The sequence below is a fragment of the Rahnella inusitata genome, assembly GCF_965118895.1.
Classification (GTDB): domain Bacteria; phylum Pseudomonadota; class Gammaproteobacteria; order Enterobacterales; family Enterobacteriaceae; genus Rahnella; species Rahnella inusitata_A.
Genome location: NZ_CBCPJJ010000002.1, coordinates 402259 through 454956, shown reverse-complemented (window position 1 = coordinate 454956; position 52698 = coordinate 402259). Strand labels below are relative to the sequence as shown.

Here is a 52698-nt window from a genome sequence, read left to right as displayed (position 1 = left end):
TGATTTCTGCCCTCGGCAAAGAAAATCACTCCCTGTTGATCGACTGCCGTTCCCTGGAAACCCGCGCGGTGTCCATGCCGAAAAACGCCGCGGTGGTCATCATCAACTCCAACGTCAAACGCGGTCTGGTCGACAGCGAATACAACGCCCGTCGCGAACAGTGCGAAGTGGCTGCCCGCTTCTTCGGCGTTAAAGCGCTGCGCGACGTTGACCCTGCCCTGTTCTTCTCCATTCAGGATGAGCTGGATCCGGTGGTGTCACGCCGTGCCCGTCACGTCATCACCGAAAACGACCGTACATTGGCTGCCGCTGACGCGCTGGCCAGCGGCGACCTGAAACGCATGGGCGAGCTGATGGCAGAATCTCACGCCTCTATGCGCGATGACTTTGAAATCACCGTACCGCAAATCGACAAACTGGTGGAAATCGTGAAAGAAGTGATTGGCGATAAAGGCGGCGTACGTATGACCGGCGGCGGCTTCGGCGGCTGCATCGTGGCGCTGGTGCCGGAAGATATGGTGGAAAAAGTCCGTCACGCGGTGCAAGAGCAATATCAGGCACACAGTGGGCTGAAAGAAACCTTCTACGTCTGCACCGCATCACAGGGAGCCGGCGTATGTTAAAACCTGAAAATACGCAGCTGGCGCCCGATGGCCAGCCGTTTGAACAGGTGACGCTACAGAATGCGGCGGGTGCTACCGCCACTTTCATGGACTGGGGCGCGACCTGGCTGTCCTTCACGTTGCCGCTGGCGGACGGCACCACGCGCGAACTGCTGCTCGGCTGTCAGTCAACGCACGACTATATGAATCAGAGCGCCTATCTGGGTGCCACCGTCGGGCGCTATGCCAACCGCATCGCCCGTGCGCAGTTTGAGATCGAGGGTAAACCGCATCTGGTGGTCGCCAATCAGGGCGTACACCAGTTGCACGGCGGGCCGGAAGGTTTCCATGCGCGCCGCTGGAAGATCCTGTCTCAAAGCGCGCAGAAAGTCAGTTTCCAGCTGTTCTCCGCCGACGGCGATCAGGGTTTTCCGGGCAATATGACCGCGACGGTGCATTATCAGCTCACCGACGATAATCGTATGGAAATCCGCTACGACGCGACGGTCGATAAGCTGTGCCCGGTCAATCTGACCAATCACGCTTATTTCAACCTCGACGGCGAAGGCACGGATGCGCGTCAGCACAAGCTGCAACTGTTTGCCGATCGCTTCCTGCCGGTCGACAGCGACGGAATTCCGTGCGCCGATCCGACCACGGTGGAAAACACCGGCATGAACTTCAACGCGCCGAAAACGCTGGCGAAGGATTTCCTCAGCGATCGCGATCAGCAGCGTGTGAAGGGCTATGACCATGCCTATCTGCTCAACCGCACCTGCAATTCCGGCGAATTCCCGGCGGCGCATTTGTGGTCTGCCGATGGTAAGGTGCAGATGACTGTTTTCACCTCTGCACCAGCGTTGCAGCTTTACAGCGGCAATTTTCTCGGTGGTACACCGAACCGCACCGGCGGCGAATATGCCAGCTACAGCGGCGTGGCGCTGGAAAGTGAATTCCTGCCAGACAGCCCGAATCACGCTACCTGGCCGCAGCCCAGCTGCTGGATAAAACCGGGTCAGACCTATAAATCTGCCACGACCTACCAGTTCTTCGCGCTGTAATCCTGATGGACAGGATCGCCCGATCCTGTCCTGTTTTGTGACTTACCCCGCATCTGCGCCAGCACATTCTTCAGCTAAAGACTTCAGCCGCATCTACGCTTAGTGAGTGTCCTGCGAAAAGGACGTTTAATAAGGAGTTCGTTATGCGTTTACCCGTTGTATTAACCCTGCTGGCTACCTTGTGTGCGGCGGGTTCTGCGCTGGCTGCCGATCCGGTCAAAGCACCTTCTGCGGCACAAACCGCGCAACGTCAGAAAATGACCGATTGTAATTCGCAGGCTACTACGCAATCCCTCAAAGGCGAGGACCGCAAAAAATTCATGAGTAATTGCCTGAAAGCAGAAAGTAACGCTACCGAAAAACTGAGCCCGCAACAGGAGAAAATGAAAACCTGTAATGCTGATGCGGCGAAGAAAGAGCTGAAAGGCGATGCACGTAAAACCTTCATGAGCACCTGCCTGAAAAAAGCCAGCTAATTACGCTGCACTTTTATACAAAACGCGCGGTTCGGGCGACCGTCTGCGCGTTTTGTTTTACATCCCCGCAGCAAATTCGTTATGTTTAACCTCAAACGGTGTGACACAACGGCGATCAAGGTACATAGCGATTGCCGATGAGGATGCCAAGACCCTATAATGATAATTGTTATCATTGAAAATTCAGTTAACTGAGGAGTTTAGCTATGGCTGTAACCAAACTGGTGCTGGTACGACACGGTGAAAGTGAGTGGAACAAAGAAAACCGTTTTACCGGCTGGCATGATGTTGAACTGTCCGAAAAAGGCCGTACCGAAGCAAAAGCGGCCGGTCAGCTGCTCAAAGACGAAGGATTCCACTTTGACTTCGCCTACACCTCCGTGCTGAAACGTGCCATCCATACTCTGTGGAGCGTTCTGGACGAACTGGATCAGCCATGGCTGCCGGTAGAAAAATCCTGGAAACTGAACGAACGTCATTACGGCGCGTTGCAGGGTCTGGATAAAGCTGAAACCGCGAAAAAATACGGTGACGAGCAAGTGAAACAATGGCGTCGTGGCTTTGCCGTGACTCCGCCAGAGCTGGACCGTTCAGATGAGCGCTTCCCGGGCCACGATCCGCGTTACGCAAAACTGTCTCAGGAAGAGCTGCCAACGACGGAAAGCCTGGCGCTGACCATCGAACGCGTTATCCCTTACTGGACTGAAGTGATCAAACCTCGCATCGAAAGCGGCGAGCGCGTGATCATCGCTGCACACGGTAACTCCCTGCGTGCGCTGGTCAAATACCTGGATAATCTTGGCGAAGACGAAATTCTGGAACTGAACATCCCTACCGGTGTTCCACTGGTTTACGAATTCGACGAAAACTTCAAACCGGTTAAACATTACTATCTGGGCAATGCCGACGAAATCGCAGCGAAAGCCGCGGCCGTGGCAAACCAGGGTAAAGCGAAATAATTAACATTCACTGACCTGTTCAGCGAATGTGAAAGGCATGCGTAAGCGTGCCTTTTTTGTTTTTGAGGCAGGATGACTTACGTCTTTTTGCGCCAGTACATATTCATATTTTCGAATATGTTATTGACACTCCTGTTCTGTCGGGTAATATTCCCCGACAACATCAGGAGTGTCTATGCCCCAGCTTACCCCGCTTCAGCTCTTCAAATGTCTTTCTGACGAAACCCGTTTGGGGATCACGCTGTTGCTGCATGAAATGGGCGAACTGTGCGTATGCGATATCACCGTCGCCATCGAAGAGTCGCAACCTAAGACCTCGCGTCATCTGGCGATGCTGCGCGAAACCGGCCTGTTATTAGACCGACGCGAAGGGAAATGGATCCACTATCGCCTTTCACCGCACATTCCTGCCTGGGCAGCCGAAATCATCAGGCAGACCGCCCAATGCCAGTTTGTACAAATCACTCAGCTCACCAAACGTCTGCAACAAGGCAGCGTCGCTTGCCAATAATACGTTAAAAATTTACTCATTCATATATGAAATAACATATGTAATACGGAGAACACTATGTGGCTCGCAGGCCTGATTTTTATCTTTACCCTGATACTGATTATCTGGCAGCCCGGTGGATTAGGCATTGGCTGGAGCGCGAGCCTGGGCGCGGTGCTGGCCCTGGCGACCGGCGTTGTACATCCCGGTGATATTCCGGTGGTATGGGAAATTGTCTGGAACGCCACGGTGACGTTCATCGCCGTGATTATCATCAGCCTGTTGCTGGATAAATCGGGATTCTTCGAGTGGGCCGCGCTGCACGTCGCGCGCTGGGGAAACGGCAAAGGCCGATGGTTGTTCACCTACATAATTTTACTCGGCGCCAGCGTCGCTGCGCTGTTCGCCAATGACGGCGCGGCATTGATCCTGACCCCCATTGTCATCGCCATGCTTCTGGCACTTGGTTTCAGCCGTGGCGCGACGCTGGCCTTTGTCATGGCAGCCGGGTTTATTGCTGATACTGCCAGCCTGCCGCTGATCGTCTCCAATCTGGTCAATATTGTCTCTGCCGACTTTTTCAAACTTGGCTTCAACGATTACGCCTCGGTGATGGTGCCCGTCGATATCGCCGCTATCGTGGCGACGCTCATCATGCTGCATCTGTTCTTTCGCAAAGATATTCCGAAAACCTACGATGTCGCCAGGCTCAGGCGCCCGCGTGATGCGATTAGCGATATGCGCACGTTTAAAACCGGCTGGCTGGTCCTGATTCTGCTGCTGGTGGGTTTCTTTGCCCTTGAGCCGCTGGGCATTCCCGTCAGTGCGGTGGCCGCTGTCGCAGCGTTTATTCTCTGGCTGGTCGCCCGTCGCGGTCGCATTATCGATACCGGTAAAGTGCTGAAAGAAGCGCCATGGCAAATCGTCATTTTCTCACTGGGGATGTTTCTGGTGGTGTATGGCCTGCGCAACGCTGGCCTGACGGAGTGGTTGTCCGGCGTGCTGAATACTTTCGCCGTTCACGGATTGTGGGTCGCCACGCTGGGTACCGGGTTCCTGAGCGCCCTGCTCTCCTCACTGATGAACAATATGCCAACGGTGCTGATTGGCGCGCTTTCCATTGAGGGCAGCACTGCAACCGGCGTCATCAAAGAGGCCATGATATACGCCAATATTATCGGCAGCGATCTCGGACCGAAAATTACACCGATTGGTAGCCTGGCCACGTTGTTGTGGCTTCACGTTCTGGCACAAAAAAATATCGCCATCACTTGGGGTTATTACTTTTACGTCGGCATCGTCATGACCCTGCCGGTACTGTTCGTCACGCTGGCAGCCCTGGCTGTCCGCTTATCATTTCATGTGGCCTGAGCCACTCACCTCAAAGAGAACTCGCAATGACCGATATCACGATTTATCACAATCCAGCCTGCGGCACGTCGCGCAATACGCTGGCGCTTATCCGTAACAGCGGCGCTGAACCCGCAGTTGTTTTGTATCTCGACACCCCGCCGTCACGCGATGAGCTGAATGCCCTGATTGCCGACATGGGCATTTCCGTACGCGCGCTGCTGCGTAAAAACGTTGAACCTTACGCACAGCTGGGTTTGAGCGAGGATAAATTCTCTGACGACGAGTTGCTGGATGCCATGCTGGCACATCCGATTTTAATCAACCGGCCGATTGTCGTAACACCGGGGGGAACCCGACTTTGCCGCCCTAGCGAAATCGTACTGGAGATTTTGCCGGACCACCAGAAAGGTGCGTTCACTAAAGAAGACGGTGAAAAAGTGATTGATGAAAATGGGCGGTTGATTGTGAAGGATGAAAAAAGATAAGTGATGGCAAAGAATAATATTAAAAATACTTATGGTTATTCTTACCCTGCGAACAATATTAAATAACACTTTCAAAACCTGTATGTTTTTATTTATTTAAATATGATGAAACACCTAAAGATTAAAACAACTTATCCGATACTACAGAAGGGGAATATTAGAGCCCTAATAAAGCGAATCGCCATCTAACTGATCGCAAACTATGCTTAAAATCCGTTACCTGACGACCTTGAAGCATTTGCCACCGGGGTTACAGATTATGAACTTCCTAAGAAATATTAAAATAAGAACGGCAATCGTACTCATTCTCATTGTATTTTCTCTGCTCTGGGCAGGAGCATCAGGATTTGCGTTATATTCTCTTAAAGAGTTGAAACTCGAACTTGGCGTGACCCATATTCAGCAAAATAATGGCGATATCATTAATGGCGCGAACGCGCAGTACTATCGCGCCGTCACTTCGCTTGAACGTGCCATGGCAGGCGTAGATAAAAATGATAATGCCATTTTTGATCTCGAAATGAAGGCGACGGCGGTGGAATTAGAGAGTCTGAAAAAAGGTTTAATGGAGTTTAAAGCGATTAATCATGGCAATCTTGATGCGCCAACAATAGATGATATTTATAACAGTTCATTTAATCTTTACCATGAAGCTTTGTTACCCCTGTTTGAATCTTCCAAAGAAAAAAGAATCGGCGACTTCGAGAAAATTAAAAATGATAAGTATCTTCCTCTTAGGCGTAACTTCAGTGCGGCAATTGATAAATACAACAATAAAATAATCTATTTAAATGCTGAGGCAAATGAAAGAATTACGCATTGGGTGACATGGTGCCAGTATATTCTCATTAGCGCACTGATGATAAGCGTACTCATTATGATGGCGAGCGATCGTTATTTAGTTAATTTCCTCGTTAAACCTCTGAATATCATAAAAGCCCACCTGGAATCTTTGGCTACCGGCGTACTGGATAACAAAATTGTCGAACAGGGAAGAAACTGTATCGGCCAGTTAGTCCCTTACATTGATAAAATGCAGGGCAACTGGGCGCAGACCGTACGTGATATTCGCAACAGCGCAGACTCCATTTATAAAGGTTCCAGCGAAATCTCCATCGGCAATACCGACCTGTCTTCACGGACTGAAGAACAGGCTTCCGCACTGGAAGAGACCGCCGCCAGCATGGAGCAGTTGGGGTCAACCGTCAGACAAAATGCGGATAACGCCGGGCAGGCAAGTACGCTTGCTAGCCATGCGACTCAGGAAGCGCATACCGGGGGCGATATTGTCAGCGGGGTCATCACTACCATGACTAAAATTACCGGCAGCTCACATAAGATTGTCGATATCATCGGCGTCATCAACAGCATCGCCTTCCAGACCAATATCCTTGCCCTGAACGCTGCGGTTGAAGCCGCACGTGCGGGTGAGCAAGGTCGTGGCTTTGCCGTTGTCGCCAGTGAAGTCCGAAATCTGGCTCAACGAAGCGCGCAAGCCGCTAAAGAGATTGGTGTGCTGATCAATGAGTCCGTTGAAAATATTAAATCAGGGTCAGATCAGGTGACGCGCGCGGGTGAAGCGATGGAGAAAATTGTCAGCTCAGTCAGTCACGTTAATGAGATCATGAGTGAAATAGCGGCAGCGTCTACTGAGCAAAGCAAAGGGATCAGCCAGATCGGTACGGCGGTGGTTCAGATGGACAGCGTGACCCAGCAAAATGCCGCGTTGGTGCAGGAGTCTGCCGCAGCGGCGGCCTCTCTTGAAGAGCAGGCGAGACAGCTCACTGAGATCGTTTCCATATTTAAAATTAATGGCCAGGAGAAACGTGCTAACACGCAACAGCTGAAAAGGCCAGATATGAGTGCAAAAAGCCAGGCATTAGCGACCGTTTCGAGCGGATGGACCAAGTTCTGAATTTTTTATTCCCCCTCAGGTTGATTGAGGGGGAATGAGTTCCTGAAGAACATGGACACCGGAGTCTGCAAATTAGAGTATGGGTTAGTAAAGCTTATCAAGGAGAAACCTATGCCCGTCAGATACGCCTCACCGGATGAAGCAGAAAAGCTCTGGGAGATCAGGAATCAGGCCATTCGTTATGGATGTAAGAATACGTATGACGCAATCGTAATCACTGCCTGGACGCCAGATAAGATGCCAGAAGGATTTCGCAAAGCCATCACCAATAATCCATTTTTCGTCGTGGATTCGCCGGAGGATAACTTCCCGGTTGCAACAGGTTTTCTCGATCTGGAAAATCAAAGCGTGGAAGCTATTTTTACGCTGCCTGCATTCACGGGCAAAGGCTATGCACGGCTGATCCTGGATGCCATTAAGACTGAAGCGAAAGAGCGAGGATTGGCCGCACTAACATTATCCTCTACGCCCAACGCCTTTGCGTTTTATCAGAAGAACGGGTTCAGTCTGGTGAAGGAAAGCCTGTACCGGTCTGAGATGGCGAAAGCTGATTTGCGCTGTATGGATATGCGTTGCGAACTTTAGTTTCAACTCAAAACAAAAAAAGCCCCGAATACACGGGGCTTCATAACACGAGAGTTTTCAGCCGACTTTCGTCCATGCTGATTGCCAGGCGAAGCCGACACCCGGTTCATAAGCGTTTGAAACGTCAGTCCACTGTATGCAATAACCGCTCAGCGGTGCAGGCTTGCACTGGTAGATGCCGTTATCTTTTGGTTGTAATACTTTGGTTCCGGCTTTATAGCTTTTCAGCCCTGCAGGGAAAGTATAATCATATTGGCCTGCGGTGGAGGGCGTTGAATCACTGCTCACCATAAAATCGTAAGTCATCTGAGTGACTTTGCCGGTATCGTCGGTCCCTTTCACCACCAGCATGTAATGGCCGTCGCTCATATCCTTCATACTCAGGGTTAAAGCCTTATTGCTGTTATCAAGTGACGACGCAACGTAGCCTTTCTGGGTTTGCGCGTGGTCATACACCGTGCTTTCGATGGCCATTTTACCGGTCACCGACACGTTGAAATTCAGCGTTAAATTGCCGGAAGTCGCCACGTAACTCGATTGCATGCCGCTGACGGAGAAGGTCGGAGACGGAGCAACGCCTTGCTGCTCGACAGTCACCTCTACACGCGTGAGCGTGCCGCCCGGATTAGTGAACAACCCGTTCGCGCCATATATCGCATTAAACGTTCCGTCCGCTGCCTTCTGGCCTGCGCGGAGCTGGCCGTTGCTCTGATTCACTTTTTGCGCCAAATCGTGAGCCCAGGTATTTTTCTCTCCCTGCTCATCACTGCTTATAATCAGGCGGGTGCTCAACTCAGCACGTTCACCGCTGACATCAAAGACGCGGGTACTGACTTCATCTCCTCGTTTTAAGTCGATGACCGGCTGAATTGTTCCGACCTGCTGAGTCCATGAGGTGTCTGGTGCGACGCTGCCACCGGAAAGAGTAACGTCCATCACATTATAAAAACTATTGGCAGTATTACCCACTTCCCACACCGCTAATATCACCTGATAACCGGACCTTTCTGGCACATTACACGAGTGCGTCACCGTCGCGGGGGGTGATTCCATTGCGCCATTAATCGTACAGAAGGGTGTTAATTCGAATGAACTGCGGGAAAGCGGTTTATTTACATCCCAGTTTTGTTGAGTAATGTAATAACGCCAGTTACTGGTCACATGATTAGCGGTAAATAACCAGGTGAATTTATTAGCGCCCGGTGTTATTGCGGTTTTTGCCCAGCGAACGCTGGTTTGCTCATCAAGATTAGAGAAACGATCGACACCCGCGCTGGCAATTTTACCATCAGCAGGTCCTTTCTCCGGGAAGCCAGACGGTGCCTCGAGGCTTTGTGGTTCGTACTGAACCGCGCCGCAGTTGATGTTCTGCGCCGTATTACAGGCGTAACTACGGGAAACAGGCGACGTTAAATAACCATGCGCCCATAATGATGGACTGAAACCCACCAGACTAAAAATAATCCAGGATTTAATTTTCATAGTAATGACCTTAATAAATTAATAATATAATTAAGTGACATGCTGAAATTAAAAACAATAACAAGCATGCGCATCCAAATTAGGGAATCCCGAAGGGTAAATCTATTATTTTATTAGGTTTACTGGCAGTTTAAGATTTACTGAATTAAATCATTCATCAAAACAATCACTGATAATAAAACATAGCGGATACTGATCATTTATCTAAAGACGAAAAAAAACCGGGAATAATATCCCGGTTTACTCGCGTTACTTACAAATACTGATATTAACCGCGGCGCGCTTTGACCGCGTTCGCCAGGCTGCGCAGCAGCACTTCGGTGTCGTCCCAGCCGATGCAGGCATCGGTCACACTCTGGCCGTAAACCAGTGGCTCACCGCTGTCCAGGTTCTGGTTGCCCTCTACCAGATGGCTTTCCACCATCACGCCCATCACTGCCTGTTCACCACCAGCCACCTGAGCGCAAACATCTTCACAGACTTCCATCTGCTTTTTGAATTGTTTGCTGCTGTTTGCATGGCTGAAGTCGATCATGATACGTGCCGGCAGACCGCCTTTTTTCAGGCCTTCTTTCACTTCCTGTACATCTTGCGCGCTGTAGTTTGGCTTTTTGCCGCCGCGCAGGATGATGTGGCAATCGTTGTTACCGCTGGTATTCACGATCGCAGAGTGTCCCCATTTGGTGACGGACAGGAAGCAGTGTGGTGCGCCGGCGGCGTTAATTGCATCGATCGCCACTTTGATGGTGCCGTCAGTACCGTTCTTAAATCCGACCGGGCAGGATAAACCGGAGGAAAGCTCACGGTGAACCTGAGATTCTGTCGTGCGTGCGCCAATCGCGCCCCAGCTCATTAAATCCGCCAGATATTGTGGCGTGATCATGTCCAGGAATTCGCCCGCCGCAGGCAGTCCGGTATCATTAATATCCAGTAACAATTTGCGCGCGATGCGTAAACCGTCGTTAATCTGGTAACTGTTATTCATGTGGGGGTCATTAATTAACCCCTTCCAGCCGACGGTGGTACGCGGTTTTTCGAAGTAAACACGCATCACCACTTCCAGCTCGCCCTGCAGTTCTTCACGCATTTTCATCAGGCGCGCCGCGTACTCTTTTGCAGCTTTCGGATCATTGATAGAGCAAGGGCCGATTACTACCAGAAGACGATCATCGTTTCCTTTCAGAATCTTATGAATGGCATTGCGTGCCTGAGAGACTGTTTTCGCCGCTTTGTCGGTCGCAGGAAATTTTTCCAGCAGCGCGACAGGTGGCAAAAGTTCCTTAATTTCTTTGATACGTAAATCGTCGTTTTGATAATTCATAACTGTTCCATTCGGGTATTCATAAGTGACAAAGCGAAACGCTGACCGCGTTCAATCTAGCCGTATTGGGTGACGGTGTAAATCTACTTTTACACTTACGAATAGTCTCATTTTGATTCAGGACATGAATTCATTAGCTAACCTTTTAACTGTCCATACGAAAACGACGACGGATCCTTCTGTAACAATGGAGATGACAATATGAATAAGTTCGCAATCGCATTCTTTACCGCAACTCTGGCCCTGACTTCAGGTGCCGCGCTTGCAGCAGGCACCGATGCTGGTTCTAATAACGGCGCAGCTAATCAGTCCGACAGCCCAGGCTCAATTCAGAAAATTGCGCCTAAAGGCGTTGATAACAGCAAAATCAATGAAACCGGCCAACCCGTTAATGAAGTCCATAAAAAGACTCACAAAACGACGGATAAAGCGCATCATGACATGAGCAAGAAAACGGTCGATCATAAAAAAGCAATGTGTAAGGACGGCCGCTGCCCGGATCAGGTTCCCGGTACTAACCAGTCTAAAGCTACGGGTAATTAAACCTCGCCCTGACAGCAAAGCATCATGAGGAACTTCGGTTCCTCTTTTTTTCGCCCTGCCCCCTTCTTGCAACACGCCATGATTACGTTATTGTAATTGCCTCTATTCATCATTTTTGTGAATACAATTATGTCTGCATCATCATTTTTACCTCAGGATAAAAACAGTCGCCGACTGCTGCTCGCGTTCCTGATTACCGTCACTTTTATGGTCGCCGAGGTGATCGGTGGTCTGATTTCCGGCTCACTGGCTCTGCTGGCCGATGCCGGGCACATGCTGACCGATGCCGCTGCGCTGCTTGTCGCACTGATGGCGGTGCGTTTCGCAAAGCGTAAGCCTAACTCACGCCATACCTTTGGCTATCTGCGCCTGACCACCATGGCGGCCTTCGTGAACGCGGCTGCACTGCTGGTGATCGTCGTGCTGATTGTCTGGGAAGCTATCGCCCGCTTCTTCAACCCGCAACCGGTTATGGGCACCACGATGCTGGTGATCGCCATCGCCGGGCTGTTCGCCAATATTCTGGCGTTCTGGCTACTGCATCAGGGAGAAGAGAAAGCCAATATCAACGTGCGGGCCGCAGCGCTTCACGTGCTTGGGGATTTGCTTGGTTCAATTGGTGCGGTCGCCGCAGCGCTGATCATTATGTACACCGGCTGGACGCCGATCGACCCCATTTTGTCGGTGCTGGTATCGTGTTTAGTTCTGAATAATGCGTGGCGCTTGCTACGTGAAAGCTTTCACGAATTACTCGAGGGCACGCCCGAAGAGATCGATATCGATGAGCTGCGTAAGGATTTATCGCGCAGTATTCCCGAAGTACGAAACGTGCATCATGTTCACGTCTGGCAAATTGGTGAACAGCGGCTGATGACGTTGCATGTTCAGGTGGTACCACCGCATGACCATGATGCGCTGCTTGGACGCATTCAGCATCATTTGCTCGAGAAATGCCGCATAGGTCATGCGACTGTCCAGATGGAATACGGTCATTGTGAAACGCCCGATTGTGAGATCAATGAAGTGCCTGTCACGAGCGGCGGACATGATCATCACGGTCATAGCCATGCGCATCATTGATTGACATGTTTCATAACGCAAAACGCCTCCGGATTGGAGGCGTTTTTTTTGGCAGGCAATCAGGCGGTTTGTAGCGGTAGCGAACCGTTTTGCTTCGCGCTTTTGATCCACAGCCAGGAACCGTTTAGCGCGATAAGCGTCAGCAGAACATACTCCAGCGCCATCGCGTAGACTCCCTGATACGCGAAAATTGCCACGCTGATGACGTCAATCACCACCCAAAGCAACCAGTTCTCGACGTATTTGCGCGTCATCAGCAGCATTGCCACAATCGACAGCACCATCATTGATGAATCCCAGAACGGGAACGCATCAGGCTGCAGCTCCGGCATCTGTACATTCAGCCCAAGCGCCTGCATCAGATTAACGGCCAGCAGCGTGAGCGCGGCAAACACACGGTCTATATTGAAGGTCATCAGCAGGATGCCAGCGACACAAATCACGCCCCAAAGCACTGCTTTTCCGCGCGGTAACCAGCGAATTTGCAGCTCAGCCTGTTGATCTGCCGTCTGGCGGCTCCATGCGTACCAGCCGTAGATATTGGCACCAAAGAAAAATACTTGCAGCAGCAAGCTGGCATAAAGCTGAATCTGGAAGAAAATGATCGCAAACAGCGTAACGTTGATCAGGCCAAACGGATAGTTGATCAGCTTCTCTTTGCTGGCGAACCAGATACACAACAGACCAAAAATAGTTCCGATCGCTTCGATCCATGACAGGTCATAGCCGCCTTTCCCCAGCGGAATATGCACCAGGATATTGCTGGTACTGAAAAAATCCATCATCTCGTCCTTTCCTTTCGTCAATTACAAAGCTTTGGCTTACAGCATTTTAGACTGAGTACGCAGTTTGAGATCAGCCGCGAACGCCAGCATACGGTTCAGCGGGATCAAAGATTTCACACGCAGCGCCTCATCCACTTCAATAGCATGTTCCGCGCCGCCGTGCTCGAGGCCTTCCGCAATGGCTTTCAGGCCGTTCATCGCCATCCACGGACAATGTGCACAGGTACGACAGCTGGCGCCTTCACCCGCCGTCGGCGCTTCGAATAATTCTTTATCCGGACACACCTGCTGCATTTTGTAGAAAATACCCCGGTCAGTCGCCACGATCAGCTGTTTGTTGGGCAGTGTTTTCGCCGCCTGAATCAGCTGGCTGGTCGACCCTACCGCATCAGCCATGTCGACGATCGCCTGTGGAGACTCTGGATGCACCAGCACAGCGGCGTTTGGGTACAAACCTTTCATTCGGGTCAGGGCCTGAGTTTTAAACTCGTCATGGACGATACAGGCGCCCTGCCAGCACAGCACATCTGCACCGGTCTGTTTACGCACGTAATTACCCAGATGCCGGTCCGGTGCCCAGAGGATTTTCTCGCCCAGACTATCCAGATGCTCAATCAATTCGACGGCGATGCTGGAGGTCACCACCCAGTCTGCACGCGCTTTAACCGCAGCGGAGGTATTCGCATAGACCACTACGGTACGATCGGGGTGACTGTCGCAGAAATCCGAAAATGCCTGCTCAGGGCAACCGAGATCCAGCGAGCACTCTGCATGGAGTGTCGGCATCAGCACGGTTTTCTCCGGGCTGAGGATTTTAGACGTCTCACCCATAAAGCGCACACCGGCCACCAGCAAAGTCGACGCCGGATGCTGGCTGCCGAAACGTGCCATTTCCAGTGAGTCTGCCACGATACCGCCGGTTTCTTCTGCCAGCGCCTGAATTTCAGGATCGGTATAGTAATGCGCGACAATTACGGCATTACGCTCCTTCAGCAGTTTCTTAATTTTCTCTTTATAGAAAATTTTTTCGTCTGCATCCAGAACAGCGGGCTTCGGCGGAAAAGGATATACCGTCGCATTCAGATCCAATGTTTCGCTCATACTCATCATCTCATTCAGTCAGGCGTCGTGCCTGAAGGCTGGAAGCCACCCCTGGATTCAATCAGAAACAGAGTGGTTTTGTATGCTAAACAAAATAACGTAAAAAAGGAGGAAAGTCGTCGGTATTTTCGCCGTTAAGCTAAAAATGTTTACCAGACTTAAATTTGACAGGTTTTGGTACGCTGCGCGGAAAATTGCGCATGGGATAAAAAGAAGTTTAGAGGCTCAGATGCGAAAAAAGCGCCAAAAGGCGCTTTTTCCTGAATTCTTAGATTTAGATGTCTTCACTTGAAAAGTGGTGGGCCGTGCTGGATTGACTCGGCTTCACCTCGCCCTGCGGGCAACGCTGACGCGTTGTCGTCTCGCTTCGCTCGGCTCGAACCTATGGTTCTCATCCTGCACTGCTTCACATTGTATTCCACTTGAAAAGTGGTGGGCCGTGCTGGATTCGAACCAGCGACCAATTGATTAAAAGTCAACTGCTCTACCAACTGAGCTAACGGCCCATCTAAATACTATGTACTACTCTATCTTTGGCTTTCAAAATCTTCAGAAGGTACCACCTAAAAAGTGGTGGGCCGTGCTGGATTGACTCGGCTTCGCCTCGCCCTGCGGGCAACGCTTACGCGTTGTCGTCTCGCTTCGCTCGGCTCGAACCTATGGTTCTCATCCTGCACTGCTTCATATTGTATTCCACTTGAAAAGTGGTGGGCCGTGCTGGATTCGAACCAGCGACCAATTGATTAAAAGTCAACTGCTCTACCAACTGAGCTAACGGCCCTTCCTGAATACTTCTGACTACCTGGTGAATTGCAGTTGGTGTGCAATCCACTTGCGTGCTGTTTAGATTGGTGGGCCGTGCTGGATTGACTCGGTTTCACCTCGCCCTGCGGGCAACGCTGACGCGTTGTCGTCTCGCTTCGCTCGGCTCGAACCTATGGTTCTCATCCTGCACTGCTTCACTACATAGTCCACTTAAAAAGTGGTGGGCCGTGCTGGATTCGAACCAGCGACCAATTGATTAAAAGTCAACTGCTCTACCAACTGAGCTAACGGCCCATCTAAACTTGCTGCAAATTGCCTGATTCTCTAACAGCTTGAGCCGTTTGGAGTTGTCTGGGCAACGGCGGCATATATTACTTATTTAACTTTTCAGTGCAACTTTAATTTTCATAAAGATGCCTGACTGCTGGTTCTTCACACACTCAAGCCCAGAAAATGCACGATATGTACATTTTCCGGACCTGAATAGGGTTTTACTTTGCAGATAAACGTTTTTGAGCTTGTTTTGCCGCATCGGTATTTGGGTACTGTTTTACGACCTGCGTAAAGACGGCTTTGGCTTTATCAGCCTGACCTTTCTCCTGCATGATCACCCCAACCTTGTACATCGCGTCAGAACTTTTTGGAGACTTAGGGTAGTTTTTGACCACGACTGCAAAATAATACGCAGCGTCATCTTTTTTACCCTTGTTGTAATACAACTGACCTAGCCAATAATTCGCGTTCGGCAGGTAGGTTGAATCAGGATATTTTTTGACGAAACTTTGAAAAGCCGCAATGGCCTCATCATACTGTTTCTTTTCCAGCGCCAGTGAAACAGCTGCATTGTAGTCACTGTTCACATCACCCGTACTTGCAGGTGCCTGAGCTGCACCGGCATCAGGCGCTGATGCTGTGTTAGCAGAACCAGAGGCATCACCCGTGGCTGCGGCAGCGCCCGTACTGGCGGCTCCGGCAGACCCTTGGCTCAGGCTGTCCATTTGCTGATACATTTGCTTCTGACGTTCAACGATTTGGTTCAACTGATACTGATTCTCCTGGATTTGACCACGAAGAGTATCGGCATCACGTTGGGAATCAGAAAGTTGCTGCTGGAGTTGAGTTAATAGCTGGCTGTGAGCGTTAGAAATACGCTCCAGAGAGGTGACCCGATCTTCAATCGAGCCTGAGCCGACATTACTGATTGGCGCTTGGGCAGTAGCGGCCCATGGGACCGCTACGCCAACCAGTAACGACAGACTCAACAGGTGAGTTCTGAAGTTACTGCTCATGCGACTCTCTTAGTATACCAGTACGGCACGACGGTTTTTGGCGTAAGCCGCTTCGTCATGGCCCAGTACAGCTGGTTTTTCTTTACCGTAAGAAACGATAGAGATCTGATCAGCAGAAACGCCTTTACCTTGCAGGTACATTTTAACAGCAGTAGCACGACGTTCGCCCAGGGCGATGTTGTACTCTGGAGTACCACGTTCGTCAGCATGGCCTTCTACGGTCACTTTGTAAGACGGGTTGCTGCGCAGGAAAGCTGCGTGTGCATCCAGCATCTGAGCGAATTCAGAAGACACATCGTACTTGTCTAAGCCGAAGTAAACGATGTTGTTTTTCTGCAATTCTTGCATCTGCAGACGAGCTTGCTCTTCTGAAGACATGTTTGCGTTCTCAGTGCCAGCGCCGGTGTTCAGACCCATACCTGATTGGTCGTTGTCTGCGTTCTTGTGTGAACTACAAGCAGCGACTGCCAGTACAGGCAATGCCAGCATCAGCCCTTTCAGAACTTTGTTCAGTTGCATCTATTCGATCCTTTTATAATTTTTTGCCATACATAGTTGTATATGCATCACAGATACGGCGACCAGGCAGGAAATTTGACCTGTCCATCAGTTGCCGGAAGACGCGCTTTGAAACGTCCATCAGTCGATACCAACTGCAACACGGAACCCAGACCCTGTGAAGAGCTGTAAATAACCATGGTGCCATTAGGAGCGAGGCTAGGCGTTTCATCCAGGAACGTGTCCGTCAATGTTTGAACGGCTCCCGTTGCCAGATCTTGTTTAGCGATGTGCTGTGTACCGCTGGCGCTGCTCACCATTACCAGGAATTTGCCATCTGCACTTACGTCAGAGTCCTGATTTTGAGAGCCTTCCCAGGTCAGACGCTGAGGCGCACCGCCATTAATATTCACTTTATAAACTTGTGGACGACCGCCCTGATCCGACGTAAACGCCAGATTCTGGCTGTCCGGGAACCAGGTAGGTTCAGTATTGTTGCTGCGACCGTTAGTCACCTGGCTGATTTGGCCAGAACCAAGGTTCATCACGTACAAGTTCAGACTACCGTCTTTAGACAGTGCGAAAGCCAGTTTGCTGCCATCAGGCGAGAACGCAGGTGCACCATTGTGACGTGGGAAAGAAGCAATCTGTCGAATGCTGCTGTTCGCCAGTGTCTGAACAACCAGTGCAGAACGGCCACTTTCAAAGGTCACGTACGCCAGTTTGCTGCCGTCCGGAGACCAGGCCGGGGACATCAGCGGTTCTGGTGAACGGTGAACGACAAACTGATTGTAACCATCGTAATCCGCTACGCGCAGTTCATACGGGAACTTGCCGCCGTTGGTCTGCACGATGTAAGCGATACGGGTACGGAATGCGCCTTTCACACCAGTGAGTTTTTCGAACACTTCATCACTGGCGGTATGGGCGGAATAACGCAGCCATTGCTTGGTCACTTTATACTGGTTTTGTGCCAGTACGGTGCCCGGCGCGCCAGAGGTATCGACCAGTTGGTAAGATACCACGTAGCTGCCATCGGCTGCAGGCTGAACCTGACCGATAACCACAGCATCGATACCCAGAGCAGTCCAGGCGGCAGGAGTGACTTCTGCTGCGGTGGCCGGCTGCTGAGGCATACGGGATGCATCAATAGGATTAAACTTGCCGCTATTACGTAAGTCAGCAGCAACGATGCCACCGACATCTTCAGGTGGAGTACCCGGGCCAGCCCATTTAAATGGCACAACGCCAATCGGACGGGCGGTATCTACCCCTTGGGTAATTTCAATACGAACTTCTGCATGTGCTACAGATGCCCACATCATTAAAAGGCCGAACGCTACTCGAAATGCCTGCTTCATTGTATCTCCCTTATCTGGACGTATCTGCCCGCGATAATTTAGCAGAATTTTAACAAACCAACGCATACAAAACTAGAATTACACACTGCAATCTATCGTAAAATTCTGAAAAGTTATTATTTTCATCTTTTACTGTGGTTTAAATCTCATTGGTGCATTTTTAAAGACTTCATACACTGCCTGACTCGGTGGCTTAGGGATCCGCGCTTGCTTAGCTGCGGTAACTGCAGCCTGACATAGTGCAGGATCTCCACCTTCAGGTGTGACACTAATCAGCATACCATCGGGAGCCAACTTGATACGAAGATCACAGGTCCTCCCCGCATATAAACCACTGTCGTAGAATTTACTTTGAATAGCCGCTGTAACCTGACCAAGATACCCGTCAATCTCAGCCCCGGAAGCACCGCTTTTCTTACTGGCGCCCTTCCCTGCCGGAGCAGATGCCCCGCCGCCGCCCGTTGAACCTTTAGGCGCGTTCTTCGAATCAGCAAGACCATCGAATAAATTATCAGCATCCGCAGCGGCTTTTGCCGCCGCAGCTGCGGCCGCTTTCTTATCTGCAGCTGCTTTTTTCGCGGCAGCTGCCGCTTCAGCTTTCTTCTCCGCTGCCGCAGCCGCTTTAGCATCGGCAGCAGCTTTGGCGTCGGCGTCAGCCTGCGCTTTGGCATCTGCAGCAGCCTGAGCTTTCGCTTCAGCAGCAGCCGCTTTTTTCGCTTCAGCAGCGGCTTCTTTCTTCGCATCTGCTTCTGCCTGTTTCTTGGCAGCCGCAGCGGCGGCAGTGGCTTCTGCCTCAGCTTGTTTCTTCGCCTCGGCAGCAGCAGCTTTTTTCTGTGCATCAGCCTGGGCTTTGGCTGCTTCTTTAGCAGCATCGGCTTTGGCCTGAACGGCAGCTTCTTTCGCCGCTTCAGCCTTGGCTTGTGCAGCGGCAGCTTCTGCCTGTTTCTGTTGTTCTTTGGCCTGCTCAGCGGCTTGTTCAGACTGCTTCTGCTGCTGGGCCTGTTCCTGAGCCTGTTGCTTCGCGTCTTCCTGCGCTTGCAGACGCTCCTTCTCAAGCTCTTTCAGGCGCTGTTGCTCTGCGGCCTGCTTCTGCTGTAATTCTTCAGCCTGTTGCTCTGATTTTTTCTGACGTGCTGCAGCAGCACGTTGGGAATCAGCCTGTTGCTGCTGTTGACGATTGTACTGATCGACCACGGCACTTGGATCAACCATTACTGCGGAGATATCGCTACCGCCACCGCCGCCACTCATGCTGGTATCTTCGTCCAGCGATCCCAAAATCAGCAGGCCTATAATGATGATATGCAGAACGACCGAAACAATAACGGCGCGTTTGAGCTTATCGTTTTGTTCAGTTGCAGTTGCCTTTACCAAAATAGATTTCCCAAGACAGGATTACCAAAAACCCGGGTCCCTTCAGTGCCTGTCGTTCTCTTTTAACAAGGCAGGGAAAGCCGGGTTTCAAATAAGTGTTACAAATTACCTATCCTCAGATAGGTTGTGTCATCAATCCGACAGATTTCACACCGGCCTGATGCAACATATTCAGCGCCTTGATGATTTCATCATAAGGCACATCTTTTGCACCGCCGATCAGAAAGACTGTCTTCGGATTGGCCTGAATACGGCTGCTCGCTTCTGCGATAACCTGCTGTTCAGGCAACTGTTCCATACGCTGATGATCCACCACAATGGTGTACTGACCGACGCCTGAGACTTCAACAATCACTGGCGGATTATCATCGCTGGAGACGGCTTTGGAATCCGTCGCGTCTGGCAGATCCACTTCCACGCTCTGAGTAATGATGGGTGCTGTTGCCATAAATATCAGTAACAGAACCAGCAGTACGTCCAGCAGCGGAACAATGTTGATCTCCGACTTACCTTCGCGACGGTTACGACGACCTCGTGAACGAGCCATACTCTCCCCCTTTAGTTACTGCTGGTTTCGCGAGAGAAAGCCTGACGGTGCAGGATGGCCGTAAATTCTTCCATGAAGTTATCGTAGTTTTGCTCAAGCTTGTTCACACGCTGGTTGAGGCGGTTATACGCCATAACCGCAGGGATAGCAGCAAACAAACCGATCGCCGTCGCAATCAGTGCTTCTGCAATACCCGGTGCAACCATTTGCAGGGTAGCTTGTTTCACAGAACCTAAGCCGATAAAGGCGTGCATGATCCCCCAGACCGTACCAAACAGACCGATGTACGGGCTGATAGAACCGACAGTACCGAGGAACGGAATGTGCATTTCAAGGGATTCGAGTTCACGGTTAAAAGAGATACGCATCGCACGCGAAGAACCTTCAATCACAGATTCGGGTGCGTGGCTGTTGGCACGATGAAGACGTGCGAACTCTTTAAAACCGGAATGGAAGATTTGCTCTGCCCCGCTCAGGGTTTCGCGACGGCCCTGGCTTTCCTGATACAAACGGGAAAGCTCAATACCGGACCAGAACTTATCTTCAAACGCTTCTGCCTCACGGGTGGCGGCATTCAGCACTTTCGTACGTTGAATGATGATTGCCCAAGACGCGACAGAGAAGCACACTAGGATAAGCATAATCAGCTTAACCAGGATGCTGGCCTTTAAAAATAAATCAAGCATGTTCATGTCAGTCACTGCTTAAACTCCGCGACAATAGACTTAGGAAGCGCTCGTGGCTTCATTTGGTGTGGATCAATGCACGCAATTAACACTTCCGCAGAACTCAGAAGGTTTCCTTGCGAATCAAGAATTCGTTGTGCAAAAGTAAGAGAAGCTCCGCGAATGGACGTAATCTCACTCTGGACATCCAGCATGTCATCAAGACGAGCTGGTGCAAAGTATTCGACCGTCATGCGGCGGACAGCAAAAGCGACGTGTTCGCCCAGCAACTGTTGCTGGTGAAAATTGCGTTGGCGCAACATCTCTGTGCGAGCCCTTTCATAAAAGGCGACGTATCGAGCGTGGTAGACCACGCCTCCCGCGTCTGTGTCTTCATAGTAGACACGAACCGGCCATCGGAACAACGAATTACTCACTGTACATCCCGTAATGCAATTTGACGGCACTACTATACTCAAGAGGGCTGGGGTTGGGAATGGGTTGCATTGATGTATTGAAAATAATTATGGGCCAGAACGGCCCATAGGAATTTATGTGTAAATCTGTGTATTTATTCAGCTATAAAAGTATAGAAGTCCCGCAGCCAGAGCAATCATGGCAAGCAGCGGACAAAAGAATGCTTTCCAGATTGGCTTATGCGGACGAAATCCCAGACCGTGAATTATTCCTGCGCATACCGCCCAAATCAGAATGATCCCATGCCACACTTCCAGTTGACTGGTCGACGAGGCAAACATACCCGGTTTCCAAAAAACACAGCCGGCAAGAACCAGCGACATCACCAGTGAAAGGGCCCGTAAGGGGCCCTTATCGGTGAGGGCGTAAATCTTATCCGCGATCACACTCATTACTTCTCTTCTTTGGCAGCTTTATTGGCTTCGCTGTGCTCAAACGCCAGCGCGGTAATGATACCAAACGAGCAAGCCAGTAAGGTGCCGAGGATCCAGGCAAAATACCACATGGTGTTCTCCTTAATACAACGAATGCTTGTTGTTCTCGATGTAGTGTTTATCGAGGCGACCGAACATCTTGTAATACGCCCATGAGGTGTAAATCAGGATGAGTGGCACAAAGATACAGGCTACAACGGTCATCACTCTCAGCGTCAGCAGCGTGGATGTCGCATCCCACATGGTCAGGCTGGCATTCGGCTCAGTGACCGACGGCATCACGAACGGGAACATAGTAATACCGGCAGTCAGGATCACACAGGCGATAGTCAGGGAGTTACTGATAAACGCCAGTGCACCTTTGTTGATGCGTGAGAACAGAATAGTCAGCAGCGGCAGAATAACGCCCAGCGCAGGAATAGCCCACAGGCCTGGTGTCTTGTTGAAGTTAGCCAGCCAGGCACCCGCTTCGTGTGAGACCGTTTTGCGCAGCGGATTCGACGGGCCCGCGTGATCCATCACTGAAGTCACGGTGAAGCCATCAATCCCTTTGACTAACCAGATACCTGCCAGCAGGAAGCACACCATCATCACCAACGCGGAAATCTGGGATGCCGCACGGGTGCGCAGATGCAATTCACCCACGGTACGCATTTGCAGATAGGTTGCGCCCTGCGTGATAAGCATGGTCAGGCTGACCAGACCGGCGAGAATGCCGTACGGGTTCAGCAGCTGTAACAGGTTGCCGGTGTAGAAGAGACGCAGATCGTTATCAATGTGGAACGGAACGCCCAACAGCAGGTTACCGAATGCCACGCCGAACACTAATGCCGGCACGAAACTGCCGATGAAGATGCCCCAGTCCCACATGCCACGCCAGCGTGCGCTATCCACTTTTGAACGATAGTCAAAACCAAGCGGACGGAAGAATAAGGCGCACAGCACCAGCACCATCGCGGCGTAGAAACCGGAGAATGCCGCGGCGTAAACCATCGGCCAGGCTGCAAACAGCGCGCCGCCGGCGGTGATGAGCCAGACCTGGTTACCGTCCCAGTGCGGGGCGATGGCGTTGATCATTACACGGCGGTCAGTATCGGTTTTGCCGATAATCCGCACCAAGATGCCCACGCCCATATCGAATCCATCGGTGACTGCGAAGCCGATAAACAGCACGCCAATCAGCACCCACCAGATGAACCTTAGCGATTCATAATCAAACATATTTCGACTCCCTTTTACCGAGTTTGCTCAAGTGGCGCTGGAGTTTGTTCAAAGTGATAGCGACCTGTTTTCAGGCTGCTTGGGCCCAGGCGTGCATATTTGAACATCAGGAACATCTCAGCGATCAGGAACAGGGTGTACAGGCCGCAAATCAGAATCATAGACGTCAGTACATCACCTACCGTCAGTGAAGAGTGCGCAACCGCAGTCGGTAGCACTTCACCAATCGCCCAAGGCTGACGACCGTATTCCGCCACAAACCAGCCTGCTTCCACAGCAATCCACGGTAATGGCAGGCCGAGGAACACCGCGCGGTGCAGCCAGCGTTTCTGACCAATCTTGCCGCGAATAACTGCGAAGAAGGACAGACCGATCAGCACCAGCATCAGGATGCCGCAGGCAACCATGATACGGAATGCGAAGTACAGCGGCAGAACGCGTGGAATAGAATCTTTGGTGGCTTTTTGGATCTGTGCATCACTCGCATCAGCCGGGTTATCGGTATAGCGTTTAAGCAGCATACCGTAGCCCAGATCCTGCTTGGCGCTTTCGAAATCGCTGCGCACTTTCGGGTCAGTGTTACCTGAACGCAGTTCTTCCAGTAGGGTGTACGCTTTCATCCCGTTGCGAATACGCACTTCGTGTTGCGCCATCAGGTCTTTCAGACCGGTGACCGGCGTATCGACGGAACGCGTTGCGATGAGGCCCAGCAGGTATGGAATCTGAATAGAATATTCGTTTTCCATTTTGTCCTGATTCGGCATACCGAACAGCGTGAAGCTGGCCGGTGCAGGTTGGGTATCCCACTCAGCTTCAATGGCAGCCAGTTTGGTTTTTTGTACGTCACCCATTTCGTAACCGGATTCATCACCCAGTACGATCACGGAGAGCACAGCGGCCAGACCGAAGCTTGCAGCGATAGCGAATGAACGCTTCGCGAAACCGATGTCACGGCCTTTAAGCAGGTAGTAAGAGCTGATAGCCAGAATGAACATCGCGCCAGTCACATAACCGGACGCCACGGTGTGAACGAATTTAACCTGCGCAACCGGGTTCAGGACCAGCTCGGAGAAGCTGACCATTTCCATACGCATGGTTTCGTAGTTGAAGGTTGATGCAATCGGGTTCTGCATCCAGCCGTTCGCCACCAGGATCCACAATGCTGATAAGTTCGACCCGAGGGCAACAAACCAGGTCACCGTCATGTGCTGAACTTTAGACAGACGATCCCAACCGAAGAAGAACAGGCCGACTAATGTAGATTCAAGGAAGAACGCCATTAAACCTTCAATCGCCAGAGGCGCACCGAAGATATCACCGACGTAATGTGAGAAATATGACCAGTTGGTCCCGAACTGGAATTCCATGGTTAAACCGGTGGCGACGCCCAGTGCAAAGTTAATTGCAAAGAGTTTGCCCCAGAATTTGGTCATATCTTTATAGATTTGTTTGCCGGAAAGCACATAAACCGTTTCCATAATTGCCAGTAAAAACGCCATACCCAGCGTTAATGGGACAAATAGGAAATGGTACATGGCTGTTAAAGCAAACTGTAAACGCGACAGTTCAACGATATCAAACATCTTGACCCCTTGCTCCTCGGAGGAAGACCCCAACTTGCGATCTCTGACGAATCGGTCACCCGGAACGCCTCATGACTACCAGAATTCAAATCAAATGTGTGCAAAACAGAAATGTCTGCGATATGACGGAGTAAAGCCGGCTCGCAGGCACTCTGATACCCGATAAAAACCGGCCTTTAAGCCTCAAAAGGGCTTTGCGGACAGGAAAAATGTCGGGGAAAATAAACATACAAAAAACTGATGTTACAGGGCCAATATGTTACGCCACTAATTCCACACAATAAATAGGTTTTTTAGTGACCCAAAGCGGATTTACGCATACAGGTCAATTAGCGCTCAGATCTGCCTCTTCGGGTGAAATTGATCTGACGCAATTTAAGCCTATCTCATTGTTTATTTCTATATTGAACAACGCAAATTACAAAAAAATATTTCCGGATGTTACTGATGGGTTTCAATACACTTTAATGATGACTTTATTGTTAATTAATTGTGTTTGAATGGTTGGCAATAATACTCATTTGGCTACTTTAAAAGCTCTATTTATTAACTTTTCATTTCTAATGAACCCATCTTGCTTTGTTAATAATTATGACTTAAATCAGTTATTGTTAAACATTATAGCAGCAATAAAAAAGGTCACCCGAAGGTGACCAACATGTCGAATCTTTGTAGCTTTCAGCCTGCCAGAATTTTACTGGCGGGTGATGTCGTACTTACTGTGGCAGCAGAGATTTCACTGCTTCACCGATATCAGCCAGGCTGCGAACGGTTTTCACACCGGCCGCTTCCAGCGCAGCGAACTTATCATCTGCAGTACCTTTACCACCGGCAATGATGGCGCCAGCGTGCCCCATACGTTTGCCCTTCGGCGCAGTCACACCCGCGATATAACCCACCACCGGTTTGGTCACGTGTGCTTTGATATAAGCAGCCGCTTCTTCTTCCGCATTACCACCGATTTCACCGATCATCACGATCACTTCAGTCTGCGGATCTTCCTGGAACAGCTTCAGGATATCGATGAAGTTAGAACCCGGGATCGGGTCACCGCCGATGCCGACGCAGGTAGACTGGCCGTAACCGTAATCGGTAGTCTGTTTAACCGCTTCATAGGTCAATGTACCGGAGCGGGAAACGATGCCTACTTTGCCAGGCAGGTGAATATGGCCCGGCATGATGCCGATTTTGCATTCGCCAGGAGTAATCACGCCCGGACAGTTTGGCCCGATCATCACCGCATCGCTTTGATCCAGTTTCATCTTCACGACCAGCATATCCAGCGTCGGGATGCCTTCGGTGATACAGATGATCAGTTTAATACCCGCATCCAGCGCTTCCAGAATGGAGTCTTTGCAGAACGGTGCCGGAACATAAATCACAGACGCGGTAGCGCCGGTGGTTTCTACCGCTTCACGCACGGTGTTGAACACCGGCAGGCCCAGATGTTCAGTGCCGCCTTTGCCCGGCGTAACGCCGCCGACCATTTTTGTGCCATAAGCGATGGCTTGTTCGGAGTGGAAAGTCCCCTGGCTACCGGTGAAACCCTGGCAGATAACTTTGGTGTTCTTGTTGATTAAAATCGACATTATTTCCCCTCCACTGCCGCGACAACTTGTTGAGCCGCATTCGTCAGGCTGGTCGCTGCAATGATGTTCAAACCGCTGTCCGCCAGTTTTTTGGCGCCCAGCTCGGCATTGTTACCTTCAAGACGTACCACAACCGGCACGCTGACGCCCACTTCTTCCACCGCACCGATGATACCGTCGGCGATCAGGTCGCAACGAACGATACCGCCGAAGATGTTTACGAAGACGGCTTTCACTTTTTCATCAGACAGGATGATTTTGAAGGCTTCGGTCACGCGTTCTTTAGTTGCACCACCGCCAACATCGAGGAAGTTAGCCGGTTCGCCACCGTGCAGTTTCACGATGTCCATGGTACCCATCGCCAGACCGGCACCGTTCACCATGCAACCGATGTTGCCGTCGAGCGCCACGTAGTTCAATTCCCACTGCGCAGCCTGAGCTTCGCGGGCATCTTCCTGACTGTGGTCGCGCATTTCGCGCAGTTCTGGCTGACGGAACAAAGCGTTACCGTCTGCGCCCAGTTTGCCATCGAGGCAAATCAGGTCACCGGCAGTGGTCACCACCAGCGGGTTGATTTCGATCAGCGCCAGATCGCGCTCAAGGAAGATGTTCGCCAGACCCATGAAGATCTTGGTGAACTGCTGAACCTGCTTACCGGTCAGACCCAGTTTGAAAGCCAGTTCGCGGCCCTGATACGGCTGCGGACCTGCCAGCGGATCCAGTGCTACTTTGTGGATCAGGTGCGGGGTTTCTTCCGCCACTTTTTCAATTTCCACGCCGCCTTCAGTAGACGCCATGAACACCACACGACGGGAGCTGCGATCGACTACCGCGCCGAGGTACAGTTCTTTATCAATGTCAGTCGCCGCTTCAACCAGGATCTGGTTAACCGGCTGGCCCTGTGCGTCTGTCTGGTAAGTTACCAGACGTTTGCCCAGCCAGTGTTCAGCGAAAGCACGAATTTCTTCTTTGCTTTTTACCACTTTCACGCCGCCCGCTTTACCGCGACCACCGGCATGAACCTGACATTTCACCACCCACGGGCCGGCACCGATTTTCGATGCAGCCTCTTCCGCTTCACGCGGGGTGGAACAGGCGAAGCCTGATGGTGCTGGCAGGCCGTAGCGCAGGAAAAGCTGTTTCGCCTGATACTCATGTAAATTCATGATGTTCTATCCATTCTTATTCAGTAGGAGGGCTTTGTCAGTGGCACGGCGAACCGTGCCACTGTGGGTCGAGATCTCTTTTACTTACGGCAACCGGGGACTAAACGTCCAGCAGCAGACGAGCCGGATCTTCCAGCATCTCTTTAATGGTCACCAGGAAGCCAACCGATTCGCGGCCATCAACCAGACGGTGATCGTAGGACAGTGCCAGATACATCATTGGCAAAATCACGACCTGACCATTCACCGCCATAGGACGATCTTTAATGGCGTGCATGCCGAGGATCGCGCTCTGCGGTGGGTTGATGATTGGCGTTGACATCAGGGAGCCAAAGACACCGCCGTTGGTCACAGTAAAGTTACCGCCGGTCAGTTCTTCCACTTTCAATTTGCCGTCACGGCCTTTGATGGCCAGCTCTTTGATTTTTTTCTCGATATCCGCCATGCCCAGCGTATCCACATCACGCAGAACCGGGGTCACCAGGCCGCGTGGCGTTGAAACAGCAATGCTGACGTCGAAGTAATTGTGGTAAACCACATCTTCGCCATCGATAGAGGCGTTCACTTCCGGATAGCGTTTCAGCGCTTCGACCACGGCTTTCAGATAGAAAGACATGAAGCCCAGACGCACGCCGTGACGTTTTTCGAAACCATCACCGTACTGCTTACGCAGATCCATGATGGGTTTCATGTTGATTTCGTTAAAGGTGGTCAGCATCGCAGTGCTGTTCTTGGCTTCCAGCAGACGCTCGGCTACGCGTTTACGCAGACGGGTCATCGGTACGCGTTTTTCGCTGCGTGAACCCAGAGCCGGTGCCGGTGTCTCGCTGGCAGCAGGCGCTGAAGCGGGTGCTGTTGCAGGTTTGGCATCTTTGGCTTTTGCCAAATGTTGCTCAACGTCTTCACGGGTCAGACGACCACCCACACCGCTGCCTTTAATGGCGTTGGCATCGAGAGAATGTTCTGCAATCAGGCGGCGAATCGCCGGGCTGAGGGCGTCACTGCTCTCTTCTTCCAGCGCAGCTGTGTGACGTGCCGCAGGAGTCGCTTCTTTATCGGAGCTTTTCTCAGTGCTTGGCTTACCAGAGCTGTTACCCGGACGAATGCGCGCCAGAATCTGACGGGAAATTACCGTTGCGCCTTCGTTTTCGATGATGCTGTCCAGAATACCGGCTTCGCTTGCAGGCACTTCCAGAACCACTTTATCGGTTTCGATTTCTACCAGTACATCGTCACGTTCAACACTGTCGCCCGGCTTTTTGTGCCAGGTGGCAACCGTCGCATCCGCAACGGATTCAGGAAGGTCAGGGACCAGAATATCTACGCTACTCATTATCAATCCTTCTTATGTTCCATATAGTTAACTGACACCAACGCGGTTATTTCACGTTCAGCGCATCGTTAACCAGATCTTGCTGTTGCTTCTGGTGAACGGACATGTAGCCGACTGCCGGTGAGGCAGAGGCCGGGCGTCCTGCGTAACGTAAAGAAGCCCCGAAAGGAATCACTTCACGGAAATTGTGTTGGCTGCAGTACCATGCACCCTGATTCAGCGGCTCTTCCTGACACCAGACGAAATCATGAACGTGTGCGTATTGTTCCAGCACTTCCTGAATGGCTTTGTGCGGGAACGGATACAGCTGCTCGATACGGACGATCGCGACGTCGGTTTTTTCGTTCTTACGACGCTGTTCCAGCAGATCATAGTAGACCTTACCTGAACACATCACGACGCGCTTAACCTGTTTCGGATCCAGTTCGTCCACTTCACCAATCGCCGGCAGGAAGCTGCCGTTGGCCAGTTCGTCCAGCGTGGAAACCGCCAGCGGATGACGCAACAGAGACTTCGGTGACATCACGATAAGCGGACGACGCATACCGCGCAGCGCCTGACGACGGATCATGTGGTAAACCTGCGCCGGGGTAGACGGGATACACACCTGCATGTTTTGCTCAGCGCAAAGTTGCAGATAGCGTTCCAGACGCGCGGAGGAGTGCTCCGGCCCCTGCCCTTCGTAGCCGTGCGGCAACAGCATGACCAGGCCGCACATACGGCCCCATTTTTGCTCGCCGGAGCTGATGAACTGGTCGATAACTACCTGAGCACCGTTGGCGAAATCGCCAAACTGCGCTTCCCAAATGGTCAGCGTACGCGGTTCAGCCGTGGCATAACCGTATTCGAACGCCAGCACCGCTTCTTCGGATAGCACGGAGTCCCAGACGTTGAATTCGCCCTGGCTGTTATGAATATTCGACAACGGCACATACACGGAACCGTTTTTCTGATTGTGGATCACCGCGTGACGGTGGAAGAAGGTTCCGCGGCCGGTATCTTCACCGGACAGACGGATAGGAATACCTTCGTCGACCAGCGTGGCGTAAGCCAGATTTTCGGCACCGCCCCAGTCAAACTTCTTATTCCCTTCGGCCATCTCGTTACGGTCGCCATAAATCTTGGCCACGCGTGACTGCATTTCGATGGCATCCGGTACATGGCTGACGCGACGAGCCAGTTCCTGCAGACGTTTAAACTCCACCTTGTTCGGATAAGGTTCGTCCCATTCGTGGTTCAGATACGGTGACCAGGTGAACGTGTGCATGTCATTCTGACGCCACTCTTCCACCACACACTCACCGGCATCCAGCGCATCGCGGTAAAGGTTGACCATTTCGGTTGCATCTTCCAGGCTGGCAACGTTCTGCTCAGTCAGGATGTCTGCATAGATTTTGCGCGGCGTCGGGTGTTTCTTGATCTTGTTGTACATCAGTGGCTGCGTTGCGCTTGGCTCATCGGCTTCGTTATGGCCGTGGCGACGGTAGCAAACCAGATCAATCATGACATCGCGTTTAAAGGTATTGCGGAAATCCAGCGCCAGACGGGTAACGAAAGCCACAGCTTCCGGATCATCTGCATTCACATGGAAAATCGGCGCCTGCACCATTTTCGCGATATCTGTACAGTAATCGGTCGAACGCGCATCTTTCGGGTTCGAGGTGGTGAAGCCCACCTGATTATTGATGACGATACGCACGGTACCGCCCACTTCATAACCACGTGCCAGCGACATGTTCAGAGTTTCCTGAACCACGCCCTGACCGGTAATTGCCGCGTCACCGTGAATGGTGATAGGCAGAACCATGTTACTGCGCGCTTCGTCCAGACGATCACGACGCGCACGGACAGAACCGATGACGACCGGGCTGACGATTTCCAAATGCGACGGGTTAAACGCCAGCGCCAGGTGAACCATACCGCCTTCGGTTTCCACATCAGACGAGTAGCCCATGTGGTATTTCACGTCGCCGGTACCCAGGTGTTCTTTATGTTTGCCAGAGAATTCGTCAAACAGATCCTGAGGTTTTTTACCCAGCACGTTGATCAGCACGTTCAGACGACCACGGTGCGCCATACCCAGCACCACTTCACGCGTTCCATTTTTGCCCGCGTGACGGATCATGTCTTTCAACATCGGTACCAGCGCATCGCCACCTTCCAGCGAGAAGCGTTTGGCTCCCGGGAATTTCGCGCCCAGATAACGTTCCAGACCTTCTGCTGCGGTCAGCTCTTTCAGGAACGTTTTCTTTTCTGCATCAGTGAAGTTTGCCCGACCGACCACGGATTCGACACGCTGCTGGATCCAGCGTTTCTCTTCGGTGTTGGTGATGTGCATGTATTCCACACCGATGGAGCCGCAATAGGTTTGCTTCAGGGCTTTATACAGCTCGCCGAGCTGCATGGTTTCTTTGCCGATGGCAAAAGAACCGACGTTGAAGGTTTCCTGGAAATCAGCTTCGGTCAGATGATGGAACGCAGGGTCGAGATCGGGCACATCGTCCAGTTTCCACAGGCCGAGGGGATCAAGGTTCGCGTTCTGATGGCCACGGAAGCGGAAGGCGTTGATTAACTGCAACACCTTAACTTGCTTGGCATCCGTTTCTGGATCGCTGATGGAGGAGTTATAACGTGACGCGTCTTTCGCCAGACGGCGGAAGTAGTCCCGTGTTTGAGAATGGAGTTGCTCTGGTTTCACACCCACTGTTGGTAGCTGTTTAAAAATCGAACGCCAGCTATCGTCAACGGAACCAGGATCGGTTAAGTAGTCTTCATAGAGTTGTTCTATGTAAGACTGGTTCGCACCCGCCAGATAGGAGGAATCCAGCCAGGCCTTCATTGCGCCGTTCTGCATCGTGATCCCTTAAGCTTTGAAGCTTTAGTTTTCGCCGTGGTTAATAATAATGACCGTGATACACCGCGGTAAAACGGTTTTCCTTACTAAAACAGTTCGTTGGTTGAGCGTTTGGCTCTTCAAGGAACCTTCAAAAATCCGCCATGCGCGTGACTGACTTTTGAAGTTGCCCTGCTTATCTTTCTCCCCTTCTTTACAAAACAGCTGAAAATAGATGTCCCTGATTTTTACCCCACTATCTTACTCCAGTCAGGCGCAACTTTGTTGCACTTGTTGCTACTTTGTTATTAAAAAATTACTTATTTGCTATCAGCGCCTCAGTTAGCACATTTGTAACTATTGTAAGTAGCGCTTATGGGTAAATAACAGCGGGAACCTGAGTTCCCGCTGTGGCATGGCTTATCTTGTCAGGCGCCGCGTTGTAGGAGCATCGATTTGATATGGCCGATTGCTTTGGTCGGGTTTAGCCCTTTCGGACATACACTCACACAGTTCATGATGCTGTGGCAGCGGAATACGCTGAAAGCATCATTGAGATCGTCGAGACGCGGTTGTGTTTCGGTATCGCGGCTGTCGATCAGGAAACGGTAAGCGGCAAGAAGACCTGCCGGACCGACAAACTTGTCCGGGTTCCACCAGAAGGATGGGCACGACGTCGAGCAACAGGCGCAGAGAATACATTCGTACAATCCGTCCAGTTTTTCGCGTTCTTCCGGCATCTGTAAATGTTCACGCGCCGGAGGATTTTTCCCATCATTCAACAAGTAAGGCTTAATCTTCTCATACTGCTTATAGAATTGCCCCATGTCCACTACAAGGTCGCGCACAACCGGTAACCCAGGTAACGGACGGATAACAATCTTCTTGCTGCCATGGCGTAAGGTCGAGACTGGCGTGATACATGCCAGACCGTTTTTACCATTCATGTTCAGACCGTCGGAACCACAAACGCCTTCACGGCAAGAGCGGCGGAAGGCCAGCGTCGGATCCTGCTCTTTCAGCAAAATCAGCGCATCGAGCAACATCATGTCGCGCCCTTCCTGGGCTTCCAGCACATAATCTTTCATGTACGGGACGTCATCGACGTCCGGGTTATAGCGATAAATCGAAAATTCGAGTTTCATATTCTGTCTCCGCTACGCCCTAGTAAGTACGCGCTTTCGGCGGGAACGCCGCGCGAAGCTTAGGCTGCATGTTCACCTCACGGCGGGTCATGCTTTCGGTTTCCGGCTGATACAGCGTGTGGCACAACCAGTTCGCATCATCCCGATCCGGGAAGTCGAAGCGGCTGTGTGCGCCACGGCTTTCGGTACGGTAGTTGGCGGAGACGGCCGTCGAGAACGCGGTTTCCATCAGGTTATCCAGCTCCAGACATTCCACGCGCTGAGTGTTGAACTCCGTCGAGGTATCGTCCAGACGGGCAGATTTCAGGCGCTCGCGGATCACTTTCAGCTGTTCCAGACCTTCTGCCATCGCATCGCCTTCGCGGAATACCGAGAAGTTGTTCTGCATACAGGCTTGTAAGTCTTTGCGGATAGCCACCGGATCTTCACCGGAACGGGTATTGTTCCAGCGGTTCAGACGCTCAAGGGAAACATCAATATCGTCCTGAGAGGCTTCACGGCTGTCGCCCTGCTCATTGATAGATTCCTGCAAGTGCATACCGGCAGCGCGACCAAATACCACCAGATCCAGCAGCGAGTTGCCACCGAGGCGATTCGCACCGTGAACGGAGACACAGGCAATTTCGCCGACCGCAAACAGCCCAGGGATCACTACGTCTTCGCCCTTCTCGTTCACACGCAGCGCCTGACCGGTCACTTTGGTCGGAATACCGCCCATCATGTAGTGGCAGGTTGGCAGAACAGGGATCGGCTCTTTGATTGGATCCACGTGAGCGAAGGTGCGGGAGAGTTCGAGAATGCCCGGCAGGCGGGATTCCAGCACTTCACGACCCAGATGATCGAGTTTCAGTTTAACGTGCGGGCCCCACGGACCTTCGCAACCACGGCCTTCACGGATTTCGATCATGATGGAACGCGCCACCACGTCACGACCCGCCAGGTCTTTGGCATTTGGCGCATAACGTTCCATGAAACGTTCGCCATCTTTATTGAGCAGATAACCGCCTTCACCACGGCAGCCTTCTGTTACCAGAACGCCCGCGCCCGCGATACCGGTCGGGTGGAATTGCCACATTTCCATGTCCTGCACCGGCACGCCAGCGCGCAACGCCATGCCAACACCGTCGCCGGTATTGATGTGCGCGTTAGTGGTGGACTGGTAAATACGGCCTGCCCCGCCGGTCGCCAGCACGGTCGCTTTGGCTTTGAAGTAGACCACTTCACCGGTTTCGATACAGATAGCTGTACAGCCGACGATCGCGCCATCCTGATTCTTCACTAAATCCAGTGAATACCATTCGGAGAAAATCGTGGTGCCGTTTTTCAGGTTTTGCTGATACAGCGTGTGCAGCAATGCGTGACCGGTACGGTCAGCAGCAGCGGCGGTACGTGCCGCCTGCTCGCCGCCGAAGTTCTTCGACTGGCCACCAAACGGACGCTGATAAATACGGCCGTCTTCAAGACGGGAGAAAGGCAGACCCATGTGTTCGAGTTCCAGAATCGCTTCCGGCCCGGTTTTACACATATATTCAATCGCGTCCTGATCGCCGATGTAGTCGGAACCTTTTACGGTGTCGTACATATGCCATTCCCAGTCATCCTCATGGGTGTTGCCCAGCGCGACGGTAATACCGCCCTGCGCTGACACCGTATGGGATCGGGTCGGGAAGACTTTGGAAATCAGGGCACAGGTCTGGCCCGTTTGCGAAATCTGTAATGCTGCACGCATACCGGCGCCACCTGCACCGATCACCACAGCATCAAACTCTCTGACTGGCAGATTCATTTACTACGCTCCCCAAACAACAATTGTTCCGTAAAGTAGGTAAACCACTAACGTGACGACGATGGCCAGTTGCAGCACCAGTCGAACAGCTACCGGTTTGACATAGTCCGTTAACACCTGCCACATGCCGATCCACGCATGAATCAAAATCGACAGCAGCGCCAGCAGTGTGAATACTTTGGTGATGGAGGAAGCGAAGAAGCCATGCCAGACATCAAAAGTCAGTTCCTGAGCCAGAACCACGAAGCCCAGAATATAAAGGATGTACAGGGTGAGAATAATTGCGGAAGCACGAAGTAACAGCCAGTCGTGCACACCATTGCGCCCTAATGCAGAAACATTGCTTACCATACGAGGACTCCAGCCAGAATTGACAGCACGACGGTCAGACCGATTGCCACCTGGGCAGAACGGGTACCGGCAGCCAAACTCTCTTCGATATAGCCAAAATCCATCAGCAAGTGGCGGATGCCACCGCAGACGTGATAGGCCAGCGCAGTAAGTATTCCCCAGAAGATGAATTTGACGAAGAAGCTATTCATGATGGCAGCCGCATGCGCAAACCCTTCCGGAGAAGAGAGAGACAGGCCTAGCAGCCAGAGGAGGATACCGACGGCGACGAAGGTTATTACGCCAGAGACTCGGTGTAAGATGGACGCTATCGCAGTAACGGGAAACCGGATCGTTTGCAGATCCAGATTGACAGGTCTTTGTTTTTTCACGGTTTTGCCCACACAGCTCTTATTATTTTACTTCCTCCGGTCTGGAGCAGTGTCAGACAGCATTAAGACTGTAAGCCTTCATCCCTCGCGCTCAAACAACGACATCCAATGTGCTTAAACGGCGCGTGATGCATTTTCTCAGTGTTTACGTTTGGGAAACGCGAAATGCTCAGAAAATAACGCTGGGTGCTCCTACTTCAGGGTTTGCCCGGAGACCTCGTCGAAGTATAGGTTGATCACATTCTTATTACAATTGCCCTACAAATGCTTTATTCACATTTCTGCGAAACAGTGAGTTATCTCCCAAATTCGACAAATCACACAAAATAAATTATCGAGTTTGACATTTGATCAACATTTCCATTACATATGATGCATCCCTATAGGACTGTGACACTGAGCACATACCGGCTTTACCCGAACGCATCAACAAGGGAAAGTATTCAGAGAATCAGTGGATCACACAATCGTAAGACGGGGTCTTCCCTGTCAGGCCAAGTTATGCAAAAGTGGTGATTGTGTAAATCCTCATATTCCTCACAGGTACTGAGCGACAGAACAGTAATGATTTACCGAATCTTTAACAACGATGAAACGCCGCTTGTTTGTCACAGAGCAGTCTGAGACTGCAATTCGACTCAGCTCTACGTTCCCTTCCGATACGATCGCAGAGTTAAGGCTGATAATAATAATGACCTTACAAGGCGTCGCTTCCAGGCATTTCTGTTGTTATCGATTTTTAAAAATAAGGCGCTAAGGAGACTGTAAATGGCTGATAACAAAGCGACACTTACCCTACAAGGTCACGACCCGATTGAACTGGATGTGCTATCCGGCACGCTGGGCCAGGATGAAATTGATATCCGCACCCTCGGTTCAAAAGGCCTTTTTACCTATGATCCCGGTTTCACGTCTACTGCATCCTGCGAATCCAAAATCACCTACATTGATGGTGAAGAAGGCATTCTGTTGCACCGCGGCTTCCCGATTGATCAGTTGGCGAAGGAGTCTAACTTCCTGGAAGTGAGCTACCTGCTGCTGAACGGTGAAACCCCGACACCGAAGCAATTCGAAGAATTCAAAACCAATGTGACCCGTCACACCATGGTGCACGAGCAGATTACCCGTCTGTTCCACGGTTTCCGCCGTGACTCTCACCCGATGGCCGTGCTGTGCGGCGTGACCGGCGCGCTGGCCGCGTTCTATCACGACTCGATTGACGTCGAAAACGAGCGTCACCGTGAAATCGCCGCCTACCGTTTGCTGTCCAAAATGCCGACCGTTGCCGCGATGTGCTACAAATATTCCATCGGCCAGCCGTTTGTGTATCCGCGCAACGACCTGTCTTATGCCGGTAACTTCCTGCACATGATGTTCTCCACGCCGTGTGAAGAATACAAAGTGAACCCGATTCTGGAACGTGCGATGGACCGAATTTTGATCCTGCACGCCGACCACGAACAAAACGCCTCAACGTCAACAGTGCGTACCGCTGGCTCAAGTGGCGCTAACCCGTTCGCCTGTATCGCCGCAGGTATCGCTTCTCTGTGGGGACCGGCTCACGGCGGTGCCAACGAAGCCGCGCTGAAAATGCTGGAAGAAATCAGCAGCGTGGATCACATCCCTGAGTTCGTTAAACGCGCAAAAGATAAAAATGATTCGTTCCGCCTGATGGGCTTTGGTCACCGTGTTTATAAAAACTACGACCCTCGCGCCACCGTAATGCGTGAAACCTGTCATGAAGTGCTCAAAGAGCTGGATCTGAAAGATAACCTGCTGGAAGTGGCGATGGAGCTTGAACACATCGCGCTGAACGACCCGTACTTCATCGAGAAGAAACTGTATCCGAACGTCGATTTCTACTCCGGCATCATCCTGAAAGCGATGGGCATTCCATCTTCCATGTTTACCGTTATCTTCGCGATGGCGCGTACCGTGGGCTGGATTGCACACTGGAGCGAAATGCATCAGGACGGCATTAAAATCGCCCGCCCTCGTCAGCTGTACACCGGCTACGACAAACGTGATTTCCATTCTCAGCTGAAAAAATAAACGCTGATTTTTAATTAGAATCAGCACTGACAAAAATGGCACCTTCGCGGGTGCCATTTTTATTGGATAACGTCAGCCGGTTCGCTTTACACCTGACACACCGGGCACCAGAAAAACGGCCGCGATGACACGCTGCTTTTAACGATGGGGTCGCCGCAGCGTTCACAAGGTTTGCCGGTCCGGCCAAATACCTTGAACCGGAACAACGCGCCGTGATGCACATTTTCGTCCATCGTTCCCCGGGTGGCGTAAGATAATCGCGCGACGGACAAACAGGCATCCGCCAGCGCATCCAGCTCGGCCTCTTTCAGCTCTTTCGGTTTATGATCCGGCAGCAGTTTTGCCAGCCAGAGAATTTCCGCCCGCAGATAGTTTCCCAGCCCGGCAAGAAACGCCTGATCGAGCAACATGCCCCCCAGCTGGCGGTTACGAAATTTGGGTGAAAGTAAACGCTCGCGAACCTGCGCGACCGTCAGAGTCTCGTCGAGCACGTCCGGGCCGATACGTTGCAGGAACGGATGATTCTCTATTTCCGCCGTATCATAAATCCCGATTTCAGACGCGCTGTACAACAGGATCGCCGCATCGGTGGTCTGCAGCTGCACCCGCAGTGAACGTTTGGTTTCTTTCGGTGTTTCACCGGTCTTCACTACCCGCCAGACGCCATAAAGTTGATTGTGGCTGTAAAGCGTCAGGCCGTTCGAGAAATGGGTCAGCAGCGCTTTACCGCGCGTTTCAATCGCCGTGATTTTCGTGCCACGCAGAGCCGACTGGTAAGGTTTCAATGAGGGGAAAGCAAACCAGACATCCGTGAGCGGTTTATTGACGACCGCGCGTACCAGTAAATCGGCCGCGCGGCGAATTTCAGGACCTTCAGGCATCAGTGAGTCGCACCCTCGGCAATTCGCAGGTCCTGCTCAGTATGCAGGGCAATGGCGATAGTCAGTTCAAGGGCATTCAACACAGTGTGTACTGACATACTTGGTTCGCCCGGATGTTTTGCGGCTTGTTCAGGCAGATAAGGAATATGGATAAAGCCGCCTTTCACCACGCTGCATGAAGGATGTGCCAGCCGGTGCATCAACCCATACATCACGTGATTACACACATAAGTGCCCGCCGTTTGCGACACCGACGCGGGAATACCCGATTCGCGCAAACCATTCACGATGGTTTTGATCGGCAGCGAAGAAAAATAGGCCGCCGGGCCGTCGGCAACAATCGGTGCATCCACCGGCTCGTTGCCCTCGTTATCGGGGATCCGCGCATCATCAATATTGATTGCCACACGCTCAACGCTGAAATCACTGCGCCCGCCGGCCTGACCCACGCACAGCACCATTTCCGGATGTACTTCATCAATCGCCGCATTCAGGGCGTCAATGGCTTTGCCAAACACGCAAGGCAGCTGCCGCACCACAATCTGCGCGCCCGACAGCTCCAGATCACCCAGTAATTTCACCACTTCCCACGACGGATTGAGACGCTCGCCGCCAAACGGGTCGAAACCGGTCACTAAGACTTTACGCATGATAGATCCTTGTTGTAGTGCAAGACTGATATCTCATCTGTTAGCTATGAGGTAATTATGATCGGATTTCAATCCCCCGCTCGCTAAACGCCTCACGCAGCCGCCGCGCAAATGTCAGAGCATGCTCACCGTCACCGTGCAGGCAGACGGTGTCGGCCTGCACCGGCACCCAGACGCCTTCGCGACTGAGGACTTTTTGCTGTTGTACCATGGCCAGCGTCTGTTCCAGCGCCTGTTCGTCAGTGTCGATCATCGCATCGGGCTGACTGCGAGGAACCAGAGAACCATTGCTCTGATAGCGGCGATCAGCAAACACTTCCTGGCGCGTTGCCAGCCCATATCGCTCACCGGCGCGGATAAGCTCACTGCCCGCCAGACCGACCAGACGCAACGTCGGGTCGACGTCACAGACTGCGCGGGCAATGGCGTCAGCCAGCTGCGTTTCGGTCGCTGCCTGGTTATACAACATACCGTGCGGCTTGACGTGTACCATCTTTCCGCCTTCGGCGCGGGTGATGGCCGCCAGTGCGCCGAGCTGATAGACCACCTGCGCATAAACGGTTTCCGGCGGCAGATGCATAGCGGTGCGACCGAAGTTTTCGCGATCGGGAAAGCTCGGGTGCGCGCCAATTGCGACGTTGTACTTCATCGCCCAGCGCACCGATTGCTGCATTGTCTGCGCATCTCCGGCGTGAAAACCGCAGGCGATATTGGCGGAACTGACCAGCTGTAACAGCGCCTCGTCATTGGCGCAGCCTTCACCGAGATCGGCGTTGAGATCAACGGTCATACAGCCCCCGCTTGATCTGTTCGATAAACAATGACTGCTCGCGCAGGGCTTTCTGCGCTTCTTCCAGCGTGCATTTCACGAAATGCACCGGTTCCCCCAGGCGGATCTGCGCCAGATTATAGAGATCGGCTTCGATCACACAGGCAATACGCGGATAGCCGCCGGTGGTCTGCGCATCGGCCATCAACACAATCGGCTGGCCGCCGTGCGGCACCTGCACCACACCCGGTAACAGCCCGTGAGACAGCATCTCTCGGTCGGTTTCCCGGTTCAGCGCGTGGCCATGCAGGCGATAACCCATGCGGTTACTTTGCGGGCTCAGTTGCCATGACGCACGCCAGAAAGCATCACGCGCTTCGGCGCTGAACTCCTGATACTCCGGCCCCGGTATTGCGCGGATACGGTTACCAAACAGCAGTTGTTTGATACCGCCTGCGCTTTTTGGCATATGGAAACTGTCACCGGTCGGCAACACATCACCGTCCTGGAGCGCACGACCGTTAAAACCGCCGAATTTTGCTTTCAGATCGGTGCTGCGTGAGCCCATCACTTCCGCCACATCGATCCCGCCAGAAACCGCCAGATAACTGCGCATCCCTCGCGTCGGCGTTTTCATGGTGAGCACCTGACCCGGCTTCACGGCGTAACGCCAGCCGGTCCAGACATCTTTGCCGTCGAGTTGCGCGTGGCATCCTGCGCCGGTCAGCGCCATCCAGCCTTCGCGATGAAATTCGGCGCTGAACTGGCCAAGGGTAATCTCCAGCCCGGCGGCGTTCTCATCATTGCCGGCCAGCAGATTGGCAATGCGCAGCGCCGGCGCATCCAGCGCGCCTGACTGACTAACGCCCTGCTGGCGGTAGCCGTTGCGCCCCAAATCCTGCACCGTGGTAAACATCCCTGCGCGTAAAACCTTCAGCATACGCCCTCCTTCTGTGGCACAAAGCGCACGTGATCACCGGGTAGTAATAAGGTCGGTGATGAACGCGTGGGATCAAACATCGCCAGCGTCGTCTGTCCGATCAGCTGCCAGCCACCGGGCGTGGCCAGCGGATAGATACCGGTCTGGCTGCCGCCGATGCCAACCGATCCCGCTGGGACTGAAAGCCGCGGTTCGCCGTGGCGTGGCGTAGCCAGTTGCTCCGGCATTCCGCCAAGGTACGGGAAGCCGGGCTGGAAACCGAGGAAGTAAACGGTGTAATCGATACCCGAATGGCACCCGACCACCTCACGCGGCGTCATTCCGGTATGGCGGGCGACGTTCTCCAGATCCGGTCCCTGCTCACCGCCGTAGATAACCGGGATTTCAATCAGTCGGGAAGCCGGTTCAATGGCTTCGCTCTCTTCCCACCAGGTTTGCAGGCGCTCAATCGCGTCCAGCGCGGAGCTTTGCGCATCGGTGAGTAAGACCGTCAAATTATTCATCCCGGGAATGACTTCGCGAACGCCGGGATAGGCCACGCGATCCTGTAAACGTTGGGTCAGCCCCCAGATCCGCTGCTGGCTGGCCAGCGTCACAGGCGGTTCCAGTTCCAGCACTACCGCGCGTTCACCCAGCAGGTAACATCGTGCTCGTTGCACTCAGACACTCCTCAAAGAAGGGTTGTGGATCATTGAGTTATTCATGAACTCAATGTCCCGATAAGAGTATGTAGATTAAGGGTAGTTATGCGGGAAAGCGACAGAGGATGTCAACTTGTCAAAGACCACCAAAGAACTGTGAAGGTTTCGCCCATCGCCCGCACCTGCTACTCTCAGAGGTGTTGCAGTTTTTTAGCGTTTGGATAACGCAGTATTTACAAAATGAAAGGGACAGCCCGTGAGAAAACCTTTAGCACTCTTTTTTCCGCTTTATACCACCACATTACTGATGCTGCTCGGTTCCGGCCTGCTCACCACTTACATTTCCCTGCGACTGTCGGCGATACACGTCAGCGGCGCGATGATCGGGGCGATTATCGCCGCCAACTACATCGGGCTGGTGATCGGCGGTAAAGTCGGCCATATCCTGATCGCCCGCGTCGGGCACATTCGCGCCTACGTCTCCTGCTCCGGCATCATTACCGCCGCCGTTCTGGGTCACGGTCTGACCGACATTATCCCCGTCTGGGTGGTGCTGCGGCTGATCATCGGCCTGTGCATGATGGTGCAATACATGGTGCTGGAAAGCTGGCTGAACGATCAGGCCGAGGCCAATCAGCGCGGCGTGGTTTTCGGATTTTACATGGTGGCGTCATACCTCGGGATGTCGCTCGGTCAGGTCGTTTTGATGCTCGACAGCGGCCTTGGCGTCAGTACGCTCATCATGATCGCGCTGTGTTTCGCGCTCTGTCTGGTCCCCATCGCGCTGACGACGCGCACCAACGTTGGCCATATGTCTCCGGCGCCGATGGAGCTTAAATTCTTCATCGGTGCGATCCCTAAGGTGCTGGCGATTACGCTGGTCATCGGCATGGTGGTCGGTTCGTTTTACGGGATGGCGCCGATTTACACCAGCCAGCAATCGCTGACCACTCAGCAAACCGGTCTGTTTATGGCGCTGGCGATCTTCGCCGGGCTGCTGGCGCAGTTTCCGCTGAGCTGGCTGTCAGATCGCTATAACCGAAATATGCTGATGCGCATCAACGCGATCCTGCTGGCGGTCGCCGCCCTGCCGCTGGCGTTGCTCACGCATATTTCGTTCCCCGTGCTGCTCGGCATCGGTTTTGTGGTCAGCCTGATGCAGTTCACGCTGTATCCGCTGGTTGTGGCCCTGGCCAATGACATGATCGAACCGGAGCGCCGCGTCTCGCTTTCCGCCTGTCTGCTAATGGCGTTTGGCGTCGGTGCCTGTATCGGTCCGCTGGCCGTGGGCGCGCTGATGGAACCGCTCGGCGGCAATATTCTGTATGCCTTTTTCGCCCTGTGCGGAGCGGCAATCGTTGCGCTCAGCCGAACCTCGGCGAAAGAAGAAGAAACTGTGATGGCGGTCGATGCGCCTCTGCCGCACATCGCTATGCCGGACAGCCTGAGCAGTTCACCGCTGTCGCCTGCGCTGAATCCGGCCTTTGACGAGCAAATGATTCAGGAAACGATGCCTGCGCCGGAAAACGTCACCGAACCGGCAGTGGAAGAAAATGAAGTGACTGAAGAAGAGGAAGAAAGCCCGTATCCGCCGCAGGGTGCAGACCCCGAAGTGGATACCGGCTTACAGCGGGCATTTACGTTGCTCGAAGACAGTGTGCCGGAAGAAACAAAAACTCTAGGCCGGGTTATCGATGTCGATGAACATCACATCTAACCCATGCTCTTCCTGCAACCATTCGCCTAAGGCTTTCACGCCATAACGTTCGGTGGCGTGATGGCCAGCGGCATAGAAATGCAGCCCCATTTCGCGGGCGATGTGGATGGTTTGCTCGGAGACTTCGCCGCTGATGAATGCATCCACGCCAAACTCTGCCGCCTGCTGAATGAAGCCCTGACCGCCGCCGGAACACCATGCGACGCGACGGATTTCCTCTGGCCCACCTTGCGCGCTGTGCAGCACTTTGCGATCTAAAATCACTTCAATCCGCTGACGTAATGCTTCCCCGGATAACGGCTTTACAAGCTCGCCATACGGCACCAGCGGCATGACTTCACCTTGCACATCAATGCCAAATAACTCAGCCAGCTGCGCGTTATTACCGAGTACCGGGTGGGCATCGAGCGGTAAATGGTAGCCATACAGATTGATATCATTCACCAGCAGGGCTTTCAGCCGGTTGCGCTTCATACCGCGAATAACCGCCGGTTCGTTTTTCCAGAAGTAACCGTGATGCACCAAAATTGCGTCCGCTTCGACGGCAATCGCGGCATCCAGCAGATCCTGAGACGCCGTCACCCCGGTGACCACGCGCTGCACATTACGACGCCCCTCGACCTGAAGGCCGTTAGGCGCGTAATCATTGAAATTACTGACATCCAGTTTCTGGTTAATCAGGGCTTCAAGCTGGAGATTGTTCATGGTTATTCCCGGGTTAGAATGGCTTATCAAAACGTTAATTTATCACCCTGCTGCATCCGCACAAACTTCACGCCCAAATTATTGCCTTTCTCCAGCTGCTGCATGATCTCTTTTTCAGGATCCGCACCGGCTTTCAGGCTGGGTTTCACGTGGCTGATAATCACCGTCAGGTCTTTCAGCGTTCCCTCCCCACCGGCGTATTGTTGCAGATTGCCAAGCTCTTTCAGCAGCCAGTGCGGCGTGAGATGACCGAACAGTTTGCTGTCAGGTACGTCATCAGGATAAGAGGTTTCGATGATAAGCCCCTTCAGGCGTTTTGCCTTGATTTCATCGCCGAGCACGCGCCAGACGGCGTCGAGATTTTTTGATTTCTCGACTTCATCCGGCCCTGTATCGCCAAAGAAGGCAAAGGACTGGTTATTGCGGCTGACCAGAATCATGCTCGAAGGCGTACCGCCGTGGCTGAGCGGGTAAATGCGGCCATCAAGGCCGGTAAGGCCAAGGGAGAATCGCTGATCCGTACGCTGTAAATTCAGGCGATAAGTGCCGATACGCAGGCCGCTGCCGGAATCGGTAAAGTTCGGCCAGATGCGGCCGTTGAAGTAATGCTGACGCAGCGTGCCGATGGTGTCGGCGGTGCCGTAAATCGGTTTTTTGGTGTCTTCGGGCGAGCTGATAATCAGCCCGGCCAGATGGTCGAGGTGACCGTGGCTGATAAAGTAGCCGCCGATCAGGTTGCGAAATACCGCGCCCTGCGGGGTGTAGGGGGCGGCATTTTCAGTCGTCACTTCGGGGAAACTGCCTTTCTCCAGCGCTTTACGGATGCCCGGCAATACGGAACCGGCGTCCAGCCCGAGGTACAGTTTTTGATCATCACTGCGCACCAGATATGACGTCAGATTTCCTTCCTCAACGCCACCGTTGACACCCAGTGCAACCACATCAAAGGCCGCCACGGCCTGGCTCGTCCAGCACGCCAGTAACAGCGCCAGCAGGTGTTTTTTCATCACATCGCTCCTTGTCGTGGTGATTAGCAAAAAGGTCAGTCTGACCGGTTTTTTGCCGCCTCAAACGCCGCAAGCGTGTCTTTGCGTGCCCTTGCGTGATCAATGATCGGCAACGGGTAGTCTAGCACGCGGTGCTGTTTTTCCGCCCAGCGATGCGGTGTGTGTATGTCTTTTTCCGGCACGTCCGACAGTTCCGGGATCCAGGCCTTGATAAATCGCCCGGCTTTGTCAAAGCGTTCGCCCTGCGTTGTCGGATTGAAAATGCGGAAATACGGTGCGGCGTCGGTCCCTGTAGACGCGCCCCACTGCCAGCCGCCGTTGTTGGCGGCCAGATCGCCGTCGAGCAGCTGCGACATAAAATAGCGTTCGCCTTCACGCCAGTTGATCAGCAAATCCTTCACCAGAAAACTGGCGACGATCATCCGCAAACGGTTGTGCATCCAGCCCGTGGCGTTGAGCTGACGCATCGCTGCATCCACAATCGGATAGCCGGTTTTGCCCTCTTTCCACGCCTGAAGCTCTTCGGGCGCATGACGCCAGCGCACGCCGTCGGTCCAGCCGACAAAGGGCTGATGTTTACAGAGTTTCGGCCAGGCGACGATCAGATGTCGGTAAAACTCACGCCAGATAAGCTCGTTCAGCCAGCCAAACGCGCCGCCGTCGGTTCGGTCGAGCACGTCAGGGCATTCGGTGCGTAGCCGGTTGAAACACTGACGTGGCGAAAGCACGCCGATCGCCAGATACGGCGAGAGCGAACTGGTGCCATCGACCGCGGGTAAATCGCGCTGCTGAAGATAATCCTGCACCTGCTCACGGCAAAAACTGCGCAGCTGATTGCGGGCCGCGTCTTCGCCGACAGCAAAATTCTTGTCGATGTTTTCCAGCGGATAATCGAAAGGCATTAACTTATGCATCACCGTTTTCTGCCCGTGCTCTCGCGCTTTTGGTGCGGGCAAGGAGCGGCTGTCGGATTCGGTCAGGCGGGATAAAAAGGCCCGACGAAACGGCGTGTAGACTTTGTACATCTCGTGGTTACCGGTAGTGACCGATCCCGGTGGCAGCAGCAGACTGTCGTCAAATGCGTGACATATAACGTCCGCGCCGACGGTTTTTTTCAGCTCGTCATCGCGCAGACGTTCATTGATTTCATACTGTTTGTTGTAAAACAGCGCATCCACTTTTTCCGCCTCGCAGAACGCTTTCATCCAGCTCACACTGCCCGCGAAATCATCACACTGATGGTAATGCAGCGGGATCCCGCGTTCCCCGAGAGCATGTTGCAGCGACTGAAGATGCTGATAAATAAACGCCGCCTGGCGCGGTGCCATCTCGTGTTGTTTCCACTGTTCGGGCGTGGCAATAAAAACGGCGATCACCCTCGCCTGCGGATCCTCGCAGGCGGCGTGCAGCGCGCGGTTATCGGTAATACGTAAGTCATTGCGGAACCAGACTAAATGCGTGGTCATAAAATTCCCTTTAGTGTCCGTAACGCAAGCGCAGCGCTTCCGGGTAAGGCTCGAAATATCGCTGATCGGCCAGATATGCATCCGGGTATTCAGACATGTAATGTTTTAGCAACGTGATCGGGGCTAGAAGCGGCTGCATTCCCTGACGGTAGCGGTCGATGAGCCCCGCCAGTTCCTGACGCTGTGCAGAAGTAAGCTGTTTACGGAAATAGCCCTGCACGTGCATCAGCACATTGGTGTGATTACGTCGGGTGGCTTTGTGATTAAGCAGCGCCATCAGCCGCTGGCGGTATTCGACAAAATAATCCTCCAGCGATGTCCATTCAGCCATCGCAGCGACAAAGCGCCCCAGCTCCCGGTATTCCGGCTGCGAATGCGCCAGTAAAGAGAGTTTGTAACGGCTGTGAAACGCCATCAGTTTGCCGCGCGTCAGACCGCTTTCGCGCAGCTGATTCAGCTCGAAAAGGGTAAATACGCGCTCCACGAAATTTTCGCGGATCACCGGATCGTTAAGCCGACCGTCTTCTTCCACCGGCAGCCAGGGGTGCTGTTTCATCAGCTCTGCGGTGTAGAGGCCCACGCCACTCTTCTTGGCATCTTTGCCGTTGGCGCTGTAAACCCGCACGCGCTCCATGCCGCAGCTCGGAGATTTGGCGCAGACGATGTAACCACAAAGCTGCGTTAAAGGCGCCACGCGCTTTTCGGCGTAGCTCTGCATTTTTTCGGTGATATCGATGGTTTCATCATTGCTAAAGCGCATCGCGACGCCATTATCCATTCTGACCAAACGCAACGCCGGACGCGGCGTTGGCAGTCCGATAGCCATTTCCGGGCAGATCGGTTCGAAGCGAACATAAGGCGCCAGCTGCTCTACAGCAAAGGCGAACCGCTTGTGGCCGCCATCGAAGCGAACGTTGTCGCCCAACAGACATGCGCTGATGCCGATAGGGATTGTTTTCGTCATTGTCAGCTCCCGCCGTTGAAGTGATAAAGGGAGTGTCAGTGATTCATCACTCTCATGTATTACTCAGTATAAGTTATACATAAAAATAATGTTGTACAGGTTTTCCGAAAGGGCAATAAAAAAGCCCCATCTGGAAGACAGGGCTTTTGTTTAGCTCCTCCCCTGCGAAGGGGAAGGAGTGAGTTCACCATTAATAGAAATCTTGTGTCGCCATCTCAGCATGCACCAGCCAGACCGGCTTATCGCTGGTCTTCATCCAGACGCGGTGTAAATAGCTGTAAAAACGGGCGCGATCGGCGCGGAACAGCATAACCGGTAAGGCGAGAAGTCCGGCAGCCAGCACAAAAGCGCGGCGGGCCAAAATACGGGTCATGGTGTAAGGCGTGTAATCAGACGTAGCTTTCATCGCGTTGCTCCTGTGCAAATTTCAGAACTTTTATAGAAACTGGAAGTTGTGAAAAATTTTACGGCAATTGCTGAAATTTTACCACTCATCTGACCACTTAAAAGTGTAAATTTTCGCCACTTTCCGCCTGAAGATGTAATTGAGTTACAAAATGGTTAAATAAATACATCGATAAAGTTTCTTTTAAGTTTTTTATTTGCGCATTTTTATACTTTCTTTACACCTAAGCCCCCTTTCTTTTCAGGATCTTTGCCCGCGTTTTTTTATTCTCCTCCCAACATAAAAACACACCTGTGGAGGTGGATTGTGACTGTTGGCGTAATCTGCGGCGCATTGCTGGTTCTTCTGCTGCTCGGCTATCTGGTTTATGCCTTGCTGAATGCGGAGGATTTTTAAATGGCCGCGACCGGATTCTTACTGATTGCCAGTTTTATGCTGGTGCTTTTGCTGCTGGCAAAACCACTGGGTAACTTTATTGCTCAACTTATTGAAGGACAGCCTGTCGCATTTTTGCAGCGCGTAGAAAACGGTGTATTACGCACGTCTGGCAGCAGCGATGCTGAGATGAACTGGTGGCAGTACGCACTGGCGATCATGGTGTTCAACATTCTGGGGATTGTTGTGCTGACGGCCATGCTCATGGCACAAGGCGGATTGCCGATGAACCCGCAGCATTTTGGCGGATTGTCGTGGGATCTGGCGTTTAACACCGCCGTCAGTTTCGTCACCAACACCAACTGGCAGGCCTACAGCGGCGAAAGCACGCTGAGCTATCTGAGCCAGATGGTGGGTTTAACCGTTCAAAACTTCCTGTCTGCGGCAACCGGTATCGCCGTGGCGTTTGCCCTGATCCGCGCCTTTGCGCGACCTTCTGCACAAACCATCGGTAACGCCTGGACGGATTTATGGCGCATCACGCTGTATTTGCTGCTGCCGGTCGCCTTCCTGCTGGCACTTTTCTTCGTCAGTCAGGGCGTGATTCAGAACTTCGAAGTTTATCAGCACATCACCACGCTGGAAGGCCTGCAACAAACCTTGCCGATGGGGCCGGTGGCTTCACAGGAAGCAATCAAAATGCTGGGCACCAATGGCGGTGGTTTCTTCGGTGCTAACTCGGCGCATCCGTTTGAGAACCCGACGGCGCTGACCAACATGGTACAGATGCTGGCGATCTTCATCATCCCTTGCGCCCTGTGCTTTGCGTTCGGTCGCGTGGTCGGTGATAACCGTCAGGGCAACGCGCTGGTCTGGGCGATGTCGGTGATTTTCGTGGTGTCAGTGGTGGTGGTGATGTACGCCGAGTTGCAGGGTAACCCGCACTTCACCGCGCTCGGTGCCAGCAGCAACATCAATATGGAAGGCAAGGAGAGTCGCTTCGGCATTCTCGCCTCCAGCCTGTATGCGGTGGTGACGACAGCAGCCTCCTGCGGTGCGGTCAACGCGATGCATGACTCCTTCACCGCACTCGGCGGGATGGTGCCGATGTGGCTGATGCAGATTGGTGAAGTGGTGTTCGGCGGCGTGGGTTCAGGCCTGTACGGCATGCTGCTGTTCGTGCTGCTGACGGTGTTTATCGCCGGGCTGATGATTGGTCGCACACCGGAATATCTCGGCAAGAAAATCGACGTTTACGATATGAAGATGACTGCGCTGGCGATCCTGGTCACCCCTACGCTGGTGCTGCTCGGCACCGCGCTGGCACTGGTCACCGACGCCGGTCGGGCGGGCATTCTTAACCCCGGTGCGCACGGTTTTAGCGAGGTGTTGTATGCAGTGTCTTCCGCTGCCAACAACAACGGCAGCGCGTTTGCCGGGCTTGGCGTCAACACGCCGTTCTACAACCTGTTGCTGGCGTTCTGCATGTTCTTCGGTCGCTTTGGCGTGATCCTGCCGGTGCTGGCGATTGCCGGTTCACTGGTGGCGAAAAAACGTCAGCAGGCAGGCAACGGCACGCTGCCGACGTCTGGTCCGCTGTTTATCGGCCTGCTGGTCGGGACCGTACTGTTAGTCGGCGCGCTGACCTTTATTCCGGCGCTGGCGCTGGGGCCGGTCGCGGAACATCTGCAGGTCTGGTCAGCACAATAATGCTGCGTAATTCGTTGAATTAATGAATATAGAGATTAATAAAATGACTCGTAAACAACGTGCGCTGTTTGAACCCCGCCTGATCCGCACTGCCCTGTGGGATGCGGCGAAAAAGCTGGATCCCCGCGTTCAGTGGCGCAATCCGGTGATGTTCGTGGTGTATCTGGGCAGTATTCTGACCACGGTTATCTGGCTGGCAATCCTGCTGCATCGCACCGACGGCAGCGCCGCTTTTACCGGCAGCGTGTCGCTGTGGCTGTGGTTCACTGTGCTGTTTGCCAACTTTGCCGAAGCACTGGCGGAAGGCCGCAGTAAGGCCCAGGCGCAAAGCCTGAAAGGCGTTCAAAAAACCAGCTGGGCGAAAAAAATCTATGAACCGCGCCCGGATTCGGCGGTGATCAAAGTCGCCGCGGACGAGCTGCGTAAAGGCGATATGGTGCTGATCGAAGCCGGTGATACCGTGCCGTGCGACGGTGAAGTGCTGGTCGGCGGCGCGTCGGTGGATGAAAGCGCGATCACCGGCGAATCTGCGCCGGTCATCCGTGAATCCGGCGGTGACTTCTCCTCGGTGACAGGCGGGACGCGCGTGCTCTCCGACTGGCTGGTGGTGCAATGTTCCGCTAACCCCGGCGACACCTTCCTGGATCGCATGATCGCTATGGTCGAAGGCGCGAAACGTCGTAAAACGCCAAACGAAGTGGCACTGACTATCCTGCTGGTGGCCCTGACGCTGGTCTTCGTGCTGGCAACCGCCACGCTGTATCCGTTCTCGCTGTTTAGCGTCGACGCCAGTCATGCAGGCATTCCCGTCACCGTGACCGTGCTGGTCGCGCTGTTGGTGTGTCTGATCCCGACCACCATTGGCGGTCTGTTGTCTGCTATCGGCGTGGCGGGGATGAGCCGCATGCTGGAAGCCAACGTGATCGCCACCAGCGGCCGTGCGGTGGAAGCCGCCGGTGACGTGGATGTGTTGTTGCTGGATAAAACCGGCACCATCACGCTGGGTAACCGCCAGGCATCGCAGTTCCTGCCCGCCCCTCAGGTGACGGAACAGGAACTGGCCGATGCCGCGCAGTTATCTTCACTGGCTGATGAAACGCCGGAAGGCCGCAGTATCGTGGTCCTGGCAAAACAGCGGTTTAATCTGCGCGAACGCGACATTCATTCGCTGAATGCCACTTTCGTCCCCTTCTCGGCGCAAACCCGCATGAGCGGCGTAAACGTCGGCGACCGTAATATTCGTAAAGGCGCGGTGGACGCTATCCGTCGCCATGTGGAATCCAACGGCGGCACGTTCCCGAAAGCCGTCGACGGGCTGGTAGAAACCGTGGCGCGTAAAGGCGGTACGCCGCTGGTGGTCGCCGAAGGCGCGAAAGTGCTGGGCGTGGTCGAACTGAAAGACATCGTTAAAGGCGGCATCAAAGAACGTTTCGCCGAGTTGCGCAAGATGGGCATCAAGACGGTGATGATCACCGGCGATAACCGTCTGACCGCAGCTGCCATTGCCGCCGAAGCGGGCGTCGATGATTTTCTGGCTGAAGCCACGCCGGAAGCCAAACTGGCGCTGATCCGCCAGTACCAGTCGGAAGGCCGTTTAGTGGCCATGACCGGCGACGGGACCAACGATGCCCCGGCGCTGGCGCAGGCTGACGTGGCGGTGGCCATGAACTCCGGTACGCAGGCAGCGAAAGAAGCCGGGAACATGGTGGATCTGGATTCTAACCCGACCAAGCTGATTGAAGTGGTGCACATCGGGAAACAGATGCTGATGACCCGCGGCTCGCTGACCACGTTCAGTATCGCCAACGACGTCGCCAAGTATTTCGCCATCATTCCGGCGGCATTCGCGGCGACCTATCCGCAGCTGAATGCTCTGAACGTGATGAACCTGACCTCACCGTCTTCGGCCATCATGTCGGCGGTCATTTTTAACGCCCTGGTGATTGTGTTCCTGATCCCGCTGGCGCTGAAAGGCGTGAGCTATAAAGCCATGAGTGCCGCGTCGCTGCTGCGCCGTAACCTGTGGATTTATGGTGTGGGGGGGCTGCTGGTGCCGTTTGTCGGTATCAAGCTTATCGACATGATCCTGACCGTTTTACACCTGAGCTGATTGATTAATAAGGAAGACCATTATGTCTGTTACACGTATTGCGTATGTTCGCCCGGCTCTGGTGATGACCGTTCTGCTGACGCTGGCGACCGGCGTGGCCTATCCCCTGCTGACCACCGGCGTTTCCGAACTGGTGTTCAGCTCGCAGGCGATGGGATCGCTTATCAAAGACGGCAGCAACAAGGTGATAGGGTCAAAGCTTATCGGGCAGAATTTTACCCGCAATGAGTACTTCTGGGGCCGTCCGTCAGTGACGTCAGATACGCCGTATAACCCGATGGCGTCGGGGGGCAGCAATCTGGCGGCCAGTAATCCAGCACTGGATCAGGCGGTGAAAGACCGCGTGATCGCGCTGCGTAAAGCCAATGCGCAAAGCACCGCCCCGGTGCCGGTCGATCTGGTCACTGCCAGCGGCAGCGGGCTGGATCCGCAGATATCTATAAAAGCAGCGCAATGGCAGGCACAGCGCATTGCCAGCGCACGCGGCTTGCCACTGGCGCAAGTGGATAAATTGATTGATGATAATACATCATCACCACTGATAGGTTACCTCGGCCCGACCGTGGTCAACGTGCTGGAACTCAATCAGGCGCTGGATAAACTGAAAGCCCATTAATTTAGCCAAAATAATTCGGGTCGCAGGAAGGCGGCCCGAAGTATGAAGGATAATATGACAGAAGATAACCGCCCCGATCCTGACAGCTTACTGGCGCTCGCCAATGAAAAGCCGCGCGGGCAACTGAAGGTCTTTTTCGGTGCCTGTGCGGGCGTCGGGAAAACTTATGCCATGTTGCAGGAAGCTCAGCGGCTGCGCGCCACCGGCCTCGATGTGCTGGTCGGCGTGGTGGAAACTCACGGGCGGCAGGAAACGCAGGCGCTGCTGCCGGGGCTGACATTGTTGCCACCCAAACGCATTCACCACCGCGGACGTCAGGTGCAGGAGTTTGACCTCGACGCCGCGCTGGCGCGCCGCCCTGCCCTGATCCTGATGGACGAACTGGCGCACAGCAATGCGGCCGGTTCGCGCCATCCTAAACGCTGGCAGGACATCGAAGAATTACTCAATGCCGGTATCGACGTATTTACCACCGTAAACGTTCAGCATCTCGAAAGCCTGAACGACGTGGTCAGCGGCGTAACCGGCATTATTATTCGTGAAACCGTCCCCGACCGTCTGTTTGATGACGCCAGCGAAGTGGTGCTGGTGGATTTACCCCCCGACTCCCTGCGTCAGCGCCTGAAAGAGGGCAAAGTTTATATTCCCGGTCAGGCTGAACGC

51 protein-coding genes, 3 tRNA genes and 3 other RNA genes (1 of these 57 only partly in view) are annotated in these 52698 nt (G+C 53.0%); 18 read left to right on the top strand and 39 right to left on the bottom strand.

What is annotated here, in order from left to right; translation table 11 throughout:
• The 9 genes from galK to ACMHLI_RS03700 all read left to right on the top strand — a co-directional run.
• On the top strand, nucleotides 1-623 hold a 623-nt coding region (gene galK, locus ACMHLI_RS03740; protein WP_413528281.1), incomplete at its 5' end, for a galactokinase.
• Complete coding sequence (gene galM, locus ACMHLI_RS03735) at nucleotides 617-1663, top strand: galactose-1-epimerase (protein WP_413528280.1); 1047 nt, start codon at nucleotides 617-619, stop codon at nucleotides 1661-1663. The genes galK and galM, both read left to right, overlap by 7 nt.
• 143 nt (nucleotides 1664-1806) lie before the next feature.
• Entirely contained in the window at nucleotides 1807-2139 is a 333-nt protein-coding gene (locus tag ACMHLI_RS03730) for a PsiF family protein (RefSeq protein WP_413528279.1), read from the top strand.
• Between the two features lie 206 nt (nucleotides 2140-2345).
• Entirely contained in the window at nucleotides 2346-3098 is a 753-nt protein-coding gene (gene gpmA, locus ACMHLI_RS03725) for a 2,3-diphosphoglycerate-dependent phosphoglycerate mutase (protein ID WP_112166632.1), read from the top strand.
• A 175-nt stretch (nucleotides 3099-3273) separates the two neighbouring features.
• A complete protein-coding gene (locus ACMHLI_RS03720; RefSeq protein WP_413528278.1) occupies nucleotides 3274-3609 on the top strand; it encodes a metalloregulator ArsR/SmtB family transcription factor in 336 nt (111 codons plus the stop codon).
• 57 nt (nucleotides 3610-3666) lie between these two features.
• On the top strand, nucleotides 3667-4959 hold the full coding sequence (locus tag ACMHLI_RS03715) for an arsenic transporter (protein WP_413528277.1): 1293 nt from the start codon (nucleotides 3667-3669) through the stop codon (nucleotides 4957-4959).
• Between the two features lie 26 nt (nucleotides 4960-4985).
• Nucleotides 4986-5426 carry a glutaredoxin-dependent arsenate reductase gene (arsC, locus tag ACMHLI_RS03710; protein WP_413528276.1) on the top strand — a complete coding sequence of 147 codons (441 nt, stop codon included), beginning with the start codon at nucleotides 4986-4988 and terminating at the stop codon, nucleotides 5424-5426.
• Between the two features lie 259 nt (nucleotides 5427-5685).
• Nucleotides 5686-7341 carry a methyl-accepting chemotaxis protein gene (locus tag ACMHLI_RS03705; RefSeq protein ID WP_413528303.1) on the top strand — a complete coding sequence of 552 codons (1656 nt, stop codon included), beginning with the start codon at nucleotides 5686-5688 and terminating at the stop codon, nucleotides 7339-7341.
• A 111-nt stretch (nucleotides 7342-7452) separates the two neighbouring features.
• On the top strand, nucleotides 7453-7926 hold the full coding sequence (locus ACMHLI_RS03700; RefSeq protein WP_413528275.1) for a GNAT family N-acetyltransferase: 474 nt from the start codon (nucleotides 7453-7455) through the stop codon (nucleotides 7924-7926).
• Nucleotides 7927-7983: 57 nt separating this feature from the next.
• Here ACMHLI_RS03700 and gbpA read toward each other — a convergent pair whose 3' ends face one another.
• On the bottom strand, nucleotides 7984-9408 hold the full coding sequence (gene gbpA, locus ACMHLI_RS03695; protein ID WP_413528274.1) for an N-acetylglucosamine-binding protein GbpA: 1425 nt from the start codon (nucleotides 9406-9408) through the stop codon (nucleotides 7984-7986).
• A gap of 268 nt (nucleotides 9409-9676) precedes the next feature.
• Nucleotides 9677-10729, bottom strand: coding sequence for a 3-deoxy-7-phosphoheptulonate synthase AroG (gene aroG, locus ACMHLI_RS03690; protein ID WP_413528273.1), 1053 nt, complete (start codon nucleotides 10727-10729; stop codon nucleotides 9677-9679).
• 201 nt (nucleotides 10730-10930) lie between these two features.
• Here aroG and ACMHLI_RS03685 point away from each other — a divergent pair, with 201 nt between their 5' ends.
• Together ACMHLI_RS03685 and zitB are read left to right on the top strand one after the other, a co-directional pair.
• Nucleotides 10931-11272 carry a protein YbgS gene (locus ACMHLI_RS03685; protein ID WP_413528272.1) on the top strand — a complete coding sequence of 114 codons (342 nt, stop codon included), beginning with the start codon at nucleotides 10931-10933 and terminating at the stop codon, nucleotides 11270-11272.
• A gap of 129 nt (nucleotides 11273-11401) precedes the next feature.
• Entirely contained in the window at nucleotides 11402-12352 is a 951-nt protein-coding gene (gene zitB / locus ACMHLI_RS03680) for a CDF family zinc transporter ZitB (RefSeq protein ID WP_413528271.1), read from the top strand.
• A gap of 59 nt (nucleotides 12353-12411) precedes the next feature.
• Here the strand turns inward: zitB and pnuC are convergent, their stop codons facing one another.
• From pnuC to sdhC, 27 genes are all read right to left on the bottom strand, one after another.
• The gene (gene pnuC / locus ACMHLI_RS03675; RefSeq protein WP_413528302.1) at nucleotides 12412-13134 is read right to left on the bottom strand and encodes a nicotinamide riboside transporter PnuC; all 723 of its coding nucleotides are present in this window, start codon (nucleotides 13132-13134) and stop codon (nucleotides 12412-12414) included.
• A 39-nt stretch (nucleotides 13135-13173) separates the two neighbouring features.
• Nucleotides 13174-14238: a quinolinate synthase NadA gene (nadA, locus tag ACMHLI_RS03670; RefSeq protein WP_413528270.1), complete on the bottom strand. Its 1065-nt coding sequence runs from the start codon at nucleotides 14236-14238 to the stop codon at nucleotides 13174-13176.
• 296 nt (nucleotides 14239-14534) lie between these two features.
• Nucleotides 14535-14654, bottom strand: a non-coding RNA gene (locus ACMHLI_RS03665) — RtT sRNA.
• A gap of 14 nt (nucleotides 14655-14668) precedes the next feature.
• Nucleotides 14669-14744 (bottom strand) — tRNA-Lys (locus ACMHLI_RS03660).
• A 65-nt stretch (nucleotides 14745-14809) separates the two neighbouring features.
• Nucleotides 14810-14929: non-coding RNA, RtT sRNA (locus tag ACMHLI_RS03655), on the bottom strand.
• 14 nt (nucleotides 14930-14943) lie between these two features.
• Nucleotides 14944-15019 (bottom strand) — tRNA-Lys (locus ACMHLI_RS03650).
• Nucleotides 15020-15087: 68 nt separating this feature from the next.
• Nucleotides 15088-15207: non-coding RNA, RtT sRNA (locus ACMHLI_RS03645), on the bottom strand.
• A 14-nt stretch (nucleotides 15208-15221) separates the two neighbouring features.
• A tRNA-Lys gene (locus tag ACMHLI_RS03640) sits at nucleotides 15222-15297 on the bottom strand.
• 197 nt (nucleotides 15298-15494) lie between these two features.
• Nucleotides 15495-16292, bottom strand: coding sequence for a cell division protein CpoB (gene cpoB / locus ACMHLI_RS03635; protein WP_413528269.1), 798 nt, complete (start codon nucleotides 16290-16292; stop codon nucleotides 15495-15497).
• Nucleotides 16293-16301: 9 nt separating this feature from the next.
• A complete protein-coding gene (pal, locus tag ACMHLI_RS03630; protein WP_056771674.1) occupies nucleotides 16302-16811 on the bottom strand; it encodes a peptidoglycan-associated lipoprotein Pal in 510 nt (169 codons plus the stop codon).
• Between the two features lie 47 nt (nucleotides 16812-16858).
• On the bottom strand, nucleotides 16859-18151 hold the full coding sequence (gene tolB, locus ACMHLI_RS03625; protein WP_413528268.1) for a Tol-Pal system beta propeller repeat protein TolB: 1293 nt from the start codon (nucleotides 18149-18151) through the stop codon (nucleotides 16859-16861).
• A gap of 129 nt (nucleotides 18152-18280) precedes the next feature.
• Nucleotides 18281-19525, bottom strand: coding sequence for a cell envelope integrity protein TolA (gene tolA / locus ACMHLI_RS03620; protein WP_413528267.1), 1245 nt, complete (start codon nucleotides 19523-19525; stop codon nucleotides 18281-18283).
• Between the two features lie 115 nt (nucleotides 19526-19640).
• The gene (gene tolR / locus ACMHLI_RS03615; protein ID WP_413528266.1) at nucleotides 19641-20072 is read right to left on the bottom strand and encodes a colicin uptake protein TolR; all 432 of its coding nucleotides are present in this window, start codon (nucleotides 20070-20072) and stop codon (nucleotides 19641-19643) included.
• Between the two features lie 11 nt (nucleotides 20073-20083).
• Nucleotides 20084-20773 carry a Tol-Pal system protein TolQ gene (gene tolQ, locus ACMHLI_RS03610; protein WP_056771666.1) on the bottom strand — a complete coding sequence of 230 codons (690 nt, stop codon included), beginning with the start codon at nucleotides 20771-20773 and terminating at the stop codon, nucleotides 20084-20086.
• Complete coding sequence (ybgC, locus tag ACMHLI_RS03605) at nucleotides 20770-21174, bottom strand: tol-pal system-associated acyl-CoA thioesterase (RefSeq protein ID WP_112168972.1); 405 nt, start codon at nucleotides 21172-21174, stop codon at nucleotides 20770-20772. Before ybgC ends, tolQ begins: the two co-directional genes overlap by 4 nt.
• A 138-nt stretch (nucleotides 21175-21312) precedes the next feature.
• A complete protein-coding gene (ybgE, locus tag ACMHLI_RS03600; RefSeq protein ID WP_413528265.1) occupies nucleotides 21313-21606 on the bottom strand; it encodes a cyd operon protein YbgE in 294 nt (97 codons plus the stop codon).
• The gene (cydX, locus tag ACMHLI_RS03595) at nucleotides 21606-21719 is read right to left on the bottom strand and encodes a cytochrome bd-I oxidase subunit CydX (RefSeq protein ID WP_013576433.1); all 114 of its coding nucleotides are present in this window, start codon (nucleotides 21717-21719) and stop codon (nucleotides 21606-21608) included. Before cydX ends, ybgE begins: the two co-directional genes overlap by 1 nt.
• 10 nt (nucleotides 21720-21729) lie before the next feature.
• Entirely contained in the window at nucleotides 21730-22869 is a 1140-nt protein-coding gene (gene cydB / locus ACMHLI_RS03590) for a cytochrome d ubiquinol oxidase subunit II (RefSeq protein WP_413528264.1), read from the bottom strand.
• Between the two features lie 14 nt (nucleotides 22870-22883).
• Complete coding sequence (cydA, locus tag ACMHLI_RS03585) at nucleotides 22884-24452, bottom strand: cytochrome ubiquinol oxidase subunit I (RefSeq protein ID WP_112168975.1); 1569 nt, start codon at nucleotides 24450-24452, stop codon at nucleotides 22884-22886.
• A 716-nt stretch (nucleotides 24453-25168) separates the two neighbouring features.
• Nucleotides 25169-26041: a succinate--CoA ligase subunit alpha gene (gene sucD, locus ACMHLI_RS03580; protein ID WP_056771654.1), complete on the bottom strand. Its 873-nt coding sequence runs from the start codon at nucleotides 26039-26041 to the stop codon at nucleotides 25169-25171.
• Nucleotides 26041-27207 (bottom strand): ADP-forming succinate--CoA ligase subunit beta, encoded by a 1167-nt coding sequence (sucC, locus tag ACMHLI_RS03575; protein WP_056771651.1) that lies wholly within the window; start codon nucleotides 27205-27207, stop codon nucleotides 26041-26043. Before sucC ends, sucD begins: the two co-directional genes overlap by 1 nt.
• A gap of 100 nt (nucleotides 27208-27307) precedes the next feature.
• Nucleotides 27308-28540 carry a 2-oxoglutarate dehydrogenase complex dihydrolipoyllysine-residue succinyltransferase gene (odhB, locus tag ACMHLI_RS03570; RefSeq protein WP_413528263.1) on the bottom strand — a complete coding sequence of 411 codons (1233 nt, stop codon included), beginning with the start codon at nucleotides 28538-28540 and terminating at the stop codon, nucleotides 27308-27310.
• Between the two features lie 46 nt (nucleotides 28541-28586).
• Nucleotides 28587-31394 (bottom strand): 2-oxoglutarate dehydrogenase E1 component, encoded by a 2808-nt coding sequence (gene sucA / locus ACMHLI_RS03565; RefSeq protein WP_413528262.1) that lies wholly within the window; start codon nucleotides 31392-31394, stop codon nucleotides 28587-28589.
• A gap of 407 nt (nucleotides 31395-31801) precedes the next feature.
• On the bottom strand, nucleotides 31802-32518 hold the full coding sequence (locus ACMHLI_RS03560; protein WP_112168978.1) for a succinate dehydrogenase iron-sulfur subunit: 717 nt from the start codon (nucleotides 32516-32518) through the stop codon (nucleotides 31802-31804).
• Between the two features lie 19 nt (nucleotides 32519-32537).
• A complete protein-coding gene (gene sdhA, locus ACMHLI_RS03555; protein WP_213051120.1) occupies nucleotides 32538-34304 on the bottom strand; it encodes a succinate dehydrogenase flavoprotein subunit in 1767 nt (588 codons plus the stop codon).
• 3 nt (nucleotides 34305-34307) lie between these two features.
• Nucleotides 34308-34655: a succinate dehydrogenase membrane anchor subunit gene (sdhD, locus tag ACMHLI_RS03550; protein WP_112168980.1), complete on the bottom strand. Its 348-nt coding sequence runs from the start codon at nucleotides 34653-34655 to the stop codon at nucleotides 34308-34310.
• Nucleotides 34649-35038: a succinate dehydrogenase cytochrome b556 subunit gene (gene sdhC / locus ACMHLI_RS03545; RefSeq protein ID WP_015698116.1), complete on the bottom strand. Its 390-nt coding sequence runs from the start codon at nucleotides 35036-35038 to the stop codon at nucleotides 34649-34651. Before sdhC ends, sdhD begins: the two co-directional genes overlap by 7 nt.
• Before the next feature lie 756 nt (nucleotides 35039-35794).
• Between sdhC and ACMHLI_RS03540 the strand changes: the two genes are divergently transcribed.
• A complete protein-coding gene (locus ACMHLI_RS03540; RefSeq protein WP_413528261.1) occupies nucleotides 35795-37078 on the top strand; it encodes a citrate synthase in 1284 nt (427 codons plus the stop codon).
• Nucleotides 37079-37164: 86 nt separating this feature from the next.
• Here ACMHLI_RS03540 and nei read toward each other — a convergent pair whose 3' ends face one another.
• Genes nei through pxpB form a run of 5 tightly spaced genes read right to left on the bottom strand, consistent with a single transcriptional unit; the run spans nucleotide 37165 to nucleotide 40977 of the window.
• A complete protein-coding gene (gene nei, locus ACMHLI_RS03535) occupies nucleotides 37165-37959 on the bottom strand; it encodes an endonuclease VIII (RefSeq protein ID WP_413528260.1) in 795 nt (264 codons plus the stop codon).
• The gene (gene pcp, locus ACMHLI_RS03530; RefSeq protein ID WP_413528259.1) at nucleotides 37959-38609 is read right to left on the bottom strand and encodes a pyroglutamyl-peptidase I; all 651 of its coding nucleotides are present in this window, start codon (nucleotides 38607-38609) and stop codon (nucleotides 37959-37961) included. Before pcp ends, nei begins: the two co-directional genes overlap by 1 nt.
• 55 nt (nucleotides 38610-38664) lie before the next feature.
• Nucleotides 38665-39399, bottom strand: coding sequence for a 5-oxoprolinase subunit PxpA (pxpA, locus tag ACMHLI_RS03525; RefSeq protein ID WP_413528258.1), 735 nt, complete (start codon nucleotides 39397-39399; stop codon nucleotides 38665-38667).
• Nucleotides 39389-40318 carry a 5-oxoprolinase subunit PxpC gene (gene pxpC / locus ACMHLI_RS03520; RefSeq protein WP_413528257.1) on the bottom strand — a complete coding sequence of 310 codons (930 nt, stop codon included), beginning with the start codon at nucleotides 40316-40318 and terminating at the stop codon, nucleotides 39389-39391. The genes pxpA and pxpC overlap by 11 nt, the downstream gene beginning before the upstream one ends.
• The gene (gene pxpB, locus ACMHLI_RS03515) at nucleotides 40312-40977 is read right to left on the bottom strand and encodes a 5-oxoprolinase subunit PxpB (RefSeq protein WP_413528256.1); all 666 of its coding nucleotides are present in this window, start codon (nucleotides 40975-40977) and stop codon (nucleotides 40312-40314) included. Before pxpB ends, pxpC begins: the two co-directional genes overlap by 7 nt.
• A 289-nt stretch (nucleotides 40978-41266) precedes the next feature.
• Between pxpB and ACMHLI_RS03510 the strand changes: the two genes are divergently transcribed.
• The gene (locus ACMHLI_RS03510) at nucleotides 41267-42676 is read left to right on the top strand and encodes an MFS transporter (protein WP_413528301.1); all 1410 of its coding nucleotides are present in this window, start codon (nucleotides 41267-41269) and stop codon (nucleotides 42674-42676) included.
• Here the strand turns inward: ACMHLI_RS03510 and ACMHLI_RS03505 are convergent.
• From ACMHLI_RS03505 to ACMHLI_RS03485, 5 genes are all read right to left on the bottom strand, one after another.
• Nucleotides 42638-43381, bottom strand: coding sequence for a type 2 GTP cyclohydrolase I (locus tag ACMHLI_RS03505; protein WP_413528255.1), 744 nt, complete (start codon nucleotides 43379-43381; stop codon nucleotides 42638-42640). The genes ACMHLI_RS03510 and ACMHLI_RS03505 overlap by 39 nt on opposite strands.
• A 26-nt stretch (nucleotides 43382-43407) precedes the next feature.
• The gene (locus ACMHLI_RS03500) at nucleotides 43408-44388 is read right to left on the bottom strand and encodes an MBL fold metallo-hydrolase (protein ID WP_413528254.1); all 981 of its coding nucleotides are present in this window, start codon (nucleotides 44386-44388) and stop codon (nucleotides 43408-43410) included.
• Between the two features lie 35 nt (nucleotides 44389-44423).
• Nucleotides 44424-45854, bottom strand: coding sequence for a deoxyribodipyrimidine photo-lyase (gene phrB, locus ACMHLI_RS03495; protein ID WP_413528253.1), 1431 nt, complete (start codon nucleotides 45852-45854; stop codon nucleotides 44424-44426).
• Between the two features lie 10 nt (nucleotides 45855-45864).
• On the bottom strand, nucleotides 45865-46818 hold the full coding sequence (locus ACMHLI_RS03490; RefSeq protein WP_413528252.1) for a YbgA family protein: 954 nt from the start codon (nucleotides 46816-46818) through the stop codon (nucleotides 45865-45867).
• 190 nt (nucleotides 46819-47008) lie between these two features.
• Nucleotides 47009-47224, bottom strand: coding sequence for a YbfA family protein (locus tag ACMHLI_RS03485; RefSeq protein WP_413528251.1), 216 nt, complete (start codon nucleotides 47222-47224; stop codon nucleotides 47009-47011).
• A gap of 306 nt (nucleotides 47225-47530) precedes the next feature.
• On the opposite strand from ACMHLI_RS03485, the gene ACMHLI_RS03480 reads away from it, so the two are divergent.
• The 5 genes in view from ACMHLI_RS03480 to kdpD are tightly spaced (at most 54 nt apart) and all read left to right on the top strand, a layout consistent with a single transcriptional unit that may run on beyond the window.
• Nucleotides 47531-47620, top strand: a complete 90-nt coding sequence (locus ACMHLI_RS03480; RefSeq protein ID WP_101075733.1) for a K(+)-transporting ATPase subunit F — start codon at nucleotides 47531-47533, stop codon at nucleotides 47618-47620.
• Nucleotides 47621-49309, top strand: coding sequence for a potassium-transporting ATPase subunit KdpA (kdpA, locus tag ACMHLI_RS03475; RefSeq protein WP_413528250.1), 1689 nt, complete (start codon nucleotides 47621-47623; stop codon nucleotides 49307-49309).
• 43 nt (nucleotides 49310-49352) lie between these two features.
• Nucleotides 49353-51419 carry a potassium-transporting ATPase subunit KdpB gene (gene kdpB, locus ACMHLI_RS03470; RefSeq protein WP_413528249.1) on the top strand — a complete coding sequence of 689 codons (2067 nt, stop codon included), beginning with the start codon at nucleotides 49353-49355 and terminating at the stop codon, nucleotides 51417-51419.
• 22 nt (nucleotides 51420-51441) lie between these two features.
• On the top strand, nucleotides 51442-52035 hold the full coding sequence (gene kdpC, locus ACMHLI_RS03465; protein WP_413528248.1) for a potassium-transporting ATPase subunit KdpC: 594 nt from the start codon (nucleotides 51442-51444) through the stop codon (nucleotides 52033-52035).
• A gap of 54 nt (nucleotides 52036-52089) precedes the next feature.
• Nucleotides 52090-52698 carry the 5' end (the start) of a two-component system sensor histidine kinase KdpD gene (gene kdpD, locus ACMHLI_RS03460; RefSeq protein WP_413528300.1) on the top strand. 2091 nt of this gene lie beyond the right edge of the window, so only the first 609 of its 2700 coding nucleotides appear in the window; the start codon lies at nucleotides 52090-52092; the stop codon falls past the right edge of the window.

Bases quoted from the DNA above. Each gene is read 5' to 3' on its own strand.
- galM (WP_413528280.1), top strand. From the start codon at position 617: ATGTTAAAACCTGAAAATACGCAGCTGGCGCCCGATGGCCAGCCGTTT.
- ACMHLI_RS03730 (WP_413528279.1), top strand. From the start codon at position 1,807: ATGCGTTTACCCGTTGTATTAACCCTGCTGGCTACCTTGTGTGCGGCG.
- gpmA (WP_112166632.1), top strand. From the start codon at position 2,346: ATGGCTGTAACCAAACTGGTGCTGGTACGACACGGTGAAAGTGAGTGG.
- ACMHLI_RS03720 (WP_413528278.1), top strand. From the start codon at position 3,274: ATGCCCCAGCTTACCCCGCTTCAGCTCTTCAAATGTCTTTCTGACGAA.
- ACMHLI_RS03715 (WP_413528277.1), top strand. From the start codon at position 3,667: ATGTGGCTCGCAGGCCTGATTTTTATCTTTACCCTGATACTGATTATC.
- arsC (WP_413528276.1), top strand. From the start codon at position 4,986: ATGACCGATATCACGATTTATCACAATCCAGCCTGCGGCACGTCGCGC.
- ACMHLI_RS03705 (WP_413528303.1), top strand. From the start codon at position 5,686: ATGAACTTCCTAAGAAATATTAAAATAAGAACGGCAATCGTACTCATT.
- ACMHLI_RS03700 (WP_413528275.1), top strand. From the start codon at position 7,453: ATGCCCGTCAGATACGCCTCACCGGATGAAGCAGAAAAGCTCTGGGAG.
- gbpA (WP_413528274.1), bottom strand. From the start codon at position 9,408: ATGAAAATTAAATCCTGGATTATTTTTAGTCTGGTGGGTTTCAGTCCA.
- aroG (WP_413528273.1), bottom strand. From the start codon at position 10,729: ATGAATTATCAAAACGACGATTTACGTATCAAAGAAATTAAGGAACTT.
- ACMHLI_RS03685 (WP_413528272.1), top strand. From the start codon at position 10,931: ATGAATAAGTTCGCAATCGCATTCTTTACCGCAACTCTGGCCCTGACT.
- zitB (WP_413528271.1), top strand. From the start codon at position 11,402: ATGTCTGCATCATCATTTTTACCTCAGGATAAAAACAGTCGCCGACTG.
- pnuC (WP_413528302.1), bottom strand. From the start codon at position 13,134: ATGGATTTTTTCAGTACCAGCAATATCCTGGTGCATATTCCGCTGGGG.
- nadA (WP_413528270.1), bottom strand. From the start codon at position 14,238: ATGAGCGAAACATTGGATCTGAATGCGACGGTATATCCTTTTCCGCCG.
- cpoB (WP_413528269.1), bottom strand. From the start codon at position 16,292: ATGAGCAGTAACTTCAGAACTCACCTGTTGAGTCTGTCGTTACTGGTT.
- pal (WP_056771674.1), bottom strand. From the start codon at position 16,811: ATGCAACTGAACAAAGTTCTGAAAGGGCTGATGCTGGCATTGCCTGTA.
- tolB (WP_413528268.1), bottom strand. From the start codon at position 18,151: ATGAAGCAGGCATTTCGAGTAGCGTTCGGCCTTTTAATGATGTGGGCA.
- tolR (WP_413528266.1), bottom strand. From the start codon at position 20,072: ATGGCTCGTTCACGAGGTCGTCGTAACCGTCGCGAAGGTAAGTCGGAG.
- ybgE (WP_413528265.1), bottom strand. From the start codon at position 21,606: ATGAGTGTGATCGCGGATAAGATTTACGCCCTCACCGATAAGGGCCCC.
- cydX (WP_013576433.1), bottom strand. From the start codon at position 21,719: ATGTGGTATTTTGCCTGGATCCTCGGCACCTTACTGGCTTGCTCGTTT.
- cydB (WP_413528264.1), bottom strand. From the start codon at position 22,869: ATGTTTGATTATGAATCGCTAAGGTTCATCTGGTGGGTGCTGATTGGC.
- cydA (WP_112168975.1), bottom strand. From the start codon at position 24,452: ATGTTTGATATCGTTGAACTGTCGCGTTTACAGTTTGCTTTAACAGCC.
- sucD (WP_056771654.1), bottom strand. From the start codon at position 26,041: ATGTCGATTTTAATCAACAAGAACACCAAAGTTATCTGCCAGGGTTTC.
- sucC (WP_056771651.1), bottom strand. From the start codon at position 27,207: ATGAATTTACATGAGTATCAGGCGAAACAGCTTTTCCTGCGCTACGGC.
- odhB (WP_413528263.1), bottom strand. From the start codon at position 28,540: ATGAGTAGCGTAGATATTCTGGTCCCTGACCTTCCTGAATCCGTTGCG.
- sucA (WP_413528262.1), bottom strand. From the start codon at position 31,394: ATGCAGAACGGCGCAATGAAGGCCTGGCTGGATTCCTCCTATCTGGCG.
- ACMHLI_RS03560 (WP_112168978.1), bottom strand. From the start codon at position 32,518: ATGAAACTCGAATTTTCGATTTATCGCTATAACCCGGACGTCGATGAC.
- sdhA (WP_213051120.1), bottom strand. From the start codon at position 34,304: ATGAATCTGCCAGTCAGAGAGTTTGATGCTGTGGTGATCGGTGCAGGT.
- sdhD (WP_112168980.1), bottom strand. From the start codon at position 34,655: ATGGTAAGCAATGTTTCTGCATTAGGGCGCAATGGTGTGCACGACTGG.
- ACMHLI_RS03540 (WP_413528261.1), top strand. From the start codon at position 35,795: ATGGCTGATAACAAAGCGACACTTACCCTACAAGGTCACGACCCGATT.
- nei (WP_413528260.1), bottom strand. From the start codon at position 37,959: ATGCCTGAAGGTCCTGAAATTCGCCGCGCGGCCGATTTACTGGTACGC.
- pcp (WP_413528259.1), bottom strand. From the start codon at position 38,609: ATGCGTAAAGTCTTAGTGACCGGTTTCGACCCGTTTGGCGGCGAGCGT.
- pxpA (WP_413528258.1), bottom strand. From the start codon at position 39,399: ATGACCGTTGATCTCAACGCCGATCTCGGTGAAGGCTGCGCCAATGAC.
- pxpC (WP_413528257.1), bottom strand. From the start codon at position 40,318: ATGCTGAAGGTTTTACGCGCAGGGATGTTTACCACGGTGCAGGATTTG.
- ACMHLI_RS03510 (WP_413528301.1), top strand. From the start codon at position 41,267: ATGCTGCTCGGTTCCGGCCTGCTCACCACTTACATTTCCCTGCGACTG.
- ACMHLI_RS03505 (WP_413528255.1), bottom strand. From the start codon at position 43,381: ATGAACAATCTCCAGCTTGAAGCCCTGATTAACCAGAAACTGGATGTC.
- ACMHLI_RS03500 (WP_413528254.1), bottom strand. From the start codon at position 44,388: ATGAAAAAACACCTGCTGGCGCTGTTACTGGCGTGCTGGACGAGCCAG.
- phrB (WP_413528253.1), bottom strand. From the start codon at position 45,854: ATGACCACGCATTTAGTCTGGTTCCGCAATGACTTACGTATTACCGAT.
- ACMHLI_RS03490 (WP_413528252.1), bottom strand. From the start codon at position 46,818: ATGACGAAAACAATCCCTATCGGCATCAGCGCATGTCTGTTGGGCGAC.
- ACMHLI_RS03485 (WP_413528251.1), bottom strand. From the start codon at position 47,224: ATGAAAGCTACGTCTGATTACACGCCTTACACCATGACCCGTATTTTG.
- kdpA (WP_413528250.1), top strand. From the start codon at position 47,621: ATGGCCGCGACCGGATTCTTACTGATTGCCAGTTTTATGCTGGTGCTT.
- kdpB (WP_413528249.1), top strand. From the start codon at position 49,353: ATGACTCGTAAACAACGTGCGCTGTTTGAACCCCGCCTGATCCGCACT.
- kdpC (WP_413528248.1), top strand. From the start codon at position 51,442: ATGTCTGTTACACGTATTGCGTATGTTCGCCCGGCTCTGGTGATGACC.